The organism is Streptomyces sp. NPDC058872 (assembly GCF_042743065.1).
In the GTDB taxonomy this organism is placed as follows: Bacteria; Actinomycetota; Actinomycetes; order Streptomycetales; family Streptomycetaceae; genus Streptomyces.
This window is the reverse complement of the sequence record NZ_JBHYMK010000047.1, coordinates 1-41,030: the sequence shown is the minus strand read 5'-3', so window position 1 is coordinate 41,030 and position 41,030 is coordinate 1. Positions and strand designations below refer to the sequence as shown.

The window sequence follows — 41,030 nt, the reverse complement described above, 5'->3', positions numbered from 1 at the left end:
CGCCCCCAGCGGGGGCCGGGCCGCACGAACGGTCTTACGGGGTGCGCCGGGCTGGTGCGGGGCGCGATGAGGAGGAGGCTGGGGCCGGGTTGCGCGGCGAGGGGTGGGCGGTTCGGGCGCGGGCCTCGTGCGCGGCTTGCTGGAAGGCGGCCTCGTCGAAGACGTCAGGACTGCAGTTGACCTTGTACCCGGACAGGTGCAGGGCCGGGAGGGCGCGGCTCGCCAGGCGCTTCTTCTCGTCCGCGGCGAGGTCGTCGGGCACGGTGTGCCAGATGTAGAGCGGCGCACCGGCGGGGTACTCGTGGCGCTTCAGCCCGAGCTGTTCCAGCAGGTCGTGGAGCGCGGCGGGGGCGCCGGTGCGGGTGTCGGCGTGGATCGTGGTGGTCAACGCCTTGACGTAGAACTCCACGTCCGTGCCGTATTCGTCAGCCAGATTGGCCATGAGCCTCTCTTCGGGGTCAACGGTGGCGGGCGGTCGGCGTCCGGGCGCCGAGCGGGGCGGGGGCCGCGGGCGCCGGGGCTGAGGTGGGCGCGGTCCGGCCGGCCGGGTGCTGGAGCGCTGTGCCGATGCCGAGCGCGTCGAGCTGCGGTCCGATCGCGCGCAGGGCGCGGGCCTGGGCCCGGGTGTCATCCGCGGTGAGCCGGTAGATGCCGCTCTGCGGGTCCTGGATGAATCCGTTCGCTTCCAGGACGGCGCCGGCTCCCTTGCCGACGGGGGCGGTGGCGATGCTGCCGTCGGGCTGCCACGTCAGGACGAGACGGTCTGCTTGGGAGGGCTGCAGACCACCCAGGGCGTTGTCACGGACCTGGGCGAGGGCCTGGTCGTAGCGGACGAGCAGGTCGCCGGCGACCTGTTCGGCGCTCAGGAACGGGTCGTCGGCCAGGGCGATGCCGTTGGGCTCGGGGACGGCGCGGTATGCCTCGTCGGGCAGGGCGCGGGGGGCGACGGCGGCGATCAGGAAGCTGTCGCGCTCGTCGTGCCGTTCGAGGACGACGAGCTGGGCGCCGTCCGGGCGGCTCAGGACGGCTGCCTGCCGCAGCGGGTGCTCGGCGAGGGAGGCGGCGACCAGGTCCAGGTCCCAGATGCGCGCGGCGAGGTCGGCGAGATCGTCCTTGGCGTCCGGCGGGAGGTAGGAGCTGGTCCACGCCTCGGGCAGTTCGCCGGCGAGGACGTCGGCGTACGAGGCGAGGCGCTCGGAGGTGTCGTGGTGGTGCATGGTGTCCTTGGGCGAGGTGAGGGTCAGCGGCGCAGGCTGGCGGCGACCGGGGGCGGCGGGGCCGGAAGCGTGCGCGGCGGGGGCGGGCAGGCGCACACGGCGGAGCGTTCGCGTTCGGTGGCGGGAACCTCTTGGGTGCAGGTGCTGCGGCCGGGATGCGGGGCGTGCCGGTCGGCGAGCGCGTTGCGGGTGTGGGAGAGGTCGCTGCGGATGACGCCGAGGTGCTCGTCGGCGAGGTAGCGCAGCCGCCTGGCGATGTAGGGGTCGGACGCTTCGCCGAGTCCGTCGTGGAAGTCGGCCACGCTGGTGAGCACTTCGTACAGGGCGGCGAGGATGCCGTCGTGGGCGGCGGTCAGCTCGGTCAGGGCGTCGGCCGCCTCTTCCGTGGTGACGGCTTGCCGGATCCGCTCGGCGAGATAGGCCACGGAGGAGCCCAGTGGCGGATAACTGGCGGGACGTGAGTCGGTGTCGAAGTCCTCATGGCAGTCGACGTGGTAACCGGCGGCTCGTAGTCGGGCGACGGCTGCGGTGGCGAGGCGGCTCTCGTCTGGATCGGCCAGACCGGTGGGGGCTCGGTGGTAGGTCTCGTGGAGACGGACGACGGCGACGAATCCGGCGCGCTGGAGGATGCAGTGCGCCTCGGGGTCCCCACCGCGGGCGAGAACCTCGCCGGAGTGCGGGTCGCGGCGGATGGACAGGAACCGGTCGGCCAGGGGCAATAGGGACCTTTCTCTTACAGGGCTCGGTGGGCGGGGCGCTGGACGGCGGAGGGTGCGGTGGCGACCCGGGTCTGGAACAGGTGGCCGGCGGTAGCGTCCAGGTCCTGCTGGATGGTGTGCAGGCGACGCGCGATCAGCTCCAGGCGGTGCGCGGTGTCGCCGCCGGCGGCGCCGGACTGGGATGAGAGCCGGTGCGCGACGTGCTCGACGAGTCCGCGGACCGCCGCCAGGGGGCCGGCGGGCTCGTCGGCGATCTGCGCGAGCACGTTCGCGAGCTGACCCGACGCCGTCGGTGCGAGCCCGGAGCCGGCCCGCGCGGACGGTGTGGCGCGTACTGGGATCAGCTGCAGGTCCTCCTCGATGCGGCGGGCTTCTGCCGCGAGGCGCCGCAGGACGTCGGTGGGCGGCGCGTGCCACGCACCGTCGAGGTGGATCAGGTTGGCGATCAGGTCCAGGCGCCGGGGCTGGGCCTGGAGGGCGATCCACCGGCAGCCGTGCTTCTTGCCGGGAATCTCGATCCCGGCGGCGCGGGCGAGCCGGTGGGCGACTTCGGCCCACTCGGGGCCGGTCAGATTCCGGTCGTCGGGATGCAGCCGGGCATCGAGGTGGAGGATCGCGCGCCGGTCGTCGTTGGGACTGACAGCGAACAAGTGCTCCAGGTAGGGGTCTTCGAGGTGCGTGGCCCACTGGATGGAGCTCCAGGTCGTGTGCTCGTCGCCGAACGCGGAGTCGTCCAGGCCCGGCCAGTGGGCGACGACCGTGCGCTTACTCAAGCCCTCGCCCGGGGCCGGGTGCCCGAGTGCCTCGGCGAGCGGGCCGCACGGGGTGTGGGTCCGCTTGTGCAGGCGGGGGATCACTGGCCGGTCCGGGCGTCGTCCACGTGGACCAGCTGGCCCACGGCGTTGGTGGTGTACCAGCCGCAGTCGATCAGGGCGTCCTCGCCGGGGTACTTCGGCAGCAGGGCGTCCTCCATGGCCCGCAGGTGGATCAGGCAGTCCGGGCAGCGGCGCGAGAGGTGCACGAGGTACCGGGGGTGGGCGGTGAGGTAGGACTGCTGCCCGCCGGTCGCATCGCGCAGGCGCCAGCCGTCCTCGTCGGTCGGCAGGTGCCAGGACGGCGCGACCACTCGCATCGCGTCGCCCCACAGTTCGCCGCCGGCCACCCCCTTGAGGACGACGACGGTGTCACCGGCCTGGAAGTGCTGGTGGGTGATGTCCCGGTTCGGGGTGAGCGGGTCGGGGGTGAGCGCGACCACGGGGTCGGGCGGGAGCTGGGACATGCGGTTCCTTCCACGTGGGGCGGATGCGGTGGGAGGAACAATGGTCCGCAGGATCGCCGGTTTGGCTAACCGGCGATCGTCGGTTATGTTGCCCCGCCGTCAGCGGAACGGGTTCTCCGTCCCGCGGTCGTCCTCACCGGCGGCTTCGAGGAGTTCCAGCAGGTCAGAGCCCTCCGCGTCGCGCTGGTCGATCCACCACCCGGCGCGTGTGATCAAGCGGGCCTTGTCTTCCAGCTCCGCCCAGTCCGCCTCGTCCCACGCCCCCTCGACGACCAGGGCGGTGTGCGCGGACACCATCAGCTGATGGCGGGATCGCTCACCCCAGCCCAGAGCCTTCTGCGATCCCTCCAGCTCCGGCATGTCGAACTGCTTCGCCCACGCGGCGGCGGCCTCCTGCTCCGCGGCCCGCCTGGCTGCGAGCCACTCCTCCTTGGACTCCGTATCGGCGTCGCGGGCCGCCTTCCAGCAGTCGGTGCAGTCCCGGCCGGCGAGCCAGCGGGCAAATCCGGCCCGCCGGTCGGCGGGCCGGTCGGCCAGGTCATGGATCACCTGGTGGGAGCACGCGTGCTCCACAGTCCACTCCGTACGGACCCCCGGGGAAGTCCGCTTGACGGGGTTTGCGTTCGAGGTCGGGTTGCTGGTCTGGTGCGTCAAGTCGAGTGTCTTTCGTTGGCGATTGGGGTGGTGGCCTGCGTCGTCGCGGTGGGTCGTGCATCGGATGCACGGTTCATGCGGTGGACGGAGGTGGTCTGGAGCGCTGGGCGGTGGTCTCGGGGACGCTTCCGCCTTCTGCGTTGTCTCAGCGTGTCCTGCGGATGGCGTCGGTGGCCGCCGTGGCGATGGCAGCGGGTGCGCTGGCCGGCCGGGGTAGGTGGAGCAGGGTGGTCCCCGGCAGGTGGAGGGATGTCTTGTTGAGGGTGAGCTGGAGTACGGCGCAGCCGGCGGTCGTGAGCTGCTTGATGCGGGTGACGGCCTGAGTGGTTTCGTCGGGGGTGTAGTGGGCGTCGGTGACGATCACGAGGAGGCGGCCGGCGCCGGGGCGGCTGAGTTCGAGGCCGTGGTCGAGTGCGTCGATGGCGTCGCCGAGGTTGTGGCTGCCGCCGTTGGCTTTGAACGTCGTCACGTGTTCTGGTGCCCGGTGGGTGGGCCGGGTCAGTGCGGTCAGATCGTGGTCGTAGGCGATGGTGGCGGTGCGGGAGTCGGGGTCGGTCAGGGCTGCTGCGCGGGCCACGATCCAGGCAGCGGAGGCGACGGGTCCGCAGGCGGCGCGCATGGAGCCGGAGACGTCGACGGCGATGCCCACGCGCAGGGGCGGGGTGGGGGAGTTGCGGCGGCGGGTGTGGGTGAACGGTTCTGCGGTGGGGATCGAGCCGGCGGCGCGCTGGGCGTCGCGGGCGAGGGCCTGGCGCATGTTGAGGCGGCCGGGCGGGGTGGGGCTGGTGGTCCGCTCCTCGGTGCGTTCGCGGTAGGCGGCGGCGCGAAGGGCGCGGCTCAGGCGCGCGGCGGCGCTCTGCTCGGCGGCGGTGGGCCGGCGGGTTCCGGTGACGGGGTTGCTGTAGGGGGCCGGTGTGCCGTCGGGGTTGACGGTGGAGCCGCGGGGGTTGAAGACCGACTTGGCGGTGGCGGCGGCCTTGCGCCGCTGGCCGGCCTGCTGGGCGCGGTCCTTGGCCTGTGCCCTGGACCGCGCGGCCACGGCGTTGTTCGCGGCTGCGTGTGCCGTGAGGTCGGCGGCGTCGTTGGCGGCCATGTTGTCCATGACGACCGTCACGGCGCCGGACAGCAGATCGGTGAGGTTTTCCGGCACGGGCTGGGCGGGGGCTGCGGTGTCCAGGGCGTCGCACCAGTCCTGGGCGTGCGCGAGCATGGTCGTGGCGTCGTGGTCGGCGCACTGGTGGGCTGCGGACCAGATGCGGGTGAGGGTGGACAGCAGGTCGGCGCCCAGGACCTTTTCGCACAGATCGGCGACGGCCCGGGTCTCGCCGGCGTCCAGGATGCCGGCGTCCCGGCGGCCGAGGATCAGGGCCGCGATGCCGGCGGCGTGCTCGATGCCCTGGAGGGTGGGGTGGGCGATGTCGGGCATGACCAGGGTTCGGGCACTGGTGCGCAGGTACGTGCGGTCGGTGGGCCGCCTGGTCAGGTGTGCGCCTTCGACGCGGCTCTCCTCCAGCAGGAGCGCGGCCTCGACGACACGGGGGTCCGCTCCGGCAGGCGCCGTCCAGACGGAGTGGGCCGCGTGCGCGGCCTCGTGGACGAACACGCCCCAGGCGGCCGGGTAACGCTCCTCGTCGCCCACGATCCGCGGATGGATCTCGTGGGGCTTCAGCGGGGCGAACAGGCCGGCGTCGAACTCGACCTCGCCCAGCGTGGGGTAGAACGCGGCAGGTGCGCCGCTGCGCGTGCCGGGGCGGCAGGTGACGAGGAGGTCGTTGCGGCCGGAGAGGGCGACCAGCCGGTCGCCGAGTTCGGCTCCCACGCGCAGCCACGCGGACGGGGAGGAACGAGGCTGTGCGGGTGGGGCGCCGTCGTCGTCCCATCGCGCGAGGTCGGCGTCGTCCTCCGGCGTAGTGGCGGGGGACTGCACGTGGTGGTGGGCGCTCATCGCGCACGTCCCCGGTACGCGGAGACGGCGCTGCCTGGGGGCTTTCGGACGGCCGAGGCGGTGAGCTGCTTGCCGAGGGTGAGAGGCGCGATCGTCTTGACGCCGACAGCCTTGATGACGGCTTCGGCGACGGCGTCGCGATCCTCCACCGGAGCGATGCCGACCAGGTTCGCGAGCGCGGCTTTCGTGCCGAGGACGACTTCGGTCTTCTGGTAGCTGAGCAGCTCCCGCAGCTGGGGGGCCCAGCCCAACTCGCCGAGTTCGACCTGGCGGGCGAGGTGTCGGGCGACCCGGACCACCCGGGCATCGATCCGCAGCGCCAGGGCGAGGTCGTAGTCCGTGCCGATCTGGATCTGCACGCTGAACCGGCTCGCGAGAGCCTCCGTCAACACCGCCCCGTGGACGCCGGGATTGTGGCCCGCCACCACGTAGAAGCCCGGCTCGGCCTTGATGGTCTCGCCCTTGTGGGCCTTGACCTGGATCTGCCGGCGCCCGTCCATCGCGGGATACAGCGCCGCCAACACCTTCGGTGAGATCAGGGTGGCATCGTCGATCAGCAGGGCGCGGCCCTCGGTCATCGCGGTGACCAGCGGACCGTACTGGAAGACGTAGCCTCCGCCGTCGGCCTGCGTGTACTCGCCGATCAGGTCGCCGACCGTGGTGTCGCCGTCACCGGCGACGGTGAGCAGGTCCGGGAACGCCGCCTCCACCAGCGACGTCTTGCCGGTGCCCGGAGGGCCGTAGAGCAGGACCGGCACGTCGGCGTCGCGCAGGCGATTCAACGCCTCGACGTCGGGCAGATCGGCCAGCTCCCTCGGGTGGTAGAGCTGGCCTCCCGCGCGGCGGATCGGGCCGGTGTGCCTGGGCGTGGCTGCTGCGGGAATGGTCGTGCGGGCCGTGGCCGCCTGGGCGCGGGGAGCGTGGGTGCCCGGTGGGCTGATTACAGCGGTCTGCGCGGCTGCGGTGGTCTTCGCGTTCGCACGGAACTGCGGTTGTCCGGTTCCGCTTTGGTCGGCCTCGCCGCGTCGCACCAGGGTGAGGGCGGCGTTGCGGACGGCGCCATGGGAGTGGCCTAGTTGCCTGGCCATGTCCCCGATGGTGAGCTTGTCCACCGGCCGGTCGGCCAGCAGCCGGGCCACCTTCGCCCTCAGTTCGCCGCCCTTGGTCCGCGCTGGACTGGTAGGCGCTCCGGGTGTGGTCAAAACGAGGTCCCTTCAACAGGTATGGGTGCGGGCGGGGTTGGCGATGCGCTGGAGGGGCTGGCCGCTCTGGGAGCGGATCACGGACTGCGCCGACACCGGAGACCGGGCCAACCGGGGCGTGCTGGCGGCGCTCACCGGCCGACCGAGGGCTCGGTGCAGGTGCAGGGGATGGCCGGCGACGGGCAGCTCGCCGCCTGCCGAGCAGGCCCGTGCGCCTGCTCCGTACCGGGTTCCGTCGCGTGGCAGGCGCAGCCTGGCGCTTCTTCGAAGCCGTCCTGGAGCAGGATCCGCCGGGCGGCGGCGTTGTAGCCGGTGGTGGTGATCTCGCCGGTGATGGCGTGCCGGATCGTCATGAACGGCTCTGCTGGTACTTCGGGCAAGGCGGATCTCCTATCGGTGGTGGCGGGAAAACGGTGGGGTGTTGGGCGAAGGCGAGAGCCCGCAGGTTTCAGCGCATCAACGGCGCGCGGCTGGGGACTACGAACGATGGGCGATGACTGCCGAGCTGCTCCAGGGCGGGCCTCACCGCCCCGCAGCCGCTTGACTCGCCTTTCCGCACGTTCTGATGGCCGGGTGTACCAACAGCGGCCATAGATAGATCTCCGCAAGACGGTTGGAAAATGGGGGTGCCCTGGATCAGGGCGTCTTGTGCCGGCCCCCGGGCGGGCGGCGGTGTCGCCCGCGGCGGACCTGGCAGTCGGCGGCGCCGAGGCGTCGGCGTGCGGCGAGCAGGACGACGAGCGCGAAGGCCGCGCCGGCGGCGGGGAGCGCTGCGGTGGCCAGGGGCTGCTCGGAGAGGCGTCCAGCCAGAGCGGTGCCCATCGACTGCCCCGCGCCGATCGACAGGATCAGCCACGCGTACGCCTCACTGGTCCGGCCCGCGGGCGTCAGGGCGTCGGTGGTCACGTAGGCGCACGCGACCACGACGGTCAGGAACACACCGGGCACGGCGACCGCGGCGGTGGCCGCGTACGGGCCCGGCAGGGCAACGAGGGGAAGCCAGCCGGCCAGGAAGAACGTTCCGCCGCCGATCAGCCGATCCGTGGTGGTGCTTCTCCAGCGGCGGCGTCCGTAGAGGAGGCCACCGAGGAAGCTGCCGGTCGAGAACGCGGCGGGCAGGATCCCGGAGAGCAGCTCCTGCTCGTGGTGCTTGGCCATGGTGATCGCCCACACGTTCATGGCCCCGATCGCGAACCCGATCCCGGCGAGGGAGGCGAACAGCAGCAGCAGGCCGGGGCTGGCCAACCGGCGTGGCATCCCGGCTGGTGCCTGTGCGGACGGTGTCGGGCGCCAGCGCCGCGAAGGCGACGACGGTGGTGCCGAAAAGGCCGAGGGCGGCGGTGACGGCGAGTGCGACGGCGGGGTTGTACGCGGAGGCGAGCGCGGCGACGAGCAGGGGGCCGGCGATGTACAGCAGGCCCTGCGTGCCGGTGTCGAGGGCGAGGGCGGCGTGCCGCAGCCGGTGGTCGGGCAGCACGCTCGGCCACAGTGCCCGGAGCCCTGCCTCCAAAGCGGGCGTGGTCAGGCCGCTGGCGACGACGATGGCGGTGGCCAGGCCCGGTCCGCCGTACGGTCCGGCCAGGGGAAGCGCCACCAGGAGGGCGGAGTTGAGCAGGGAGGCCGGAAGATGCACCGCCATCTGGCCGTGGCGGTCCATGAGGCGTCCCTTGACCGGCTGGGCCAGCGCGGACGACAGCCCGTACAGGGCGCTGAGCAGCCCGCCGAAGGCGATGCTGCCGCCGCTGGTGGTGGCCCACAGGACGATGGCGACGGGCGCCATGCCGTTGGGGAGGCGGCCGACGAGGGTGCCGCCGAGCAGGCGGGCGACGTACGGGCTGCCCAGCACCGCGCCGTAGGTGATGCGCGGTGCTGGGGCCGGGGGTGCGGTCAGGGACAAGAAGGGCTTTCTCTCGAAGGAGGCGCCGCCTCAGCGGTGGCGGGCGGCCGTGCTGGTGCGAGGCGGCGGAGTGGGCGGTGTGGTGCCCACGGCAGGGCCGGGGCGCAAGCGCGGCGCGGGTGTGCGGTGCGGCGGCAGGACGGCGACGGTCGCGCCGAGGTCCTCGGCCGCCTCCTCGACTTCGCGGGTCAGGAACTCGATCTGCCGGCCGAGCGCGGAGAGCCGGACGGCGACCTGCCGGCCCTGGACGGTCTCCAGCGCACCGGCGAACTGGGCGCCGGTTTGCAGGAGTTCCTGGAGGCGGACCATCGGGCCTGCGTCGTGGCCGCGCTGGGTGGCGCTGAGCAGCGCGTTGGATGCGTCACCGGCGTGCTGGGACTCGATGACGCTTTGGATGAGTTCCTGCAGCGACACCTCGGGCGCGGGCTCGGCCCGGTTGAACTCCGAGAAGTCGGCCCGCAGGACACCGGGCGGGACTGGGGCGGGCAGCACCTGGCCGGCTTCGTATTCGTGGGTGTAGTGGCCGATCACCTGCCAGCCCGGTGCGTCCGGGTCGCCTCTGAGCGCGACCACCGTCGAGTCGTCCTCCTCGACCAGGTAGGCGAGGGTGATCGGCTGCCCGTCCGCGGCGTACCAGGATTCGGTGAGCTCCAGCTCGCCCCGCCTCTGCGCGGCCCGGGCCCGTTCGGTCCACATCTGCTGCTCGTCGACGGTCAGCGGGGCCTTGTGCTGCTGGCGCTGGTCGAGGTCGGCGAGGTGGCTGGCGATGAAGCCGTGGTCCGCCCAGATGGTGAGGTGCGGCCACAGGGGCCTGTGCTGGGCGCGTTCGCCCGCGGGGCCGGGCGCGGTCGGCCGGTCGAGCATTCGGCGGATCGCTGCGGTGGAGGAGGCCAGAGCGTCCAGCATGGTCCGCCACCCCTCCAGGTGTCGGGCGGGCGGCAACTCATCGAGCGCATGACGGGCGGTATCGAGCAGGGCGTCGGCGCACGGCGCGAGATACGTGGTGTACGCCTCCACGGCCGCCCTGTCTCGGTGGGCACGTACCTGTGCCGCGGCGTCTGGGTGGACGATGCGGCCATAGCGGTCGCGGGTCATGTCCAGCGCGGTCTGGGCCTCGCGGTCGACGATCGCCATCCGCAGTCGGAAGTTGCGGGCCCGATCGGTGAGGTCGAGCGCTGTCGGCGGAGAGTCGGCCGGGGCCGGGTTGCCTTTAGGGGTCATCGGACTCTTCCGCCTCCTGCGGCTGTCAGGTGGACGGTGGGCGCGTAGGTGGGCCTCGGCGGGATCGGCCGGGTGGCCGGCGGGGAGGTGGTGGGTGGAGCGGCGCGCTGCGTGGTTCGGCCGGCGGCGGCCTGCGCGAGCCGGCTGCGCCGCTCCTGCAGCCCGTTCGGGCGGACCGGGCGCGGCGGGCCGGCCGATGCGGCGGGGTCGAGAGCGATGTCGGCGTGCACCGTGTAGCGCTGGCGCCGCAGGTCGTGGACGGCTTGACGGGTACGCCGTGGGCCGTCGCGATCAGGCTCGACGAGCCGGTACAGCCGGGACTTCCCCGGGACGGGCTCGAACTGCTCTCGCTCCAGGAGCCAGTGGGCGAGGTGTGCGGGCATGGAGGTGGTGAAGGAGGCGACGAAGCCGTGGTCCTTGTGGGTGCCGAAGGCGAAGTGGGTGCCGGGTTGCAAAGGGGCGGGATTCTCCTTACGGGTCGGTGGCGGGGCTGATCAGCGGCTGCCACATGGCGGACGGGCCGCAGCGCGCGGCGACAGCCGGTGGCGGCGGGGCGCGGGCAGACTCCGGCCGGCATGGCGGAGGGGGCAGGTAGGCCCCTTCGGTGGATGAGGGCGACGGCGGCCTTGTCGGCGCCGGCCGACAGCTGGCCGACGCCGCTTGTCGGCCGCAGGAAGTCCGTCCCCACACGGCGGAGCGCCCGGGCGCTGCTCGCCCGTGGCGATGTCGGCGACGCCCGTACCTCGCCTGGGAGGCGGGGCACCCGGTGCGTCAGCCGTGGGCCAGATCCGCGTGGCTGTGCAGGACGGACCGCAGGTTGTGGCCGTACTGCCAGGCGTGACTGCGCGCCGACATCTCCAGCTGGTCGTACTCGCGCTGGGCCGTCATCTGCCCGTCCCACTTGCGGTACCGGTAGACGGGGACGGGCAGCAGGACTCCGGGTGCGAGATTCGAGGTGCCGACGGCCGCCATGTAGTCCTCGCCCTGGACGAGTCCGCCCATGCCGCCGGCCGCGCGTACGAGGCGGGTGCGGGCGAGGATCGTGGTCGGCCCGATCGGGATGGTGTCCTCGGGGCGAGGCCAGTAGGTGATCACGTCGCCGGCGGCGTGGTAGCCGGGTGGGGTGGGGCACTTCCACAGGCGGGTCGTACCGTCCGGGAGCCAGTCCTCGCTGTATCCCGCGACCCACCCGAGCTGGTCGGTGAAGGTTTCCAGCCGCAGGCCCAGGCTCCAGTCGGGGAAGATGTCGTCGTCATCGGCCCAGTTCACGAACTCCGTACGGACCTGGGTCAGGCCGAGGTTGCGGGCGCAGGCGGCACCGACCGGACGCGGTAGTACGAGGGGCCGGACGCGCGGGTCGGCGGCAAGCGACCCGGGGAGCAGTTGCGGGTCGGCGCCGTCGAGGACGAGGACGGCTTCCCACGGCACGGTCTGCCGGGCGAGGCTCGCGTGCATCTCCTCCAGGTAGGGCAGGCGCTCGGGGCGGAGCTGGGTGGCGATGACGACGGTGATCTGCGGGACGGACAGCGAAGGACTCCTGTGTTCGGGGTGAGACGGGGCGGGGCGGTCAGAGGCGGGCGGTCGTACGGGACGTTCCGGGCCTCGCAGGAAGGGGGGAGGCCGTGGACGGCGCCCGGGAGCGGGCCGGCGTGACGGTGGGCCAGGAGGCCGGGTTGCCGAAGTCGGTGAGAGGGTCGGCATCCCAGCTGACGACGGGGCCGGCAACGGCGTAGTTCGTGGGGAACACCTCGACGCCGGAAGGGCGCAGGACGTATCCCCACTCCACGTCCATGTTGGCGACGGTGGACTCGGTGACCGTCATGCGAGTCGGCGGCGAACCGTCCAGGGTCATCAGGTTGTCCAGGGTGCGGCTGGGCCAGGCATCTCCGCCGGTAAGAGCGGCGACGATCCCGGGCGGTGCGCCGTCGAGGAGATCGCTGCCCAGTTCCTCCCAGCCGATGGCGACGTCGTCCACGAGGTGCCGGGTCATCGCCTCCAGATCACGGCCGAAGCGGTACTGAAAGGCGGTGATCAGCAGGGGGAGCTTCGAAGCAGGCATGCCGTCGAAGCTCACGTACACCCCGGTGTACCCGGTGGTGGTGGGGCGGGCGATGAAGGAACGGGTGGTCAAGGACAACTCTCCGGGAGAGGTCAGCGGCTGAGGGAGGTGCCGGGCTTCGGTGAGCCGGGCGGTGCCGGTGGGAGGGAGGTGGTGATGTGCCCGTGGCGACGCCACAGCTCCTGCCACCACGGCATGGCCGCGTAGCGGTGGTCAGGAAGGAGCGCGAGCGAAGCCGTGCGGGCGTCCGTGGCGTTCTTCTCGTCAGCGGCCACGGCTCCTCCTGCGGGACGCCGGCCGGTGTCGCAGAGGCGTTCGGCGAGCGAGATCCCGTTGCGACGCCGGGACCTGGCTGAGGTCGAGTTCGTGCTCGTCGTGGGCGACGGTGAGGTCCTGTTCCCTCTGGGCTTCACGGTCGGCGGCCAGTGCCATGAGGTCGTCGTACTCGGCTTGCTGCTGCTGGCACTCGGCCCAGTCGGCGTCGCTGAAATGAGCGGGGCGGTTCAAAACATTCCTTGATAGCGGGAGGGGTTGGGGCTGTTGGCGGGTGTGGGTCAGCGGTGGCGACCGCCCGGCTTGGGCGGTGGGGGCGCCGGCGGTCCTTCTTGAGGGGTGAGCGTCGCGAGGAAGCGTTGAAAGCCGAGGTGGTCGTCGAGTTCCTCGACTGCGTGGTGAAGGGACTCCGAGGCGCGCCGCAGGTATGCGCGGGCGGAGGCGTGGTTGATGACCATGCGGTTGGTGCGGGAGTCCCGGTCGGCCAGGGCGGTGGTCTGGGGCAAGCCCAGGGCTTCCTCCGCGGTCTCGGTGAAGCGCGGTACGGCATGGCTCGACATGGTTGCCGCGATGCTGAGACGTTTCAGCACCGCGCTGCCGGCGCGCGTGGTGTGGTGGGGGCTCTGGGCAAAGCCAGCGGTGAGCTGGAGGACTTCGCGGGAGAGGTCTTGTGCACCGATGGCGTGCTGGAGCAGCACGGTGTAGGACGGTGTGTCCGGTATGCGTCCGGTCTCATCCAGCAACTTCCATTGCTGGGAGGCATCGTGCAGCTTGTCCCTGATGGTGTTCAGCGCGCCGACCAGATGCAGGGCTGCGTCGCTCGGCATCAGGTCGCGATAGAAGTCGGGTTTCACGGGAATCGTGCTCCTTAGCTGGTCCATGCCCGGAGCAGGTGGTCGTCCAAGTCAGCGCGTGCGAAGGACATGGGCTCCTCGCGGTGCGGCGAGGGGGTGCTATCTGCCGCGCGCCGCGCGGGCAGGCGGCGTGATCGTGGGCGTCGAGGGGGGCGTGTTTCGTGGCCGGGGTGCCTGTCGGGAAGTGATCTTGGCGGCTGTGACCTCGCGGTAGGCGTCGATGGTTTCTTTGAGCCGGACGACGGCATCGGCTCGGCGCGCGGCGAGGATGTCAACCTGTGTGCCGCTGTTTTGCAGGACGCCGAGGTAGTTGATCGATCTGGTCCCGGAGGCGGCGCGCGTCAGAACGGAGGCCGCGTGCTTTGCGGCGTCGGTGAACTGCTCGTGCACGTGGTCCAAGTGGCGCGTGGCTATGTGCAGGAGGTCGGCGAGGACCCGCTCGGGGCCGTCGTCGTGGAGACGGCTGAGGGTGTGAGCCGAGGTGCCGAGGGTTTCGTGCACCATCTGGGATCCGGGACCGGCAGTGGGCGGAGGGCTGGCTGGGTTTTCCATGGGGTGTCCGGAGAGGGTTGGAGAAAGGGCACGCCGGAAGTTGCGGCTTGCGGTGCGATGGCTCCGAAGAGCCGGTGGGGGATGGCGCTGAACTCGGCGGGTGTCTCCGTCTTGGCCAGCACCGTGAGGTACGGACTCAGGTCGGGGAGAGGCGACGGCTCGTCCGGGAGCCGGTACGCGGCCAGGAAGAGTTCGGCGTCCCGGCGGGCGTAGTGGTGAGCGGCGGGTGCCGCACCGTCGTCGTGCAGCCCGAACCAGGTATCACTGGTGGTCACCGCGCTGGGGCCGGTTCTCGTCGACATCGAGTTCTCCGTGGCCGGCGAAATCCGCGGTGTGCTTGGTGACGAGAAAGTACAGGGCTATGGCACCGACGAGGAGGAGGGGCGCGCAGGCGGACAGGCATATGGCTGCCGGGCCTTGCGGGACCCCAAGGCCGCCGGAGACGAGGACCGCGACGACGCGCACGGCGATGACGAGGGTCAGCAGCGGCCAGAAGCCGTCCCCCTTGAACGGGATGGAGCGCAGCCCGATGACGGCGGCGACGGTCAGGGCGATCAGCCCGTCGACGGCCGCCAGAAACAGCAGGGAGACAAGCGGGGGAAGTACGGGGTCCTTGAACTTGGGTAGGAAGTCGAAGGCGGCCATCAAACCGAGCGCGATGAGCCCGGCGATTTTGATGTGCTCCCATGAAGAAGTCTGGCGCCTGGAGCAGGGCGAGGCCGAGGTCGGGGGGACTGCTGAAGTGGGCATGCGATGCCTCCGAGAGGGTTTTCGGGTGTGCGGCGTTGAACCGAGCGACTGAGAACGATGGACGAGCTGACCAGAGGCGTTGGTGCTGGTCTGCGTCCTCGCGGGGGGTTTGCTGCGGCAGGAGGCGCCACGGGGTGAGCCGGCGTGGCTGTGGCGCTGGTCGAAGGCGCGTGCGAGAGCTGCGCGGCGTGGTCACGCAGATGCTGGGCTGCCGTGCGCAGGGCGTTGCCGGTGTGGTCGAGATGCTCTTGGAGGACGCGCCGGACGTCATCCGGCGCGGGGGTGCGCTGGGCGGAGGAGTGCCGGATGTTCTCGTGGAGGAAGCCGAGTCGCTCGACTACCTGGCCGAGATGGGCGAGGGCGGCGCCGAGGGGGACCGCGCATCGGGTGAGGGCGGCGGTGCCGGAGCGTTCGGCGTGACCGTGCGCCGACGGTATCTCGGCTTCGTGCCGGTTGCTGGTCGTCAGCTCCTCGCTGGTCTCGATCAGGTAGTGGGCGATGTCGACGACCATGCTTTCGACGGCCGGACTGATGTCGTCGCCCCGACGTAGGTGCTCGGCTTCGGGGAGGTCGTTGAGCGTCCGGTCAACACTTCGCGCGAGCCGGAGAAAGTAGACGGGGTGGCTGATATCGGGCACGGATGGGTCCTTCAGTGCATGCGGGCGTCGGTGTCGAAGAGCGCCAGCTCGTGGCCGTGCAGAAGATGTTGAACGATGAATGATCGTCCGGCGACCTTCCACAGGCCCCGGCCGCGGTTGAGGTGTGCGATGGCGTCCATCTCGACCGAGGTGAGGCCGAGGAGGGAGGCCGCGGCCTGGAGCTGGTCGTTCTCCTGGCGGTAGATGATGCGGGTGGAGCAGTCGGCGAGGAGGCCCTCGGCGAGAGCACGGCCCTGTGATCCGGCGTCGCCGGCGGTGAGCAGGTCGGACAGGCGGTGGATCACCAGGAGGTTGGCGATGCCGAGTCCGCGGGACAGCTTCCACTGGGCCTGCATGCGTTGCAGCAGGCCGACGTGCCGCATCAGGCGCCATGCCTCGTCGTACACGATCCAGCGCCTGCCTCCGTTCGGGTCGGAGAGGGCGGATTCCATCCAGGCGGAGGCGCAGGTCATCGCCAGGACGAGGGCGGTGTCGTCTCCGGAGCCGCCGAGCCGGGAGAGGTCGATGGTGAGCATCGGCGCGTTCGGGTCGAAGGCGACGGTGGAGGGGGCGTCGAACATCCCGGCGAGGTCACCGTGGACCAGGCGCCGCATTGCGTGGGCCAGGTCACGGGCGGCGTCCCCGAGCTGCCCGGACATGATTCCGGCGGCTTCGTCGAGCGCGCTCGGGTTGTTGAGGGCGGCGGCGACGTCACCGAGGAGCGGGGTGCGGCCGGTGGCGGCGGCGTGGCTGACGACGGCGTCCAGGGCGATGTCCAGGGCGGTGTGCTCCATGGGCATCAGGTCCCGGCCCAGGACGGTCCGGGCGAGGGAGCCGAGCAGGAGCAGGCGCCGCTTGCGGATCTCGCCGACCCAGTCGGCCTCCGAGACGCTCGCCGGACGCGGGGCCGCGTCCAGCGGGTTCAGCCGGCCGGGCAGCCCGGGCCCGAGGGCCACGGACCGTCCGCCGAGGGCCTCGGCCACCGGTGTCCACTCGCCCTTCGGATCACACGGCACGTAGACGCGGTATCCGAAGGCGATCGAACGCAGCGCGAAGGACTTCGCCAGCGCGCTCTTGCCCTGGCCGATGACGCCGACCAGGAGGATGTTGGGGTTGGTGAAGCCCTCGACCTTGCCGTACAGGGCGAATGGGTCGAAGACGAAGGACGCCTCGGCGTGGACGTCGCGCCCGATGTAGATGCCTTCCGCGCCGAGGCCGCCTTCGGCGAGGAACGGATACGCGCCGGCGGCCACGGCGGTGGTCATGCGGTGAGCGGGGAGTTTGAGCCGGTTGTGGCGGGCGGAGGCGGAGCCGGGGCGTCCGCTCGGAGGGTAGAGCGGTGCCGGTATGTCGTGTTCGGCCGTCGTGGTCTCGGCCTGGTGGGCGCTGGCTTCCGCGCGGGCCTTGGCGGCGGCTTCGGCGAGCTGACGGCGAGCGGTCTTTCGGCTGGCCCGGTCGGTGCCGTGGGGGGTGAACAGCGGGCTGGCGGAGGCGCGGCGGGCGCGGCGTGCGGGCCGGTGACTCATCGGAGGCCCTCGTTTCTGCGGGTCGTGCTCATCGCGCGCAGGCCGTGGTGTGCGCGCGGAGGTCGGTGGGGGTGGTCTTGCGCCGGATGACGTGGCCGGCGGCGAGGTGGCGCTGGCAGATGGTCAGCATGGGTGGCCCCTCGGGCAGCCGCTCCGGACGGCATGCGCTCGCCTCGGTGCCCGCCGTCGTGCTGCTGGGCAGCAGGTGGAAGGCGGCGTGGACTTCGCTGGCGGCCTGCCACAGGTGGGTGTGAGCGGTGGCCAGGCGGCGGCCGGCTGCGGGGTGCGGTGGCCGGGTGGTCTCGGCGAGGCGGTCGAGGAGCTGGTGCACGGTGGTGAGGTGGGCGTGGAGCACGTCGAGGTGCAGGCGGTCCGCCGGCGGGGGCGGGCCCGTGTCCGACGGTGTCAGCGCGCGGGTGTGGTGGCGTACTCCGGCGTTCGCGGCGCGGAGATAGGGGTGGGCGTCGGCCGGGTGGGCGGGGGAGGTCAAAGGTGGTGGTCCTTCCTGCTGGAAGGCAGGGGTGGCGACGGGGGTTCCGCCGCAGACGATTGGAGGGGGCCAGCAGGACCGGGGCGGGCCTGGGTCACAGGGCGGTCCGGGCGAGCGGGAGCGCGCTGAGGGCGAAGGCGTCCGGCTGCTGGTAGTTGAGCCTTCGCAGGTCGACGCCCGAGGTGACGGCGTGGGTTTCGATCTGCGCGCAGGCGGCATCCAGGAGGGCGTCGGTCTCGGCGGTGACGGTGATCAGGCCGGTCAGGGCCACGTCGGCGTGTCCGGCGATGAGCTGGCGTTCGCGGGTTTTGACGTCGGCGTACTCGACGGAGTCTTCCTCGCTGTCGACCTGTCCCCGGCGGGAGCGTTCGTTGGCGTCGGCGATGATCGCGGCCTTCTTCCGCTGGACGTCCCGCAGGGCGGACTCGAGCCCCTGCGGTACGTAGACGAGGGAGAGACTGCGTCGCACGCCGGCCGTGAACATCAGCCCGTGCAGGAATCCGGCGCCGATCTCGGTGCGCGGCCAGTTCTCCACCCAGTACGTCGCATGCCGTGCGCTGTCGGTGGCGATGCGGTCGTACTCCTCGACCTGGACGACGGGCCCGGCGGCGGCCGGGTCGGCCTCGGCGCGGCCGGTCTCGGACCACTGCTGGAGTGCGCCGAGGGCCTTGGGGTCGTAGGCGGTGCGGATGACGGCGGCGATCTCGCGCGAGCTGAGCCATCCGGTGACCTGGAGGCCGGCGTTGCGGGCGGCCTGGGCGATGGAGGCGGTGGTCTGTTCCATGACGGTGAACGCTCCGGGCAAGCCTCCGCCGGCCTGAGCGATGAGCCGCTTGGCGGCCTTGAGGTCGAGGGAGATGGCGAGGTAGGTCTCGTGCGGGGCGGCGGCGGGGCCGGCGGAGGCGACCAGCTCGGAGTAGATCTGGCCGGCGACCGGGGCCTGGGGCTGTCCGTTGTGGGTCCAGTGGCGGGTGAGGGTGTCCCCGCTGTCGGGAACGGTGCGTTCCAGGACCTGCACGGTGGCGAGGTGCCCGCTGCGGGCGATGCTCGCCAGCGCGCGTCCCCAGCTGGCCACGTTGTGGTTCTGGGTGGCGGGGTCGAGGAGGACGAAGGCGCGAGAGGTGACGCGGGCGATGGCGGTCAGCGTCTGCTGGTGGGGGTCGTGCACGGCCGCGGCGCCGTTGGCGGAGTCGCCGGGGGTGACCACCTTCAGCGAGGCTGCGCTGCCGGGCAGGTGCAGAACGCCGTCCTGCCGGGGGCGGGTGACGGGACGGGCGAGCCAGAGTGTCTGGCCGGTGCGGCGGCGGTGGGCGTGGCGAGCGACGATCGGCATCCAGTCGATGAGGGAGCGGCCGTTGCGGCGGATCGCGACGAGCGCGGCCGACGTCGCCCACAGAGGGGCCAGGGCGACGGCGCCGAGCAGCCCGGTGGCCACCACCGTCACCAGCAGCAGGGCCAGGGAGGCGGAGACGAGGACGAGTTGGGGCAGGGAGAGGCCGAGGAGGATGCCGCGGCGGGAGCGGTGCGGGAACTTCACCGTGACCGGGGCGATGGCGAGATCAGTCAAGGGGCGGGTCCTGGGGACGCGGGCGGAACCCGGGGGCGGGAGGTGGCGTGCACGTCCCGCCCCCGGTAGTCGGGCAGGGAATCAGAAGCCGGCCGGCGGCGGCGCAGGCGAGGCCGGTTGGCCGAAGGCGGCGCTCTGCGAGCCGGAGGACGGCGGCGCGCCCTGCGGCGGTGGGGTCGTCATCGGCGGAGTGGACTGCCATCCCCCGCCCTGGCCGGCCGCGGGGCGCGTTCCGGAACCATTCGGCTGCGGACTGCCGCCCACCTGGCCGCTGGTGTCGGCGGACACGCTCGTCGGCGCGGGCTGCACGGCCTTTTCCAGACCGGACTTGACGGCATCACCACCGGGCGAGACGCCCGCCCCGCCGCTCTGCGAACTCTGCGAACCTTCCTTGCTGTTTCCGCCCCCGCCGCTCGGGTGGGAGGCGATGTCGCCGGGGAAGCCGCCACCGGCCGCGGACGGACCCTGCGGGGCGGCGCTCGCTCCGGCTGCCGCGCCACCGGTTCCGGCGGTGGCCGCCGCTGCTGTGGCCTTGCGGGCTGTCTTCTCGGCGTGAGCCTTGGCGATCTGCGCTCCGGCGCCGCCGGCCCGGTGGATGGACTCGCCGTCCGTGCCGTCGGCCGCCCAGTGCACGAACTTGAAGACGGCGTACGGGCACAGCAGCACGAGCACCATGATGACGACGCCGGCCAGGACATCGGCGAGGGCGGCCACGCCGTCGTCGGCCTCGGTCCGCCCCATGGCGCCGATGCCGAGCACGAAGATCACGGTCATCAGCAGCTTGCTGACCACGAGGGTGGCGGTGGCCTCGATCCAGCCCCGGCGCCAGCGCCGTGCGACCTCCCAGCCGCCGCCGGCGGACGCGAAGATCGCCAGCGTGACCATGACGAGGATGCCGACCTTGCGGACCATCATCACGCACCAGTACAGGACCGCGCCGATCGCGGCGCCGAGGCCGGCGACGACCGGCACGAGCCAGCCGAGCCCTGCCAGGGCGCCGATCTGGTTGACCTTCACAATGCGGCGTACGGCCGATTCGATGTCCAGGTGCGCGGCCTTGAACAGCCCGTCACTGATGGCGTCGACCACTTCGACGGCAACGGTGGTGAAGGCGATGGCGCAGAACGCGAACAGCACGCCCGACGCGGTGCCGGTGAACGCCTGGGCGAGGGCTTGTCCGTCCCGGCGGACGGCGGCGCGGACGAGCTGCGCGCAGAACGTCGCGACCAGCAGGACCAGGCCCAGCGGCAGCAGCGTCTCGTAGTTGTCGCGGAACCATCCGGCGTTCAGGTCCACCCGGGTGGTGGTGTCGACGGCCTCGGCGGCCAGGTCGGCCGAAGCGGCGGCCAGCTCGCCTGCCGACTTCGCCATCCAGTCGCCGATGGCCTTGCCGGGGTTGGAGGCGAAGTCCACCGCGTCGCCGACGGCGCACAGCTTGTCCGCCAGGGGGAAGTCACAAAAACCCACGAGGAGTTGCTCCTCCTTTCTTGTGTCAGGCGCGGGTCACTGCGTGACGCTCGGAGCGATGGCGGCAAGAGCACAGTCGCGGCTGGGGCGGCACTGCACTGCGAGGGTCACGGCACGTGCCTCGGCGCCGGCGCCGCCCTTCTTCCAGGCGATCTGCTGCTTGCCGTTGACGGTGACGACGTAGATGTACGCCTTCGTGATCGCGGAGGGATCTTCGGACAGGGCCTGCTTGAACGCGCCGGGGTAGTGGCCTTCGAGGACCGTGCCGGTGGCGTGCTGGTCTTGGTCGGCCATTCGTGACCACAGCACCGGATCGGGCACCTGCCCGACGACGGAGGCCCAGTCGGCGTACGTGGTCTCGCTGGTCATCCACGCCCGCATCCCGGCGAGCTGCTGGTCGCGGCTGGTGGTGCGGGTGTCGTAGGACCACAGCATCTGGGCCGCGGCCTTGGCGTAGGCCACCGGCTCGGCGATCCGCGGCGGATCAGGCACGGACCCGGACCCCGCGGCGGGCTTCGGGGCGGCCTCGGAGGACGTGCTCGGCGCCGGGGCCGGAGCGGCGGCGTCCGGGGCCTGATGGCCGTTGCTGCCGCCTGAGATCCAGGCGACGGCCGCGGCGATGGCCAGCAGGACAGCGACGACGGAGGCGACGATCGCGATGCGCCGGTTGGCGGACCAGCCGGCGCCGTACGAGGACGGCGGCGAGGTGGAGAAGGGTTTCTGCATCACTGGACCTGCGAGCCGAGGGTCGAGAAGAACGCGACGATTCCGTTGGCGGCGCCGAGGCCGAGGGCGGCGCCGGCCGCGACGACCGCGCCCTTCTTGCCGTTGGCCTCGGCCTGGTGGCCACCGGTGTGGTGGCCCCAGGCCCACACGCCGAGCGAGACGGCGAGGGCACCGACGACGGCGATGATCCCGAACATGTTGATCGAGTTGACGACGTTCTTCAGCACGGAGAGTCCGGGCAGGCCGCCGCCCTTGGGCGAAATCCCTGGGTCGAAGGCGAGCTGGAGGACGTGGTCTGCGAGAGGGAGGGGCATGGGTGTGGCGGGGCTCCTTGCGTGCGCGGGCCGAGCGGCCCCGGGCGGAGATGAAGAGAAAGAGAGGGGTGCGCGAGCGGCGCGAGAAGGGGGGCGTCAGAGGACGCGGCGGGCGGCGAGGACGTCCCAGTCCTTGAGCGGCGTGATCCGGACCGGCTTGCCGGTGCGCGGGGCCTCGATCACGAGTCCCTCGCCCATGTACATGCCGACGTGTTCCGGGCGGGCCGCGGTACCGCGGCTGAAGATCAGATCGCCGGGCTTGAGCGCCTTGACGGAGACAGCCTTGCCTTCGTGGATCTGCGTGTACGTGGTGCGAGTGAGCTGGATGCCGGCCTTGGCGTATGCCTGCTGCATCAGTGAGCTGCAGTCGCAGCGGCCCATCGGGTCGGGGCCGTGCGGGGCCGTGCACGAGCCGGCCCACTGGTACATCGTGCCGAGCTGGTGCATCGCCCAGACGATCGCTGTGCGGGCGCGCGGGTCGGTGTCCTTCGGGATCGAGTAGCCCTTCGGGACGGCGCCTTCGGGGATCGGCCCGTACTGGGATCCGTCCTGCGTGCTGCAGCCCGAGGGGGCGGTGTCGCCAGTGTCCTTGTTGGGGCTGTCGGGGCTGTCGGGGCTGCCGGGGAAGGTGGCGGCGATGGCCTTCTGCAGGGCGGTTGCCAGCGGCTCCCACTGCGCGTACGCGTCGGGGAAGCCGGACTTCTGGACGGCTTGGGCGGCCTGGGTGACGGTCATCTGCTGCCAGCCGTCCACCGCGAGAAGAGCCTTGTAGAAGCGTTCGCTCGCGTAGAGCGGGTCACGGATCTGCTGGGCGGTGCCCCAGCCCTGGGAAGGGCGCTGCTGGAACAGGCCGAGCGAGTCGCGGTCGCCGTAGTTGAGGTTGCGCAGCCGTGACTCCTGCATCGCCGTGGCGAGCGCGATGATCTGCCCCTTCTTCGGGACGTCGAGGCTGATGCCGGTGGCGACGATCGTCGCCGCGTGGGGGATCTGCTCGGTCGGCAGGTCCAGGCCCTCGACGCGGACATCCTCGCCGGAGGCCCCGTTGAGGATCTTGGTGACCTGGTCGGCGACCTTGCCGGTGTCGATGCCGGCAAGGCAGTCGTTGAAGGAGCCGGTGGTCTGTGCGGCTTCGGAGGAGGCGGCCAGCGTCATGCCGGTGCCGGCGATCAGGAGCGGGGAGAGGAAGACGACGCCGATGCCGGCGGCGAGCGCCTTCAACGGGAACGGACGGCTCGGGTGTCAGCGGTTTCGGGCAGGGGTGGGTAGCGAGACGTCATGGACGTGTCCTTCGGGGTGCGGTGTCCGGCGTGCCGCGTGCGCGAGGCGTGTCGGAAGGGCGCGGCGGCCGGGGTGGGCGATCGGTACGGGCCGGCGGGGCGAGTTGCCGCTCGCTCCGCGCGGCCGGGCCGTGAACTAGGTGTGCCGGGGCAGGGGGAAACCTCCGTGAGGAACGGTGGGGGAGTAGCCAGCGGCGGTGTGTGCCGGGCGGTTCAAAAACAGTAGGCGCGGATTGGCGGCTGACCAAAAAGTGGTGCGGAAGGTGCCGGAATCCGGCACCCCGCAGCCCACTTCTTGGTCGTCGGCGTTTTCGCCTCTACAGTTTTTGGACTCCCCTCGCCCCCCTCGGTCTGCGGCCCTGGGCTTCTGTATGCCCCACTTCGGCCCGCGAGGACTCCTTTCGCGCGACGGGAAGTTCCCTCCGTTTTTCCATACCCGAATTGGGGTTTCTCTTTGCCTTTTTCCCTGCACCACGGTGATGCCCTCAACGTCCTTGCCGGTCTGCCGGACGACTGCGTCGACTCCGTCATCACCGACCCGCCGTACAACAGCGGCGGAAGGACCGCGAAGGAGCGCACCACCCGCTCCGCCAAGGCGAAGTACACCTCCGCCGAGTCGAAGAACGATCTCGCCGACTTCACCGGGGAGAACATGGATCAGCGCAGCTACGGCTTCTGGCTGACGCAGATCATGACCGAAGCCCACCGCGCGGCGAAGGACGGCGGCACCGCGCTGCTGTTCACCGACTGGCGCCAGCTCCCCGTCACCACGGACGCGATCCAGGCGGCCGGCTGGCTGTGGCGAGGCGTGCTGGCCTGGCACAAGCCGCAGGCCAGGCCGCAAAAGGGCCGGTTCACGCAGAACTGTGAATTCATCGTCTGGGCCAGCAAGGGGGCGATCGACGGCTCCCGCAACCCCGTCTACCTGCCCGGCCTGTACAGCGCCTCGCAGCCCTCGGGCTCGAAGCGCCGGCACATCACCCAGAAGCCCGTCTCTGTGATGCGCGAGCTGGTCAAGATCGCCCCGCCGGGCGGCACGGTGCTCGACTTCTGTGCCGGCTCCGGCTCCACCGGGGTCGCCGCCCTGCTGGAAGGCCGCGACTTCATCGGCGTGGAGAAGACCGCGCACTATGCGTCGATCGCGTCCGACCGGCTCACCGAGACGCTCCGCGAGACCCTCACCCAGGACGACGTGGTCCTCGCCGTGTAGGGCGCCAACTGCGCTGCCTTCGGCGGCAATCAGCACCCCTTTTCTCCGTCTCTTGCGGCTTCACGCCGGAGCGTGTTCGTCATCCGCCGGCCGGTCTGTGTTCCGCCACCTGTGTCTCGTAGGAGGCCGTACTTTTCATGCCTGAATCCACAGAGCCCGCGGACGGCGGGAAGCCGGAGCCGGTTCGCATTTCAGACCCGCAGCTGGAGAGCGTCGAGGCGAGCGTGAGGCGGCTCATGGAGCAGTCGGCGCAGCAGGCCCGACAGCTCGACCACCTCGCCTCCGCTCCGGCCCCGACCCCGGACCGCTCGCCGTTCGCCGCGTTCGGCATGCCCGGGTTCGGCGGGCCGCCTTCCGCAGCGCCGCCGGAGCCCCGCCCGATTCTGGAACTCGCGGGGGAGGAGCGCGAAGACGAGCTGGACGCCCTGTCGGACTGGGTGGACGACTTCTTCCTCCCGGTCTACGGGTCGGAGGTCACCACCGCGGCACCCTGGTGCCTGCAGTGGCAGGAGCACGACGACGTCGTGGCCTGGCTGCACGCCCTGTGGCTCGCCTACCAGCAGCACAAGGAACCCGACGCCGGCCTCGCCGGGATGTTCGTGTGGCACCGGGACTTCCTCACCCACGCCATCGCGGCGATCCGCGCACCCGGCGGCCCGCTGTCGGCCTGCATGACCTCTCCCGACCGGCCCGCGCACCGCCTGCTGCCCGGCCCGCCGCCGTCCGCCCGTACGGAATCGGCGAGCGCAGCGCAGCCCGCCGGTTCCGCGGAGCCGGACGAGTCGGCGTCATGAGCGCGGGGCAGCCGGCCTTCGGCCTCAGCTTCGACCCCCGTGCCCTGACCGACCTGCTGCAGGCACCCGGCGATATCCGCGATCTCACCCTGGCTTACCTGCAGGAAGTCGTCAACGCCGAGCGCTTCGGGTTGCGCCTGACCGGCGACCTGGAGGGCTACCGCAAGCTGTTCGTGGACGCCCGCAAGGAATGGCGCGTCGTCTACGGCCTGCGCCCGGCGCCCGCGGAGTCCACACACCAGCGGGAGATCCACGTCGTCGCGGTCCGGCCACGCGCGGGCAACGACGTCTACGACGAGGTCGGCCGCCGCCTGGGGATGAACCGCCGGCCCATGAGCGCCCGCACCCACGCGGCCCGCTCCCGCTCCCCGCAGCTGACCACCCGCGCTCCCGTCCCCCGGCCCGGTCCGCCGCTCTCCGCCATGCCGGGCCTGCCCCGCCCCGCGCAGAATCCCGCGCACCATCACACCCGCTGAACCCGTGGAGCGTCGCCTATGACCCCTGAACCCGCGCCGGCAGCAGCCCGGCGCGCGGTCTCCCCGCTCGACCACCGCATCGAAGCCGCCACCGGCCATGACATCGACACGCTGTGGGCCTACCGCGACCGCGGCGTCCTCGACCCACCGCACACCCGTCTGGTCGACGAGCACCGCGAGCTGGCCAAGGCCCAGACCGGCGTCACCTTCCACCTGAAGCTCCTCAACCGCCTGACCAGCGGCGAGTTCCCCGTCGATGCCGCCTGGTTCGAGCGCGTCGACCGCACCGTGGACCAGATGGAGGAGGCCGCCGATGCACGTGACGCCGCCGCCCGCAAGGTGCTCGCGGCCCTGGAACCCATCGAGGCCGCCACAGCAGCACCCCTCCAGAGCGAAGGCACGCTCACGACCGAAGACCAGGCAGCACTGCTCGCCATCGCCGGCGGAGCCAAGCTCTACGAACACCTGCTGACCGGCCGGCTGTCGGTGACCGTCGCCTCCGGCACCCGCATCCCCTACGCCGAGGTGCGCAAGCTGGAGGACGCCGGCCTGGTCGTCCGGGATACCGGCCACCCCTTGCACGCCGGCCAGCCGGTCGCTCTGACCGACGCGGGCCGCGCCGCGCTGCTCGCCGCCCGACGGCCGCCCACCACGCAGGTGCCGAAACCCCCGGCCCTGCCTGGGGCATGGCCGTCCGCCCCGCCGCAGCGGCGCTGACTCCCACCGAAAGGCCCCCTTGCCCTCCACCGATCCGGCGTCCGCCCGCAAACCCATCCCTGTCGTTGATTTCGACCTGGACGGCCTCGACGCCGACGAAGAGGTCCTCCTCGCTTTCGACCGCACGGTCGGCGTGGGCCAGGACATGCTCACCCCGCTCGCTACGCACCACTCCGCCGACGGCGTGAACAGCTACTACGTGCTGTTCGACGGCTCCGTCACCTGGGGAATCCCCGGTGCGCCGCAGCTGATGGCCCTGCACCTCCAACGGGACCGAGACACAAGGACGTTCTCCTTCGAAGGGGAACGGCTGCCGCTGCCCTCGATGGCCCAGTCCTGGCTCATCCACCGCGGCTGCCCGCCCGACGCCATCGGCCTCGATCCCAAGCTGGGGCCACCTGCGGCGGACGAGGCGACACGCGCCCTGGAGCGCCGCCTCGCCGGCGACGGCGACCACTACGCCATGGGCTACTCCTACACCCGCGACGACCCGGACGACATGGTCACCGTCGTGGCGCTGCGCGCCTTGGACGAGCGGGCCCCCAGCCCGTTCCGCGTCCTGGTCGAAGAGGTCGACACCGACGCGTGGACCCACACCCTGCGCGAGGGCGGATTCGACACCAAGGAAGAGGCCCTGCACTGGTGCTTCAGCCGGCTCGACGGCGAGGCCGGTCCTCTTCCGGCGGTCCGTCCGACAGCCGCAGCCACCCGCCCGGCCGGCTTGCCGAAGGGCCCTGCCGCACACCCGCCGGGCCGTACTCGCTGAGCACCACGGCCTTCGGGAGCGGCGAAACATAACCGACGATCGCCGGTTAGCCAAACCGGCGATTCTCCGGACTCTTATTGCAGCCGCCGGGACAACTCCCACGGCGCCATTCCATGTCACCCCCATGCCTTTACGGAGGTCTCTTCCGCATGCGCTCCACCCGAATTGCGCTTTCCGCGGCGATGCTCGGCGCGCTCGCCCTGCCGGTGCTGTCCACCGCCACCGCCAGCGCGGCACCCCCCGCCGTGCCCGCGGCCCTCGCGAGCAGCTGCTACGACCTGCCCCCGCTGCCGTACGAGGTGCACACCGCGGCCGTCGTCATCCGGTCCAAGGCCACCACGAAGTCCACCGCCCTCGGCGTGCTCTACCGCAGCCACACGTTCACCGTGCACAAGAAGAGCGGCAACTGGCTCTACATCACGGACAGGACCACGGGCGTCAAGGGCTGGGTCTCCGGCACGTACGTCTATCGCGACGTCCGCATGTGCCTCGACTGAGAGCCGCAACCGCGCCCGCACCGTCCCGCGGGCTGAACTGCCGGGACGACGACAAGCTCCCCGCCTTCCCCTCCGGCATCGGCCTTGCGGAAAGGAACCCTTCCCTTGTCTGACGACATACCCGACATCGGCGAAGACGTCGTGGGCGTGCTCACCGCACAGATCGAAGCCCACTTCGCCATGGGCATGGACCACTTGAAGGCCGTGGTCACCAACGATCCGGCCGCGAACCCGTACGTCACCGACATCGTCAAGTGGCACGGCCTGCTTCTCGACGCCCAGAGCGCGCTCGACCGTGCCGAGGACGATCTCCTCGCCGCGCTGGAGACCCAGCCCAGTGAGGTCGACGACCCGACGATGGGCCTCGCACACCGGGTGAACGCGGCCGTCACCGCCCGCGACGGCCGGGCCCTGGTCGTGCGGTGGCTCCTCGACCCGGACGCCCCGGGGAAGACGGACCTCGCCGCCGAACGCCTGGCCCGCCTTCGTTCCCGAACGGGGCCGGCCGTACCGACCAGCCCGGCGCGCCGGACCGCGGGAGTACCCGCGCCGGCTGTGGCACGAGCGGGAAGGGCCCTGCGGTGAGCGCGCGAATCAAGACCAGCACCATGGACGGCGAGCTGCAGGAGGTTTTCGGCGCCCCCGTCTGCGAGCTGCACGAGGCCGCTTGCGGCGCCGATGCCTCTCCCGCGCTGGCCCGGGCGATGGAACTGCGCTCCTTCCTCGCCCTGGCCGAGGAGCAGGTCGCCCGCGTGCGCGACCGCGTCCACGCGGACATGCGACCGGACCGCGACATGGGCGAGCTGTCGGCGGACCAGCTCCGCTTCGACTCGCAGTGGCTGGAGGCGGCGCTCGACGCCCGAGACGGCTACCGCACCGCGCTCGGCGAGCTGCTGCGCACCATGCCCTCGCCCGACCAGCGGCCCCGGCCCGTCCGCATGGCCCAGCTCAGGGCCACCACCACCCTGGCCCCGCCTGCCGCCCCGGCACCTTCGCCCGCCGGGGCGGCCCGGGCCCGCCGACCGTGAAAGCCACCGTTTGCCCCCTCCCACGTCCACCGAGATAGCCGGACGGATCGAGGACCTGTACGGCGCGCCGCTCGCCGACCTCGAAGCCTGTGTCCAAGACCAGCCACCGGGGATGCTCGCCGCCCTGCTCGGCATGCACACCGACCTCGCCCTCGCCGAGCGCAGCATCACCTTCCACCGTGATCAGCTCGCCCGGCTCCTGAACCCGGAACGGCAGATCGACCGGCACGAGGTCTCCCACCTCCTCGACGGAGCCCGCCGGCTCGCCGAAGCCGTCGCCGCTCGCGACGCCCAGACCAAGTCGGCGCTCGCCGTCCTGCAGAGCCTGACCCGGACCCCGGACCCCGCAGCCTCACCGCCGGCATCCACGCCGCCCGTACCAGCTCCGCCCCGCCCGGCCCAGAGCCCAGCGCGAAGCCGCTGACCCGCAGGCGAATCCCTCTTCACTTCCCAGGAGTTCCTCCCTTGGCCATCACCGCCCTGCCTCCCGACACCGACGCCGACATCGCCCGGGTCACCGAAGCCCTCGCCATGATCACCCCGCGCTGGAACGTCAGGATCATGCTGGCGCTCTCCGGCCCGCCGCTGCGCTACAGCGAGCTGGCGGCCCGGGTGCCGTGGCTGCTGAACGGCCAGCTCCACCCCAAGCTGAAGTCGCTGTGCGACGCCGGGCTCGTCGAGCGCGCCGAGCACACCGCGCGGCACGTCACCTACGGCCACACCGGCCGTGGCGCCGACCTGCTGCCGGTGCTGCCGGTGATCGTCACCTGGGCCGAGGAGCACCTGGAGAGGCCGGACCGGCCGCTGCCCGCGATCGAGCAGGTCGAGGACAGCCTGACCTTGCTCACCCGGCGTCACGCCGCCGCCCTGCTGTGGGTCCTCAAGCAGCGCGGGGAGTCGAGCGGTCGGACCCTGGCCAGGATCGTCATGCCCAGCAGCGACTGGACCAACGTCTACCCGCCGCTGCGGCAGCTGGTGGCCGACGGCTTGGTCGACACCGACGGGATCGGCCAGCCCTACCGGCTGTCCGCGGCCGGCGACGCCCTGGGGCCCGTGCTCGGATCCCTGTCCGCCTGGTCCGCCGGCCAGCCCCTCCGCCAGGCCGACCAGCACCCGGTCTGGGGGCACCCCCAGGCGACGCCCGCGCCGAAGGGATGGGCCAGCAACCAGCCCACGTGGCGCAACCGCGACCTGTTCTCCCACGCCATGCCCGCCCGCCCGATGGCGGCCATCCCGGCGGGAGGCCCGCGCCGATGACCACCCTGTTCACCTCCGCCGAACTGCACAGGGCCACCGCACTGCTGGCCTCGCCGCCGCTGGTCCGGCTCATCACCGAGATCGACGACAACGGGGCGATACCGCCGCGACGACTGGCCGGCATCATCTCCGACCTGTCCAGACACCACCTGTGCTGTGCTGTCGAGACGGCCCGCACCCATGGCCTGGTCCGGTCCGTGCCCGGCGTCGGCCTGGAACTCACCGAGACCGGCTCGGCCCTGGCCGACCTCTACGACGCGACCGCCCGATGGGCCCGCCACCACAACCGTCCGCAGCCGGTCAGTGATTTCACCAGCCGCGTCCGGCACACCTTCGACCTCCTGGCGGCCTCGCTCGCGACCGACGCGCTGGACGGCTCGCGGGCCGAGACCAGCCTCGATGGTCTTCGCGAGTTGATGCTCCAGTGGCTGGCCGGCAATCCGCAGGTCACCGCCCTACCTGAGCCCGAGCCGGTCGCGTGAGCGCAGCGGTCATGCCCCGGCACGCGCGCCATAGCGCCGGGCTGATGGGCGGCATCTACCTGCCGCGTACGGCGGACGCCCTGGCGTTCGCCATGTCCACCTACGGCATCCCCCTCCTCGTTCTGGCCACCACGAACTCCGCCGCACTGACCGGCGTCGCCTTCGCGTTGGAGTGGATCCCGCGGCTGGCCGCGTTCGGGTGGGCCGGGTCGGTCGTCGACCGGCGCGGAGCCTCCGTCGTCTTCCACCTCGCCTCCCTGGGCCGGGCGCTGGTCCTGGCCGCCGGCGCGGTGCTGCTCTACCTTCACCCGTCCGGCACCGTGGCGAGCGTGACTGTGATGGCGCTCGCGGCGACCACCGGCGTGCTCACGGAGTTCAGTTACATCGCGGCCGAGACCGCGGGCGCCGCCGCCGGCCGCCGGGCCGGTGCACGCGCTCACCGGGTCCAGGCCGTTCTGCTCGGCATCGACCAGACCGCGACCCTGACCGGCCCCGCGCTGGCCGGACTGCTCCTGCTCACCGGCCCGCCGCAGATGCTCGCGGCGATCACCGCGCTCTCCCTGCTCGCCGCGCTGCTCGCCTTGCGCACACCCCCCTCGCCCGTCGCCCCGGCCCGACTGCCCAAGAAGCAGACGAACGCCGGCCTGGCCACGGGATGGCGCACTATCCGCTCTCTGCCCGCGCTCGGCTGGCTCGTGACCGGGCTCACTGTGTCCAACCTGGCCACGGGCCTGTTCCAGGCAGCCGGGCCCGTGATCGTCGTCCAGCACTTCGGGCAGTCGGCCACCGCCGTCGGCCTGGTCTGGTCCGCTGCCGCCGGAGCGACGCTCCTGGCCGTCACCATCTGCCGGTTCGCGATCGACCGCCTGGGCCTGTGGCCGGTCGGCGCCGCCTGCGCCGCCCTCGCTTCGCTCGCCTGTCTCGCCGCCGCCCAGGCCCCCGACTACCGCTCCTACCTGGTCCTCGTCGCCCTCCTCATGGCGGGCGAAGGAGGCATGACCGTGGTCCTGCGGACCCTGCGCTCCCGCCTCATCCCGCCGGAGAAGTTCGGCAGCACCCTGTCGGTGACCATCCTCATCCTCCTGCTGCCCTTCCCCGTCGCCGGCGTGCTCACCGCGCTCACCCCGCCCGAGGCACTGGGCCACGTCATCACCGCCTGCGCCGCCCTGCAGGCGCTCGGGCTGTTCTGCGCCTTCGCCCGCCTGCGTACCGATCCCGCCCTGCACATCTGACCCCGCCGCACTCTTCCCCAGCCTGTGGAGAACCCCATGCCCGTTGTCGCTCTCGGCCCGAACCCCGCACGCGGTCGCACCATCACCGAGCAGTTCCACGCCTTTGACGCACGCAACCCGCACGTGTACCGCGCCCTGGAACGCCTGGCTGCCCGCCGCCTCGCCGCCGGCGCCACCCGCGTCGGCGTGAAGGACCTCTTCGAGGACCTGCGCCGTGACGGCGTCGTCGGGCTGAACAACAACTTCACCGCCCTCTATGCCCGCCGCCTGGTCGACGACCACCCTCGCTGGGCCGGCGCGTTCGAGCTGCGCCGCCGCTGCGCCGCCTGACGTCCCCCGCTTCCGCCCTCCACCGATACGGAGAAGCCCCTTCTTGTCTGCTCGTCCCCTCCTGCTCGTCGTCTCGCCGGGCGATGAGATCTATCGCGGTTACTGCCTTGAGCAGGTGGCCGCCTCCTACGACGTGGTCCTGCTGACCGGCACCGAGCCGTCGTGGGAGAAGCCGCACATCGTCGATCACGCCGTTGCCGACCTCGACAGCACCACCGATCTGCTCGCCGCCGGCCGCGCCCTCGCCGAGCGCCACGAACTGGCCGGCGTGGTCACCTGGTCGGAGTGGCATCTCGTGCCCACCGCCCGCCTCGCCCGCGCGCTCGAACTGCCCACGAACTCCGTTGAGGTGATGCGGGCCTGCCGCAACAAGGCCACCGCCCGCACCCTGTTCGCCCGCCACGGCGTGCCCTCGGCCGCCTCGATGACGGCACGGTCCCTGGTGGAGGCCGGGCTGGCGACGATGACCATCGGCTACCCCGCCGTCCTCAAGCCCGCCGCGTTCGCCGGAAGCATCGGCGTGATCCGCATCGACCGGCCCGAGCAGCTGCCCGACGCCTTCACCTTCGCCTCGGCCGGTGCCGGCCAGAGCCGCGAGGACACCGCGGTCCTGGTCGAGGAGTACCTCGACGGCCCGGAGATCTCGGTCGAGTGCGTCACCCACCGCGGCCAGACCACCGCCGTCGCCGTCACCCGCAAGAGCCTCGGCCCGCCGCCGTACTTCGAGGAGACCGGCCACACCGTCGACCCCGACGACCCGCTCCTCGCCCAGGTCGCGCCGGTCGCCGCCGCCGCGATCAAGGCCCTGGGCATCACCGACGGTGTCCAGCACGTCGAGATGCGCCTGGTCGAAGGCCGCCCCCGCCTCATCGAGGTCAACGCCCGCATCGGCGGCGACATGATCGGCCACCTCGTCCGCCTCGCCACCGGCATCGACCTGCCCAAGGCCGCAGCCGACCTCGCCTGCGGAAACAGCCCAGACCTCACCCCGACCCGGCACGAGACCGCCGGTATCCGCATGCTCTACCCGACCGCCTCCGGCACCCTCACCCAGCGCCACATCAACCAGGAATTCGCCGCCCGTACCCCCTGGCTGCACCCGGTGCGCTGGACCCGCCAGGTCGGCGACGCGATCCTCCTGCCCCCGCACGGAGACCTGCTCACCGCCCGCGCCGGGTTCTACATCGTCACCGGCCGCGACACCACCGAGGTCAACGAGCGACTCGACACGGCCGCCGACGAGATCACCGTCACCACCCAGGCGGTCCGATGAGCCCCGCGCCCGACCCGCACTCCGGCATCGACGGGGACGTCTACGTCTCTCCCCGCCATCTCGCCGGCTCCCTCGGGATCGGCGACCCCGCACTCGCCCCGCTGCGCGCACTCGGCTGGGACCTGGAGCACGACGACCTCGGCAACCTCTACGTCAACTCCCCAGACCACAAGGTCCGCCTCGGCTTCCTGCCCGAAGGCGAGGACGACGGCCTGTGGCGGATCAACGCCTACAAGGACCCCTTCGGCCCGCCCGCGTGGGGAGTGTGCTTCAACGACTCCACCCCGACGGAGTTCGTGACCGCCTTCACCACCGCGCTCGCCCAGGCATACGAGCAAGGCCCGGACGCCTACCTCACGCGCCCCGTGGCCGACAGCGCGGAGCACAACCCGTTCCTTGCCGTCGCCGTGCTCGTCAACCGAGGCTGGCAGCTCGACCGCCCCGAGCCCGACACCTTCGCGGTCAAAGCCCCCGACGGGCTCGCCGCGCTCCACTTCACCGTCGGACACCTCGCTTCGGAAGACGAACTCACCACCCGCTCGGCCCGCTGGGAGATCTGGGCGGGCACCTCCCTCGACCGACCCTTCTGGTACGCCACCGCCAGCACCGACACCCCCGTCGCCCTGCTCAAGGCCGTCACCGACTGCGTCTGCGACCCGGCCCCGCTGCCGCGCTGGCGCAAGGACACGCACAGCTACGTCGCGGGCATGGCCCAGCTCACCCCCATCCTCCCGCCCAGCCCGCCGGCTCCGACCCCGCTCGACGTGAAGCGGGCCGTCGCCTCCCGCCGTCCGGCCGCGCTTCCCGCGACAAGCGTCCCGCGCTGGAGCACCACGACCGGCCGCCCGGCCCTGCCCGGCCCGCGCCGCTGACACCCGCTCGACCTCGACCGGAGACACCTCTTGTCCCTGCATGCCCCCGAGTTCTTCGCCGAACTGTGCCTCCCCTTCCCCGACAGCACCGTCGTGGGCAACACCTACTACGCCACCCCCGTCACGGGCACACCGCTACGGCTGCGGATCAGCTTCGCCGGAAGCATCTACGCGGACACGTTCGGCGGCCTGCGTCTGGCGGTCGTCCACGCGGATCGGGGCGAGATCGATGCGGTGGCGCTCGACTTCGTGGACCACGGCACCTTTCACCGCCGCGACGAGGCCCACAACACCACGGTGAACAGCAAGCAGTACGGCAGGTTCTCCGTGTCCCGTCGGCCCGGCAATCCGCCGTGGGAGGGCGCCGTCACCACCGGGCTGCGCGACGCCATCGAGCAGTACACCGCCGTCTGGTTCCCCGGCGCCTGGGCCGCGTCGGCGACGCGCCGCACCGCGGGCCGAACCGCTCACAAGACCCCCGCCCCGCCGTCCGCCCGCACCGGTGGCCGCGCCCGGTGAGCCCAGCCCTCCCATCCCTGTGCCGAGCGCTTCGCTCGGCCTGTCCAGGAGCCACTTCGTGTCGACCGACCCGTTCCAGCAGCTCGGCCCCGCCCAGAAGGTGAAGGTCCTTCCGCGCCACCTGGCCGGACCCGGCCCCATCAGTGCCCACACCGCCTGGCCCTTCCCCTTCGACAAGGACTGGTCACTGCACCAGCCCGAGGAGGACACCACCTTCGCCACCAGCCCCTGCCTGCGACTGTGGACGAGCCTCGTCCTCGAACCCGACCAGCCCCGCAAGGGAACGTGGACCATCGCCGCCCACCGCGTCCCCTTCGGCCCGGCCTCCTGGCAGATCACCCTCGACGCCACCACACCGGTCGAGCTGCTGCACGACCTCCATACCGAACTCCTCGACCTCTACCTCGAAGACCGGCACAGCGACCTCGACTGGCTGCACAAGGACGAGATCGCGCCGCACGAGGCGTACGCACCGCTGTTCGCCCGAGGCTGGAGCCACCAGGTCAAGACCGACGGCACGCAGATCTTCCTCGCACCAGACGGGCTCGGGGGCATACGGCACCGCTACGCCACCATCGGACCCGACAAACATGCCTGGAGGGTCTGGGGCGGATACCCGAGCGAACCCCACTGGCAGGCGCGCTTCTCCTCCGGTACGCCCACCCCGCTCGTCGCGGCCTTCACCGCCTCGCTGATCTCCACCGAGCCGGTCCACCGCGCCGTCCAGGACGTCCCCTCCCACACCCGCCGGCACCTCTACGTCGCCGCACCAGCGCCGGCCAAGCAGACGACCGGCCCTCTGCCCGTCGCCCCGCCTCCCCAGAGCCCCGGCCCCGGCCGATCCCTCTGAACTCTTCCTCTCACCCGATCCAAGGAGTCTTCCTCGTGCATGCCCGAACCGTTCGCGGTGTCCTTCGAACCCTGGCCGTGGCCACCGCCGCCGGCGTGGCCGGCACCCTGGCCTGGACTCCCGCCCAGGCGGCCCCCGCCCCCGTCTCCCTGGGACCCGGCTACACGACCCCCGACTCCGAAGGCAACGCCGACGCCTCCCACATCGGCGCCTACGGTCCGCCCGGCCCGGCCGTCCATGGCGACGTCGAGACCTACTGTGCTGACCCCGAGCGAAAGGGCCCCGCCGACGCCGGCGGCTACAGCGCCCCGCAGCCGGTGACCTCCTGGACCTCGTCGGTGACCGGCAAGGCCGTGCCCACGGAGCGTCTCGCACAGGCCGCGTACGTGATCGGCAAGTACGGACAGACCCGCGACAACGCCCGAGCGGCGGCCGTGGACGCCGTCGTGTACGAATACCTGGCCGGCGGCACGTACGCCCTCGACGGCGCCCGCGGCAAGCAGCGCCTCGCGTACCCCGTCGTGTCTCCGACCGCCCGCACCCTCGCCCAGGGCTACCTCGCCGAGGCCCAGCGCCTCGCCGGCCCCTACAGCCTCACGATCACCCCCCAGGTGAAGACCACCACGGCCGGAACCCAGGTCACCGTTGCCGTGAAGGTCGCCACCAAGGCTGGCACCCCGGTGCCCAAGGTGAGTGTCGCGCTGGCCGAGTCCGGCCCCGGCACGGCATCCGGCAAGGTCGTCACGGACAACGCCGGTACCGCGAGCTGGTCGTTCACCGCGAAGACTGCGGGCACCGCGAGCATCAGTGCGACCGCCGACGGTCTGCCGGCCACCGGCCTTCAGGTCCTCACCCCGAAGAACCCCGCGGCCCAGCGCATGCTCCTCGCGGGCGGTACCACGAGCGTCAAGGACGCGGCGAGCGTCACCGTGGACGAGGCGCTCGGTGGCATCACCATCCGCAAGAAGGACCCCGAGGGCACCCGGCTGGTCGGCGCCGCCTTCCAGCTCCTGGACAAGGACGGCAAGCAGGCCGCCGAAGGCAAGACCGATGAGCAAGGCGTCCTCGTCCTCGACGGGCTGCGGGCCGGCACCTACCGGCTGCGCGAGACCTTCTCCGGCAGCCCGCTGCACGACCTGGTCCCCGAGCAGACCATCACCATCACCGCCGGACGCACCGCCCAGGCCAACCCCCTCGATCTCGTCGACCCGTTCAAGAAGGCCGATCTGCTCGTGAAGAAGGTCGACAAGAACACCGGCGAGGCCCTCGCGGGTGCGGTCATCACCATTCGGACCGACGAGACGGACAAGACCGGCAAGCACACCCCCGGCAAGATCCTCACCACCCTGACCACCAGCACGAACGGCACCGCCCGTGCCGAGCTGGACGTCACCCTCCGAGCAGGCACCCGCTACTGGGCCGCGGAGGCCAAGGCCCCTGACGGCTACCAGCTCGACACCACCCCGGTCGCCTTCACCGCGAAGCCCGGCACCGACGTCACCGTCACCCTCGCCGACCGCACCACTCCGAGCGTGCCGCCCACCACCCCGCCGCCGAGCCCGAGCGTGCCGCCCACCACGCCCCCGGCCGCACCGAGCACGCCCCCGACGCCGCCGAGCGCCCCGCCGTCCGGCTCCCTCGCCCACACCGGCGCCGACACCACGCCGTGGCTGATCGGCGGCGCCGCTGCTCTGCTCGCCGGCGGCTCCGGCCTCTACCTGATCAGCCGCCGTCGGCGCACGAGCGACACCGCCAGCTGACCGACGAGCCCGCCGTCCCCCTACCGACCTCCCGCTCGGAGCAACAACCATGAAGCACCACCACGTCCTGCCCACGCTCGCCCTGGCCGCTACAGCCGTGCTTGCCGCAACCCCGGCCGCATTCGCCGCCTCGTCCTCCGACCCGATGCCCTCGCCCTCCACGGCCCGCGCCGAGACGCCCGTCTCTGACGCGGGCGGCATCGAAATCACCACGAAGGACCCGGCTGGGGACGTGCTCTCCGGAGCCACGTTCCTGCTGCTCGACTCCGCCGGCAAGGAGGCCGGAAACGGGAAGACGGACGCCCAGGGGAAGCTGACCTTCCCCGACCTCGCGCCGGGCGTCTACCGGCTCAAGGAGACCGCCTCCGGCAGTCCCCTCCACGAGGCCGTGGCCGACCAGGACGTGATCGTCACGCCGGGCGCGACCACCCGGCTGACGATCACCGACCCGTTCAAGGCCGCCAAGGTCCTGCTGCAGGCCAAGGACGACAAGACCGGCAAGCTCTTGGCCGGCGCGACCGTGAACATCGGCACTGGTGACACGACGCTCCTCACCCTCACCACCGGGACCGGAGGCACGGCTTCCGCAGGGCTGCCGGTGTCCAGCCGGAAGGCAGAGTTCTGGGCCATGCAGATCAAGGCCCCCGCCGGCTACGACCTCTACAAGCCGTCGAAGACGTTCACCGCCGGCCCCGGCGCCCCGGTGACCGTGACCGTCACCAACGCCGCGACCAACCCGAAGCCCACCCCCTTGGACAAGCCGACGCCCAAGCCCACCAGCACCCCGTCCGCACCTACCGACGAGCCGAGCAGCAGCCCGACCAGCGCTCCCAAGCCCACGCAGACTGACACCGGCACGCCGGGCACCGGCTCCTCGCCCACCGCGGACGGGAGCGCGCTCGACGCCTCATCGTCCACCGCATCGCCATCCGCCCCCGCAACCTCGACCGGCGACTCCGCGCCAGCCGCCCCGATAGGTTCCCTCGCCCACACCGGCGCCGACACCACCTCATGGATCGCCGGAGGTGCCGGCCTCCTCGTTGTCGCCGGCGCCGTCACCCTGGTCGTCACCCGCCGCCGTGGGGCGGCCGAGCGGGAACCGGACGACATCAGCGAGACCATCTAGCCGAAGATCCCCCCAACAGCAGGCCCCTGGGACGCCGTCCCGGGGGCCTACTCTCGCCTATCGCCGTGCCACGCTGGCTCCACCACGCGCCGCCCTACACAGCGCCACATGCTGCCTGGTTCCGGCCCTATGCCACTACCGGCGCCTCCGGGGCACGAGACCCACTGCGCTCGAGCCAGTGGTCGACCCAGGCAGGTACGGAGAGGGCAAGCTGCTGCTGGGCAGCGAAGGTTGCCGGGCGGTGCTCCTGGATCTGCTTCAGGCGGTCGCCGCGGCGCTGGATGGCGCGAACCTCCAACACTCCGCGCCGATCGGCCAGGCCGGCGGCGACGGTGGTGCACTGGTCGCTGTAGCCGGGCGGCAGATGACAGGAGCAGTGTTCGTCCACGGTGGTGAGGGGCAGGCCCCAGTCGGGCGCCGCGAGCAGTGCCATCAGCCGTCGGTGGCCGGTGGCGCCGGAACCTTCCGCGAACGTGGGGTCGATGATCCAGCGTTCGCCACCGCCGCGTTCGTGGTGGCCGAGCCAGCCGGTCACGGCCAGAGGCGCCCCCAGGGTGCGGATTACGCCGGCACGGCGCAGCAGCCCGCTGGTCAGCCAGGCCGACGCCGCGGTGCCCCGGCTGCCCGGCCGCCGGTAGGGAAGCTCGGCCGGGTGCCACTGGGCGGGCCGGTCGTGGTGGCAGGGCGTCATGCCGTAGGCGCCCAGTCGCCGGTCCTGGACGTCGACCGCGTGCAGCCACTCGTCGGGGTCCAGACCGAGCAGGGTGACGGAGGCGGACGTGTTCGGTACGCGCAGCACCACCTGGCCGTCCTCGACGTGGGTACGGGCCCCCGGCACCCCCTTGACGTCGCCGTACTCGTCGGAGCGCGGCAGCAGAGCCTCGGCCAGGTCCAGCGCCTGGGACTCCTCCGGGTCGCGCCGCTCGGCCAGGTCGGCCTCGAATCGGACCAGGAGGCGGTCAGAGCGCGGGTCGACGTACTTGATGCCCCATGGGTACACAGTGGTGATCCGGCGCCAGGCCAGTGCGGCCATCACCCGGGCCTCCAGCAGCATCTGGTCGGAGTCCGGTTGCGGGATCAGCAAGGAGCCGGGCATGGCGGCTTCGACCCGGCGTCGGGCGGACTGCCAGGGCATCCCGGTGTACAGGCGTAGCAGTTCGGCGCGACGTTCGACGGCGGTTGTTTTCATGACTCGACGCTCCTCAACACCGCGGAGCCGTCCCGACACAGCACGCGCGGCGGAGAGCCACGATGAACATGCGGACCACGCAGCGGCGCCGGCCGAGTTGGCTTCTCCACGGCATGCTCGATGTCGGGTCGAGCACAGGGCAGGGACCCCGCCGGGCCCACCGCTCCACATTGGATCGCATAGACCTGGAGCAGGCCCGGATCGATGTGATGACGCGCCGAGGCGTCACCCGAACATCGCGGTCGGACCTGGAACGAATCATTGGGCATATCTGCGGGGCCGATGCGGAACAGGACCGGCAATGTAGAAACTGACGGTTTAGAAGTCGTTTCTCTTGGTGAGAGGTCGCCGGGGTAAAGGTCATTGTGTGAGAGGACGAGTACGGCAGATGCCTGGAGGCGTAACGGCGGCTTGACCGAGTTGTGGCAGCAGCACTGGCTCAACTTTCCTTCGGCCGGTACAAGCTCCGCGACCCGTATCGCCGCCTGCATCCAATCAGAGCCCGGGGATTCTTCTATGGTGCGGATTCGCGGCTTACCACCACTCCGCTACTCCGGCTGCGGCCAAGAGGAGTGCTGCCGTCACGATTAGGAGGATCGACGCCCTGCGGCGGTACATGTCGATCCTCTCTGGCAACTCCTTCGCCCCTCGGTCAGCGTCAAGTTCATGGCTGTGGTCTCTCACGACCTCCGCACGGGCGCGCTGGCACGGCTCCCATGCGAGAGCCAGGCACGCAGCTGTCAGAAAGGCGCAGGTGAGGAAGGCGAAGCGTAGGACGCCAGCGTCGCGGAAGACGCTCGCACCCAGGTCCCCCGCACCAAACAAGCCCAATCCGGCAAGGCCAGCGCCCATGTAGGTGATCCGCTTGATCTCGTACTCGGCCTGATTCTTCAAGTGCCCCCACGTACCCATGCGCATGACTCACCTCACCCTCGACTAGGGCGGGCCTTCCCACCAGCCATCGATGATGTCGAGGTAGATGCTCGCGAAGGCTTGAAGTTGTTCCGCCCGCAATTCTTCTTCGCCAGGGTAATAGCTGCGCGAGATGGCGCCAGCGGTAATGACTTCGGCGTAGAGGCGGATAGCTTCCTCGGGTGGCTCCCCGATCGACCTACCTAGGCGTGATTCGTCCGATGCCACTCGGTACAAAGTGTGCATCGCCTTTTCAAGCGTTGGTTGGGCTGCTGAGATTTGTTCCTCTGGGAGGCCGGGGCGTTCCCAGCCGTTTCTGAACGATTCATTCGCGATGGCAAGCCAACGATCCTCGCCCGCTGTCGGTGCGCCCACGCTGGATCACCCCTCTACTGCCCATGGCGAGCGACTGTCCCATGCCCGCCGCGTGGCCCCCTTCAAGCATCCGTCACGGCCCTACCCTCAGCAACTTCAAGAGGAGCGCTGGCCTGTGAGGCAGTGCGTGTAGCTTCGTCGGCCTGCGGCGGCGAGGCCCACGCCAGGAGCGGATGGGCAGGATGCCGCGCACGGGCGGCTCCAGGCCCTGGCTGTCAGGCATGTTCGCACTGGAGATACCCGGGGGACAGCGGCAGTCCGTTGCGATCGGTGATCCGGTGGATCTTCGATCCCAGCTTGCCGTGGTCGGTCGGATTCGGTCCCGTCAGTGGCCCCCTTTTTGCTCGGGCCTGCGGGGAACGAACCAGAGACGGTTGGCGCAGTTCGTCTTCACCGTCATCAAGCCACGCCGCTTGGCAGTCCACCCAGCCGTTCGGGCATCGGAACGCGCCCCGGGGTACCCGGCGTGGGATGGTTCCCCACAGCCCACGGGGCGGTGAGGCTCCAACGGAAGAGGGCTCACCACCTCACATACCCGTGCTCGGCCACCTGCGCATCGTGTAGGAAGGCCCAGGAAGTCGGCAGGTAGGCGTCGTCACGGCCGCGGATGACACGGGCTTCCGGGCGGCGCGCCGGCGGGTCGGCTAGCCTCGCGCTTTCATGAGGCGGGGCGTCCGAGGCTTGATCAAATAAGCGGAGAGTGCTTCTGACCTGCAACGATGGGACTTGTCTAGGGTC

The 41,030-nt window shown here is 71.5% G+C and carries 48 protein-coding genes and 2 pseudogenes; 21 read left to right on the top strand and 29 right to left on the bottom strand.

All coding sequences use genetic code 11. The features are described from left to right. Positions 1 to 34: 34 nt before the first annotated feature. The 16 genes and pseudogenes from ACFW22_RS26130 to ACFW22_RS26055 all read right to left on the bottom strand — a co-directional run bounded on the left by ACFW22_RS26130 (position 35) and on the right by ACFW22_RS26055 (position 12,468). Positions 35 to 442, bottom strand: a complete 408-nt coding sequence (locus tag ACFW22_RS26130; RefSeq protein ID WP_386408932.1) for a hypothetical protein — start codon at positions 440 to 442, stop codon at positions 35 to 37. Positions 443 to 458: 16 nt separating this feature from the next. Further along, positions 459 to 1,217, bottom strand: a complete 759-nt coding sequence (locus ACFW22_RS26125) for a hypothetical protein (RefSeq protein WP_386408996.1) — start codon at positions 1,215 to 1,217, stop codon at positions 459 to 461. 23 nt (positions 1,218 to 1,240) lie between these two features. Next, entirely contained in the window at positions 1,241 to 1,936 is a 696-nt protein-coding gene (locus ACFW22_RS26120; RefSeq protein ID WP_386408930.1) for a hypothetical protein, read from the bottom strand. A gap of 14 nt (positions 1,937 to 1,950) precedes the next feature. Continuing rightward, on the bottom strand, positions 1,951 to 2,709 hold the full coding sequence (locus ACFW22_RS26115; RefSeq protein WP_386408928.1) for a relaxase/mobilization nuclease: 759 nt from the start codon (positions 2,707 to 2,709) through the stop codon (positions 1,951 to 1,953). Positions 2,710 to 2,789: 80 nt separating this feature from the next. Next, a complete protein-coding gene (locus ACFW22_RS26110; protein ID WP_386408926.1) occupies positions 2,790 to 3,215 on the bottom strand; it encodes a hypothetical protein in 426 nt (141 codons plus the stop codon). A gap of 99 nt (positions 3,216 to 3,314) precedes the next feature. Further along, the gene (locus tag ACFW22_RS26105) at positions 3,315 to 3,788 is read right to left on the bottom strand and encodes a hypothetical protein (protein WP_386408924.1); all 474 of its coding nucleotides are present in this window, start codon (positions 3,786 to 3,788) and stop codon (positions 3,315 to 3,317) included. A gap of 226 nt (positions 3,789 to 4,014) precedes the next feature. After that, a complete protein-coding gene (locus ACFW22_RS26100) occupies positions 4,015 to 5,814 on the bottom strand; it encodes a hypothetical protein (protein ID WP_386408922.1) in 1,800 nt (599 codons plus the stop codon). Further along, positions 5,811 to 6,953, bottom strand: coding sequence for an AAA family ATPase (locus tag ACFW22_RS26095; RefSeq protein WP_386408994.1), 1,143 nt, complete (start codon positions 6,951 to 6,953; stop codon positions 5,811 to 5,813). The genes ACFW22_RS26100 and ACFW22_RS26095 overlap by 4 nt, the downstream gene beginning before the upstream one ends. Positions 6,954 to 7,147: 194 nt before the next feature. Continuing rightward, entirely contained in the window at positions 7,148 to 7,369 is a 222-nt protein-coding gene (locus tag ACFW22_RS26090) for a hypothetical protein (RefSeq protein WP_386408992.1), read from the bottom strand. 283 nt (positions 7,370 to 7,652) lie between these two features. Then, entirely contained in the window at positions 7,653 to 8,261 is a 609-nt protein-coding gene (locus tag ACFW22_RS26085) for a hypothetical protein (RefSeq protein WP_386409002.1), read from the bottom strand. 19 nt (positions 8,262 to 8,280) lie between these two features. Continuing rightward, positions 8,281 to 8,796, bottom strand: a pseudogene (locus ACFW22_RS26080) (MFS transporter); the annotation flags it as partial. Between the two features lie 147 nt (positions 8,797 to 8,943). Continuing rightward, on the bottom strand, positions 8,944 to 10,134 hold the full coding sequence (locus ACFW22_RS26075; RefSeq protein WP_386408920.1) for a hypothetical protein: 1,191 nt from the start codon (positions 10,132 to 10,134) through the stop codon (positions 8,944 to 8,946). Continuing rightward, positions 10,131 to 10,589, bottom strand: coding sequence for a hypothetical protein (locus ACFW22_RS26070; protein WP_386408918.1), 459 nt, complete (start codon positions 10,587 to 10,589; stop codon positions 10,131 to 10,133). The genes ACFW22_RS26075 and ACFW22_RS26070 overlap by 4 nt, the downstream gene beginning before the upstream one ends. Before the next feature lie 316 nt (positions 10,590 to 10,905). After that, positions 10,906 to 11,646: a glycosyltransferase family 2 protein gene (locus ACFW22_RS26065; RefSeq protein WP_386408990.1), complete on the bottom strand. Its 741-nt coding sequence runs from the start codon at positions 11,644 to 11,646 to the stop codon at positions 10,906 to 10,908. Positions 11,647 to 11,701: 55 nt separating this feature from the next. Beyond that, a complete protein-coding gene (locus ACFW22_RS26060; RefSeq protein WP_386408916.1) occupies positions 11,702 to 12,265 on the bottom strand; it encodes a hypothetical protein in 564 nt (187 codons plus the stop codon). Between the two features lie 20 nt (positions 12,266 to 12,285). Next, the gene (locus tag ACFW22_RS26055; RefSeq protein WP_386408914.1) at positions 12,286 to 12,468 is read right to left on the bottom strand and encodes a hypothetical protein; all 183 of its coding nucleotides are present in this window, start codon (positions 12,466 to 12,468) and stop codon (positions 12,286 to 12,288) included. Between the two features lie 25 nt (positions 12,469 to 12,493). Between ACFW22_RS26055 and ACFW22_RS26050 the strand changes: the two genes are divergently transcribed. Then, complete coding sequence (locus tag ACFW22_RS26050; RefSeq protein WP_386408912.1) at positions 12,494 to 12,712, top strand: hypothetical protein; 219 nt, start codon at positions 12,494 to 12,496, stop codon at positions 12,710 to 12,712. 35 nt (positions 12,713 to 12,747) lie between these two features. On the opposite strand, the gene ACFW22_RS26045 is transcribed toward ACFW22_RS26050, so the two are convergent. From ACFW22_RS26045 to ACFW22_RS26035, 3 genes are all read right to left on the bottom strand, one after another. After that, positions 12,748 to 13,320: a hypothetical protein gene (locus ACFW22_RS26045; protein WP_386408910.1), complete on the bottom strand. Its 573-nt coding sequence runs from the start codon at positions 13,318 to 13,320 to the stop codon at positions 12,748 to 12,750. Between the two features lie 99 nt (positions 13,321 to 13,419). Beyond that, entirely contained in the window at positions 13,420 to 13,824 is a 405-nt protein-coding gene (locus tag ACFW22_RS26040; RefSeq protein WP_386408908.1) for a hypothetical protein, read from the bottom strand. 309 nt (positions 13,825 to 14,133) lie between these two features. Then, positions 14,134 to 14,622 (bottom strand): hypothetical protein, encoded by a 489-nt coding sequence (locus tag ACFW22_RS26035; protein ID WP_386408906.1) that lies wholly within the window; start codon positions 14,620 to 14,622, stop codon positions 14,134 to 14,136. Positions 14,623 to 14,792: 170 nt separating this feature from the next. Between ACFW22_RS26035 and ACFW22_RS26030 the strand changes: the two genes are divergently transcribed. After that, complete coding sequence (locus tag ACFW22_RS26030) at positions 14,793 to 15,173, top strand: hypothetical protein (protein ID WP_386408904.1); 381 nt, start codon at positions 14,793 to 14,795, stop codon at positions 15,171 to 15,173. A 98-nt stretch (positions 15,174 to 15,271) separates the two neighbouring features. Here the strand turns inward: ACFW22_RS26030 and ACFW22_RS26025 are convergent, their stop codons facing one another. The 7 genes from ACFW22_RS26025 to ACFW22_RS25995 form a co-directional block, all read right to left on the bottom strand. After that, positions 15,272 to 16,786 (bottom strand): VirB4 family type IV secretion system protein, encoded by a 1,515-nt coding sequence (locus ACFW22_RS26025; RefSeq protein WP_386408902.1) that lies wholly within the window; start codon positions 16,784 to 16,786, stop codon positions 15,272 to 15,274. A gap of 28 nt (positions 16,787 to 16,814) precedes the next feature. Beyond that, positions 16,815 to 17,276, bottom strand: coding sequence for a DUF6238 family protein (locus tag ACFW22_RS26020; protein WP_386408900.1), 462 nt, complete (start codon positions 17,274 to 17,276; stop codon positions 16,815 to 16,817). A gap of 94 nt (positions 17,277 to 17,370) precedes the next feature. Then, positions 17,371 to 18,843: an SCO6880 family protein gene (locus ACFW22_RS26015; protein ID WP_386408898.1), complete on the bottom strand. Its 1,473-nt coding sequence runs from the start codon at positions 18,841 to 18,843 to the stop codon at positions 17,371 to 17,373. Between the two features lie 81 nt (positions 18,844 to 18,924). Next, positions 18,925 to 20,310, bottom strand: coding sequence for an ATP-binding protein (locus ACFW22_RS26010; RefSeq protein WP_386408896.1), 1,386 nt, complete (start codon positions 20,308 to 20,310; stop codon positions 18,925 to 18,927). A gap of 36 nt (positions 20,311 to 20,346) precedes the next feature. Continuing rightward, a complete protein-coding gene (locus ACFW22_RS26005; RefSeq protein WP_386408894.1) occupies positions 20,347 to 21,036 on the bottom strand; it encodes a hypothetical protein in 690 nt (229 codons plus the stop codon). Continuing rightward, on the bottom strand, positions 21,036 to 21,350 hold the full coding sequence (locus tag ACFW22_RS26000; protein WP_386408892.1) for a DUF6112 family protein: 315 nt from the start codon (positions 21,348 to 21,350) through the stop codon (positions 21,036 to 21,038). Before ACFW22_RS26000 ends, ACFW22_RS26005 begins: the two co-directional genes overlap by 1 nt. Before the next feature lie 96 nt (positions 21,351 to 21,446). After that, entirely contained in the window at positions 21,447 to 22,568 is a 1,122-nt protein-coding gene (locus tag ACFW22_RS25995) for a C40 family peptidase (RefSeq protein WP_386408890.1), read from the bottom strand. Positions 22,569 to 23,081: 513 nt separating this feature from the next. Between ACFW22_RS25995 and ACFW22_RS25990 the strand changes: the two genes are divergently transcribed. The 19 genes from ACFW22_RS25990 (at position 23,082) to ACFW22_RS25900 (ending at position 37,816) form a co-directional block, all read left to right on the top strand. Continuing rightward, positions 23,082 to 23,837, top strand: a complete 756-nt coding sequence (locus ACFW22_RS25990) for a DNA-methyltransferase (RefSeq protein WP_386408888.1) — start codon at positions 23,082 to 23,084, stop codon at positions 23,835 to 23,837. Between the two features lie 236 nt (positions 23,838 to 24,073). Then, entirely contained in the window at positions 24,074 to 24,631 is a 558-nt protein-coding gene (locus ACFW22_RS25985; RefSeq protein ID WP_386408988.1) for a DUF4913 domain-containing protein, read from the top strand. Then, on the top strand, positions 24,628 to 25,107 hold the full coding sequence (locus tag ACFW22_RS25980) for a hypothetical protein (RefSeq protein WP_386408886.1): 480 nt from the start codon (positions 24,628 to 24,630) through the stop codon (positions 25,105 to 25,107). The genes ACFW22_RS25985 and ACFW22_RS25980 overlap by 4 nt, the downstream gene beginning before the upstream one ends. 18 nt (positions 25,108 to 25,125) lie before the next feature. After that, a complete protein-coding gene (locus tag ACFW22_RS25975; RefSeq protein ID WP_386408884.1) occupies positions 25,126 to 25,824 on the top strand; it encodes a hypothetical protein in 699 nt (232 codons plus the stop codon). 19 nt (positions 25,825 to 25,843) lie between these two features. Beyond that, positions 25,844 to 26,590 (top strand): hypothetical protein, encoded by a 747-nt coding sequence (locus ACFW22_RS25970; RefSeq protein WP_386408882.1) that lies wholly within the window; start codon positions 25,844 to 25,846, stop codon positions 26,588 to 26,590. Between the two features lie 182 nt (positions 26,591 to 26,772). Beyond that, the gene (locus ACFW22_RS25965) at positions 26,773 to 27,087 is read left to right on the top strand and encodes an SH3 domain-containing protein (protein ID WP_386408986.1); all 315 of its coding nucleotides are present in this window, start codon (positions 26,773 to 26,775) and stop codon (positions 27,085 to 27,087) included. Between the two features lie 105 nt (positions 27,088 to 27,192). Next, the gene (locus ACFW22_RS25960; RefSeq protein WP_386408880.1) at positions 27,193 to 27,672 is read left to right on the top strand and encodes a hypothetical protein; all 480 of its coding nucleotides are present in this window, start codon (positions 27,193 to 27,195) and stop codon (positions 27,670 to 27,672) included. Between the two features lie 23 nt (positions 27,673 to 27,695). Then, complete coding sequence (locus ACFW22_RS25955) at positions 27,696 to 28,115, top strand: hypothetical protein (protein ID WP_386408984.1); 420 nt, start codon at positions 27,696 to 27,698, stop codon at positions 28,113 to 28,115. Between the two features lie 10 nt (positions 28,116 to 28,125). Beyond that, positions 28,126 to 28,539, top strand: coding sequence for a hypothetical protein (locus ACFW22_RS25950; protein ID WP_386408878.1), 414 nt, complete (start codon positions 28,126 to 28,128; stop codon positions 28,537 to 28,539). A 41-nt stretch (positions 28,540 to 28,580) separates the two neighbouring features. Next, a complete protein-coding gene (locus ACFW22_RS25945; RefSeq protein WP_386408876.1) occupies positions 28,581 to 29,372 on the top strand; it encodes a winged helix-turn-helix transcriptional regulator in 792 nt (263 codons plus the stop codon). After that, positions 29,369 to 29,854, top strand: coding sequence for a regulator (locus ACFW22_RS25940; protein ID WP_386408874.1), 486 nt, complete (start codon positions 29,369 to 29,371; stop codon positions 29,852 to 29,854). The genes ACFW22_RS25945 and ACFW22_RS25940 overlap by 4 nt, the downstream gene beginning before the upstream one ends. After that, on the top strand, positions 29,851 to 31,086 hold the full coding sequence (locus ACFW22_RS25935) for an MFS transporter (protein WP_386408872.1): 1,236 nt from the start codon (positions 29,851 to 29,853) through the stop codon (positions 31,084 to 31,086). The genes ACFW22_RS25940 and ACFW22_RS25935 overlap by 4 nt, the downstream gene beginning before the upstream one ends. 36 nt (positions 31,087 to 31,122) lie before the next feature. After that, positions 31,123 to 31,416 (top strand): hypothetical protein, encoded by a 294-nt coding sequence (locus ACFW22_RS25930; protein ID WP_386408870.1) that lies wholly within the window; start codon positions 31,123 to 31,125, stop codon positions 31,414 to 31,416. A 43-nt stretch (positions 31,417 to 31,459) separates the two neighbouring features. After that, on the top strand, positions 31,460 to 32,689 hold the full coding sequence (locus tag ACFW22_RS25925; protein WP_386408868.1) for an ATP-grasp domain-containing protein: 1,230 nt from the start codon (positions 31,460 to 31,462) through the stop codon (positions 32,687 to 32,689). After that, a complete protein-coding gene (locus ACFW22_RS25920; protein WP_386408866.1) occupies positions 32,686 to 33,561 on the top strand; it encodes a DUF317 domain-containing protein in 876 nt (291 codons plus the stop codon). Before ACFW22_RS25925 ends, ACFW22_RS25920 begins: the two co-directional genes overlap by 4 nt. Before the next feature lie 30 nt (positions 33,562 to 33,591). After that, positions 33,592 to 34,080: a hypothetical protein gene (locus ACFW22_RS25915; protein WP_386408864.1), complete on the top strand. Its 489-nt coding sequence runs from the start codon at positions 33,592 to 33,594 to the stop codon at positions 34,078 to 34,080. Between the two features lie 58 nt (positions 34,081 to 34,138). Continuing rightward, positions 34,139 to 34,930 carry a DUF317 domain-containing protein gene (locus ACFW22_RS25910; RefSeq protein ID WP_386408862.1) on the top strand — a complete coding sequence of 264 codons (792 nt, stop codon included), beginning with the start codon at positions 34,139 to 34,141 and terminating at the stop codon, positions 34,928 to 34,930. A gap of 35 nt (positions 34,931 to 34,965) precedes the next feature. Continuing rightward, entirely contained in the window at positions 34,966 to 36,690 is a 1,725-nt protein-coding gene (locus ACFW22_RS25905; protein ID WP_386408860.1) for a collagen binding domain-containing protein, read from the top strand. A gap of 49 nt (positions 36,691 to 36,739) precedes the next feature. Beyond that, the gene (locus ACFW22_RS25900; RefSeq protein ID WP_386408858.1) at positions 36,740 to 37,816 is read left to right on the top strand and encodes a SpaA isopeptide-forming pilin-related protein; all 1,077 of its coding nucleotides are present in this window, start codon (positions 36,740 to 36,742) and stop codon (positions 37,814 to 37,816) included. Between the two features lie 127 nt (positions 37,817 to 37,943). Here the strand turns inward: ACFW22_RS25900 and ACFW22_RS25895 are convergent, their stop codons facing one another. The 3 genes and pseudogenes from ACFW22_RS25895 to ACFW22_RS25885 form a co-directional block, all read right to left on the bottom strand. Beyond that, complete coding sequence (locus ACFW22_RS25895) at positions 37,944 to 39,005, bottom strand: hypothetical protein (RefSeq protein WP_386408856.1); 1,062 nt, start codon at positions 39,003 to 39,005, stop codon at positions 37,944 to 37,946. A gap of 936 nt (positions 39,006 to 39,941) precedes the next feature. Next, the gene (locus tag ACFW22_RS25890) at positions 39,942 to 40,292 is read right to left on the bottom strand and encodes a hypothetical protein (protein WP_386408854.1); all 351 of its coding nucleotides are present in this window, start codon (positions 40,290 to 40,292) and stop codon (positions 39,942 to 39,944) included. Between the two features lie 127 nt (positions 40,293 to 40,419). Then, positions 40,420 to 40,639, bottom strand: a pseudogene (locus tag ACFW22_RS25885) (IS5/IS1182 family transposase); the annotation flags it as partial. Between the last annotated feature and the right edge of the window lie 391 nt (positions 40,640 to 41,030).

Bases quoted from the DNA above. Each gene is read 5' to 3' on its own strand.
- ACFW22_RS26130 (WP_386408932.1), bottom strand. From the start codon at position 442: ATGGCCAATCTGGCTGACGAATACGGCACGGACGTGGAGTTCTACGTC.
- ACFW22_RS26125 (WP_386408996.1), bottom strand. From the start codon at position 1,217: ATGCACCACCACGACACCTCCGAGCGCCTCGCCTCGTACGCCGACGTC.
- ACFW22_RS26110 (WP_386408926.1), bottom strand. From the start codon at position 3,215: ATGTCCCAGCTCCCGCCCGACCCCGTGGTCGCGCTCACCCCCGACCCG.
- ACFW22_RS26100 (WP_386408922.1), bottom strand. From the start codon at position 5,814: ATGAGCGCCCACCACCACGTGCAGTCCCCCGCCACTACGCCGGAGGAC.
- ACFW22_RS26090 (WP_386408992.1), bottom strand. From the start codon at position 7,369: ATGACGATCCGGCACGCCATCACCGGCGAGATCACCACCACCGGCTAC.
- ACFW22_RS26075 (WP_386408920.1), bottom strand. From the start codon at position 10,134: ATGACCCCTAAAGGCAACCCGGCCCCGGCCGACTCTCCGCCGACAGCG.
- ACFW22_RS26040 (WP_386408908.1), bottom strand. From the start codon at position 13,824: ATGGTGCACGAAACCCTCGGCACCTCGGCTCACACCCTCAGCCGTCTC.
- ACFW22_RS26035 (WP_386408906.1), bottom strand. From the start codon at position 14,622: ATGCCCACTTCAGCAGTCCCCCCGACCTCGGCCTCGCCCTGCTCCAGG.
- ACFW22_RS26025 (WP_386408902.1), bottom strand. From the start codon at position 16,786: ATGAGTCACCGGCCCGCACGCCGCGCCCGCCGCGCCTCCGCCAGCCCG.
- ACFW22_RS26005 (WP_386408894.1), bottom strand. From the start codon at position 21,036: ATGCAGAAACCCTTCTCCACCTCGCCGCCGTCCTCGTACGGCGCCGGC.
- ACFW22_RS26000 (WP_386408892.1), bottom strand. From the start codon at position 21,350: ATGCCCCTCCCTCTCGCAGACCACGTCCTCCAGCTCGCCTTCGACCCA.
- ACFW22_RS25985 (WP_386408988.1), top strand. From the start codon at position 24,074: ATGGAGCAGTCGGCGCAGCAGGCCCGACAGCTCGACCACCTCGCCTCC.
- ACFW22_RS25980 (WP_386408886.1), top strand. From the start codon at position 24,628: ATGAGCGCGGGGCAGCCGGCCTTCGGCCTCAGCTTCGACCCCCGTGCC.
- ACFW22_RS25975 (WP_386408884.1), top strand. From the start codon at position 25,126: ATGACCCCTGAACCCGCGCCGGCAGCAGCCCGGCGCGCGGTCTCCCCG.
- ACFW22_RS25965 (WP_386408986.1), top strand. From the start codon at position 26,773: ATGCTCGGCGCGCTCGCCCTGCCGGTGCTGTCCACCGCCACCGCCAGC.
- ACFW22_RS25955 (WP_386408984.1), top strand. From the start codon at position 27,696: ATGGACGGCGAGCTGCAGGAGGTTTTCGGCGCCCCCGTCTGCGAGCTG.
- ACFW22_RS25940 (WP_386408874.1), top strand. From the start codon at position 29,369: ATGACCACCCTGTTCACCTCCGCCGAACTGCACAGGGCCACCGCACTG.
- ACFW22_RS25930 (WP_386408870.1), top strand. From the start codon at position 31,123: ATGCCCGTTGTCGCTCTCGGCCCGAACCCCGCACGCGGTCGCACCATC.
- ACFW22_RS25920 (WP_386408866.1), top strand. From the start codon at position 32,686: ATGAGCCCCGCGCCCGACCCGCACTCCGGCATCGACGGGGACGTCTAC.
- ACFW22_RS25900 (WP_386408858.1), top strand. From the start codon at position 36,740: ATGAAGCACCACCACGTCCTGCCCACGCTCGCCCTGGCCGCTACAGCC.
- ACFW22_RS25895 (WP_386408856.1), bottom strand. From the start codon at position 39,005: ATGAAAACAACCGCCGTCGAACGTCGCGCCGAACTGCTACGCCTGTAC.